Source organism: Nocardia sp. NPDC059764, from assembly GCF_042732555.1.
GTDB lineage: Bacteria > Actinomycetota > Actinomycetes > Mycobacteriales > Mycobacteriaceae > Nocardia.
In genome coordinates, this window is the sequence record NZ_JBHWHH010000028.1 from 1 (window position 1) to 54,958 (window position 54,958).

The window sequence follows — 54,958 nt, forward strand, 5'->3', positions numbered from 1 at the left end:
CGACGGCCCCCACCGGCACCGCGAAATGCACAACGTCCCAGCTGATCCTGGACAAAGGCCACGGCGGCCAGATCGGCGGAACCTGGTTCCTGAAGTTCATCAACAAGAGCTCCACCCCCTGCACCCTCGAAGGCTTCCCCGGGGTCTCCCAAACCAACGGCCCCCAGGGCGACCCGGTCGGCGAGCCCGCCGAACGAGATAAGGGCCCCCAGGCTCCGACGCCCGCCTTGGTCACCCTTGCCGCCAGTGGCGGCGCCGCTCAGTTCGAATTCATCAGCTATCCCAAGCAGGTCAACGACTGCGCCGCCCTGCGCACCAACACCCTGCGCGTCTACCCGCCCGACAACACCGAATCCCTGTCCCTGCCCTGGGACAACCTGATCTGCCCGAGCCCCCAGCGCATGCTCGTCGTCCGCGCGATCACGCCGTTTTAGCGGGGAAGTCCCAGCGCGCCGTTACTTGACATAGTGTTGATTATCGGCGCGCTTACGGCGGCGGTGTTGATCTTGAAAGATGTTGTGTGCGTTGCGTGTTCGTGTGCATGTGGCGATGTCGGCTCGGGTTGGCGGCGCTTTGTGTGCGCGTACTTCCCTGCGCGAAACGCTGGCGCCGCGCAGGGTGTAAATCGGCTCGGATGAATATTTCTGGCCCACATGCCATTTGGTGGAAAATTTCCTGTTCGGCATGGATTGGCTGGATGTGGCCCCAGGTTTGGGTTCGGTGACCTCCTGGGGGCCGCTCCCCCGGGCTCGCGGGATCCCATCAATACGTCACTGTGACGTATTGTGGTGGGCTGGCTGGGTGGTGGAAGTTGTTGGTGTTTGGGCGAATTGGAGCCAGCGGTAGGCCGGTCACCACCATCCCAGGATCGGCTGGAGTTCCCGGCCGAGTGCTGGGGCCAGGGAGCGGGAATAGCTGGCGGTGAAATGATGCTCGTCGTGGTAGATGAGGATATTGCCCTCGACCACGGGGCAGATATCAGGTTCGCAAACCGCATCGGTGAGGTCGATCGGGAACACGTTGGGGTAGGCCGCCGCGGGCTCGAGAGCCGGGTCGACCGGATTGAGGGCGTGGTCGCGTTTCATGCCGCAGCTGAGCCGGTCGCCGCCTTTGCTCAAACAGTCGATCCCGCTGTAGCGAATCCCATTGCGCCGCAACCACGGGGTGTCGCGAACGGCGATGACATTGAGATTGCGGGCGGACAGTTGAGACCACACATCCAGGTAGTCCTGGGGCGTTTCGTCACCACCGTCGTCCACGGGCCGGGTGCCAGTGGTGAACACCCAGTCCGGGCGGTCGGCACCGAGACGGTCGATCACCTCACGGGACCAGTCTCGGCAGTCCGGATTGGGCTGGCCCTTGTACATCGGGTCGGCGGCGACAGTGAGCGGACAGCCCATCTTCAAGTAGACGACGATCCGGAAGTCGTTCTCGGCGGCGAGAATCTGCAGGGCGGGCAGCCAGTGCTCGGCGTGTGAACTACCCACCACCGCCAGCGTGCGCTCCGCGGTGGTGTCTCCGTAGGTGCAAGTCACAACGTCGCGGGTGTTCCAGTCCGCGATACAGCCATCGAGGGTGGGCGGCGGCAATTCCGAGGGCGCTTCCAGGACGGTGGGCCGCATCTTCGCGAGTGGTGCGGATGCACCGCTGACCAATGCCTCAGCGCCGGGGTAGATCGCAGGATCCAAGGCGAATGCACTGACGGCCGATGTGGATTGGGTGCGTATGACGAAATGCCAGGCCGAGGTCACCCCGATCACCGATACGCCGGCCACCGCGATCATCGACCATGCGGCCCGCCGATATCTGGTGGGCACGGCCGGGGTCGGGGTCCGTGTCCCCGAACGCAGCGGCTGCTCGATCCATCGGTGGGTCATCCAGGCGAGTACGAGCGAAGCGCTGATGATCAACACACCGTCGGTGAATCCCGCCCGCGGGCGGCCGGTTTCGACGAGAAGGAAGATCAGGAGCGGCCAATGCCACAGATACAGCGCGTAGGCCAGCTCTCCCAGTCGAACCGCCGGCGGAGTGCCGAGCAGCCTGTTGGGCAGGGGCCGCGACGCGGGCTCGGTGTTGGCGCCGCTGGCGATCACCGCGATGGTCGCTCCGACCGGAAGCAAGGCGGCTGGGCCCGGGAACAGATCGGCGCCGTCGAGGACCATTCCACAAGCCAGTACCCCGGCCACGCCGGCTATCGCCAGCAGCCACCGCACCGGCCGCGGCGGCGAGATCATCGGGGCCACGATCACGCACGCCGCACCGGCCAGCAGCTCCCACAACCGCGCGAAACTGTCGTAGTAGTTCCAGCCTTGATGCGTGGCGGCACCGTGCACGGCGTACGCGAAAGATGCGACACCAACAGAGATGATGACGGTCAGCAGCACGGGGCGCAGCAAACGGGCGGTGCCCGCGCGACGGGACAGCGCCCAGGCCGCGCCGGCCACGACCGTGATGGCGAGCAGGTAGTACTGGCCTTGCACCGACATCGACCACAAATGTTGCAGTGGACTCACGCTCGGGTCTGCGGCCAGGTAGTTCGACCACGACCGCGCCAACTGCCAATTCTGGTAGTAGAACATCGAAGCCATCGTCTGGGTGGCGATGTCGGACCACCGTGTGTACGGGCTGATGTAGAACGCGGCGACAACCACCGCGGCCAGTACCGCGACCATTGCCGGGAGCAGCCGCGCGAGCGTGCGTCGCACCATGGCGACCACGTCGACCGACCCGGTCGATTCGGCTCGACGTATCAGCATCCCGGTGAAGAAGAAGCCCGACAGCACCAGGAAGACATCGACGCCGCCGGACACGCGGCCCATCCAGATGTGGAACATCACGACCAGCGCCACCGCCAGTCCACGCAATCCGTCCAGGTCCAGCCGGTACTCCGCGCCCGCCGTTCGACGTGGCGCGTCTTGGTTCTCCTCGCGGACGCGAGTCGACAACCTCATCGGCTACCCCTGACAGCAAAGGTCCTGCAATGCAGCGAACGTGTCGGCTGATGCAGGGCGGACGGAAAGTGGACAGCGGACTGTTTACCACGATCGGTAGCAGTGCAAACGAACGCACCCGTCACTCACACCACACTCACAGCTCCCGCCTCGGGCGTATTCCAGCGAACGGGTGGACCGTGCCGCCACGTCGCGGTGCGGGGTCGGTCGAGCTCGCTCCTCCCCCGCGGGCTGAGCTCGACCCGCTCTCACGGAAACACTCCAGCGGTGATCGCCGGTGCGAGCCCGTTGTCAGGCCGCGCGTACTTGTAGCCGATCGACGCTCCGCAGAATCGGTTCGAGCCCGCGGGCGGCGACCGGACCGAGAATGGCCATCAACAGCACATAGGTCGTCGCCAGTGCCGCGAACTCGGGTGGTGCGGCACCCGCGGCCACGGCGAGACCGGCGATGACGATGGAGAATTCACCGTGGGCCACGAGCGCGGATCCAGCGCGAGCACGTCCGTAGCGGGAAGCCCCGGCCCGCCCGGCGGCCCACCAGCCGGTGGCGATCTTGGTGGCCGCCGTGACCACCGCCAGCAGCACTGCCCAACCCAGCACCGGCGGAATGCTCGCCGGATCGGTACTCAGCCCGAACAGCACGAAGAACAACGCCGCGAACAGGTCCCGGATCGGTTCCAGGAGCTTGGTGGCGTTATGGGCGGTGGAATCGGAGATGGCGATGCCGAGCAGGAACGCACCGACCGCCGCCGAAACCTGCAACGCGGAGGCGAATCCCGCGACCAGCAGCGCCGAGCCCAGCAACGTGAGCAGGAAGATCTCCCGATCACTGCTGTCGACGATCAGCGACACGTAGCGGCCGAAGCGTAAGGCCACGACGAGCACCAGGGTGACCGCGGCCAGCGCGATGCCGACCGTCTGCAATCCTGTTACGAAACCCACCCCCGCCAGCACCGCGGTCAGCACCGGTAGGTAGCCGGCCATGACGAGGTCCTCGAACACGAGAATCGAAAGGATGGTGGGGGTTTCGCGGTTCCCGACTCGACCCAGGTCGTTGAGCACCTTCGCCACGATGCCCGAGGAGGAAATGTAGGTGACACCGGCCATGGCAATGGCGCCGGTGACGCCCCAGCCCAGCAGTAACGCCACCGCGACGCCGGGGGTGACGTTGAGCGCGATGTCGACCAGACCCGCCGCCCACGAACTGCGCAGTCCGGTCACCAGTTCGGAGGCGGTGTACTCGAGACCGAGCAGCAGCAACAGCAGGATGACACCGATCTCGCTGGCGAGTTCGATGAATTCGTCGACATGATGAAGTTCGATGAGACCGCCGGTGCCGAACACCAGACCGCCCACCAGGTAGAGCGGGATCGGCGACATGCCGATCCGGCCGGCCAGGCGGCCGAGCAGGCCGAGTCCGAAGAAGACCGCGCCGAGTTGAATCAGGGACAGGGCTGTTTGGTGTGCCATCAGTCCTCAGCCGTCCGTCAGGATCCGGCCGGCCGCGGTGAGTCCGTCGACCGTGCCGACCACGACGAGCATGTCACCGGCGGTCAGCACGAAATCGGGGCTGGGAGAGGGCAGCACGTGCCCAGCGCGCATGACAGCGACGATGGAGGTAGTCGTGCGAGTCCGCATCTGTGTATCACCGAGTGGACGTCCGTCATACGGGGATCCGGCACGTAATGGCAGCTGCCGGGTCGCCAGACCGGTCAATTCCCGGTGTTCGTCGTCGAGCTGGGCCATCAGCTGCGGTGCCCCCAGGAGGTTGGCGAGCACCGCGGCCTCGGGGCCGCTCATCGGAATCTGTTCCGAGGCATCGGGATTGCCGACGCGGCCGATGAGCAGATCGATGGATCCGTCCTTGGGGTCGATCACGCCGACGCGGCGACGCGATCCGCACAGCTCGAACTCCTTCCGTATGCCGATGCCGGGCAAGGGAGTCACTTCAATATTCACAAATCGAACATAACGGACATTTGCTCACCGGGTTCGGGGACCGTACCACCCTTCCGCCGTCCCGATCGACAGTGGTCAGGACCCGCCGATGCTCAGGAAGATCCATTGCAGAGCGGAGGATTCCGAGCATGCGCGGCCAACGGCAGACCCGGACAGCTCGTCACTCCGTCACCAGGTTGGTGGCCGAAAGGCGAAGACCTCGTAGAGCTCCGTCCCGCGCAGGAAGGCGTCCTGACGTACCTCCGTAGCCAAACCATGGGAGCGCAACAGCGCGCAGAACTGTGCCAGGCGATCGCCGCAGTCGTGGACTTCGGCGACGACGGTTCGCATCCGAGCCCAGTCCGATTCGGCGATGCCGCGGACGACATCCAGTTCCGCTCGCTCGACATCGATTTTGACCAAACCGATTTCGCCTGCCGGTGCCTGGTCCGCCAGTAGGGCCGACACGGTAGTGACCTCCACGTCGATCTGTTCCCCGTCATGCGGGTCGTTCGTGACGAGAGCGATCGCCTTCTGATCGAGGCCGCAATTCTGCAGGAAGATCGTCGTCGACTGGTTGTCACGACGGTCTGCGTACAGGCTGTAGTTCGCTGACGCTCGTGGGTACCAGGTGAACTGTGCGGTGCCCTTCGCTGCGCCGACCCCGATTTCGACCGCGATGCCGTCGGGGACGTGCGCAACCATGTTGCGGCGCAAGCACTCGAATGTCAGTGGAGCGGGCTCGACGGCGATGACGCGGACCCCGGGACAGGTGTCCGCGAAGGCTATTGCGCTGAGACCGATGTTCGCACCGATATCGAGCACGATGTCGTCCGGGTGCAGTTGAGCGGCCGCCCGTCGGTAGTACCCCTGCGTCGACATCTCGTCCCAGAGCATCCGGGCTTCGGCGGGGCTCGTGCAGGTCACCGATCTGCCGTCCTTGAGAGTGAGTCGTTTGAGGGAAGTCAGCATTCGTCAAGCACCTTTCCGGAACAGGGCCGATCGCGGCCGGCATTGTGGGGTGTATCAATTCGGGTGACGCGTATCGACGACGGGGTGGCGGATATAGCCGCTGATGACCGGCCGCCACGCGTTCACGACTGTTGCGTCGAAAACCCCTCAACGTGACGAACCGGACCAAAAGGGCTGTGTCGGCCATGCGAAAACTGTTGAGCCCATGGAAGAGTCGGTCGCCGCCCCACCGCAGCGAGTTACCCGGCGGTCGCCACCCCGACCCCGGACCTTCGTCGTATTGAAGCTCAATGAGCCCGCTTGAACGGTGCCGCCCTCAGGCCTGTGCGCGATGGCACGTATCGGATCCACCGCGCCGATACACCGAACCACAACCATGTCGAATCGCCGGAACCCCGCAGCCCGGCGCCGACGGTCGTCGTACACCTAGCGGGTCACTCTAGCCCTCACGGCGACTCGCGTCCTGTATTTACCGGAAAGGGTCGCACTAAATCTGAGCAAGTATGCCCGTTTGGTCTGGTCTTCAGTCGCCCTGAACGGCACCGCCAGGCGGCCTGCGGCACCGCAACGGCCTTGTTAGCGAACACTTTGCCGCCGAATCGATCTCACGCCACTGTCGAGGGGAGGTCGTGCCGATGTTCTGCGGCCTCGCATCTGACATGGTCTGAGCGGCGTGTGTGTCCCGTGTTATTTAGAGGATTCAGATCATGTCAAATTGCGAGACGGTTGCCACATGCTGTGTCTATCATCTATCGGCGGCTGCTGGCCCGCCATGTCGTGCCGCTGTACCGATCGAGTGTTTCGAGACCCCGCAGGCGCCGTGAAGCCGGCGGCGTCCGCGCGAGGAGCCTCACGAGAATTCCGAGAAACATGCGAGCAGATTTGGGACGGATTGATGACCTCACAGGAAGTAGCCGAGCACCTCACAACCCTGGTATCCGCCGAGGGGATGGACGTGGAGTTGGGCGGAGTTGTCCGTTTGCTCTCGTCGGCCACCGCAGGTCGGACGACGGCGCTGTCCGGCGACGAGCGCGAACAGCGTCTGATGGAGTGCCTCGAGAGTCTGACTCGGAGCAGTCCCGCCGCTGTTGTGTTGCGCGGCACCACAACAGCGTTCGTCGCGATTCCATCGAGGCGACCGTTCCGCCTGATCGGCCGCCGGGCGACGAACGACGTCGGCGGGTCCTTGCCGGCGTTCGCCGCGCACGCCCGTCAGTTGATCAAGGTCAAAGTCGGCGCGCTGGGCGAGGTCACCGCCCGCCTGGTCGACCCGACAAGCCGAACCGGCCGAAACTCGTGGCACTGACGTAGCACTCGGTCAGCGCCCGCTGGCACCCCGGGTCGCAGGACCAATTCCATCGCCGCGCAAGGGATCTCAACCCGTCGCTCCGGGCACGAACCGCACCGAGACTCCGGGCGGCCTCGTCGTTACTGTTGCTGCAGGCAGCATCACTTGCGATGAGGCCTTCGCGGTGCTCGAGAGACATCGCGACCTGCCTGCGAGTCCAAGTGCTGGGATAACGAACGCACCGACATTCGGCGGGGGTTCCCTGTCGAACGGATACTTTCGGCGGCCTGCCGCGGAGAATGAAGACCTTCTCGAGTTCGGCGAAGGGCCGGTCGCCTCTTGCTCAGAGCTGCCCTTGGTGATCTCACGCAGTGCGTCATTCTCAGAATTGTCGATACCGCTGCCCGGTCGTGATGATCATTCTTCCCTCCAGGATCTGATCGCGGCCAGCGGGACGCCCATGCCGATCGGTCCCACTCGCTGGGCACCGCCACCCCGAATGTAGCTATTACATGGCAACAATATCGAAGCGCTGACTCTGCGTCGCATGCGACGCCGGCCTCCGGGTTCAACTGCGGAAATATAGCCCCATAGCATCCATTTTGCCCGTTATGGGCCGGTCATTAAATGGACAAATCGGAATTTCTTCCGGTTAATGTTTAAAAATGAGCTCTCTAGCGGTAATCTGGCGAATGATCCGCAATCCCTCAATGTGGATCCCCGATTGGGGAACGTGCCCACCCACGCCCCCAATGTTGCGCGGTGGTGCCGCCGAGTCCAGCGGCACCACCGTCCGGGCTTCCGAACCGTACGATACGAAGCGAACAGGAAGAGGAAATGGTCGTTACGCCATCGACGGCGCCGTCCTACGCGGGCACTGCCCGACAAGCCCTGCGTCGCCATCTAAGAGTTCTATTTCGGCATGTCCCCTTCCGCCGCGCTTCCGACACATCGAATCGCGAGTCGAGGAAGAGAACACGGTGACGTCGGGGAGCGTAACGTTCGGCAACGTTCAGGTCGTATGGAGCAGCGAGAGGTCTCTCTTCATAGCCTTCAGTGCGGACTTCCCGGGGCTGTACGCCAAAGACCGGTGGTCCGCCGTGCGTGCTCGCCGGCTCATGGAAGAGCGTGTACGAAGTCTTTTGATCGCCAACGACCTGTGAGGGTCGAATGGCAACACGCAAAGTAATTGTTCCCTTGGTGGAGGTCAGTGGTTGGCGATTGCAGAACTCGTCGTCCCCTTTATTGTCATTTGGACGATCCTGTCATTCATTATCGGGTGGGCCCTGATGGGGAGGCGACGCTGACTTCGGCCCGAGGAAGAAAAACCTGTGTGTCCGCGCAAGTGATCGGAATCAGCACTGTTGGCTGTACTGGAAATTGGGCGCGGAGTCACTGGGCGGGGGGTTTGTACCCCTCGGGCCACACCGTCTTGTCGTCGTAGGTCAGATGGTCGGTGCTCAGGAGTTGGTGGAGATCGGCACCCGCAAGGTTCGCTCCTTCCCGATGAGCGTAACTGAGGTCCGCCATGAAGAAATTGGCGCGCGAGAGGTTCGCGCCCCGTCACGACGTCGTGTGCAGATCTGCGTGCGCCAAGTCCGCACCTCTGCCGTCCAGCGCCGATAAGTTCACACCGTCCAACCTCGAGTGGGACAGATTCGCAAATTCGAGGTTGGCGCTGGACAGATCTGCACCCTCCAGGTTTGCGAAGTCCACTCGCGCGCCCAGCAAGTTGGTGCCATCCAGTACATCGACCACCGTGTGCGAGTCGGCCGCGGAATCTCGCGCAATGCGCTCCAGCGCGTAGACCCCGCTTACCCGTACAATCTGCTGGTCGGAACCCCACATCCGACTGGGATCATCCGCGACGCTGGAGGGCCGCTGCCTGCCGGCCGTGAGGGTGACCTGGCTGTCCCGGGGCGTTCCTGGGTGTGGAGCTGGATTCGGATGGGAATCTCGTTCACGAATTGTGCTGCTGCCGCGGCGAAGTGAGAGATCTCGCCCCGGCAGCAGCGGCTTTCGTCGGGTTCAGCGGATGGTGCCGAAGCCGGGGATCAGTGGGAGGTCCAGGGGGGTGACCCAGCCGGGCGGGAGGGCGTTGACGGCGGGAACGGCGTTGAGAGCGCGCATGCCGGTGGAGAGGCAGCCCGCTACCGCGGGGGTGCGGCCGGAGCCGTCGGTGAAGCGGAACGAGGTTTCCTGGGCGATCGAGGGGCTGCCGAGGATATCGACGCGGTAGACGTCGTCCTTGGTGCCGGCGGGCCAGTCGGGGGCGGCGTCGAGGCCGATGCGGTTGACGTGTTCGAGGGTGATGACCTCGCGGCCGTTGTAGACGCCGTTGATGGTGAAGCGGATGGCGGCGACGGTGCCGGCTTTGACGCCACCCTTGGCGGAGGGACGGTCGGTCGGGGTGACCCATTTGTCCCAGGTAGTGGTGATGGCGTCGAGTTCGATGCCCGCGGCGGCGGCGATCATGGGAACGGTTGCGCCCCACGCCATGATGAGCATGTCGGGGTGTTCGAGCAGGGCTTTGAATTCGGGCGGGTGGCCGATGCCCATCTCGAATTCGTAGTCGCCTTCGTAGTCGGTGTAGTCGAGCAGTTCGGAGGCGCGCACGGACCGCACCTCACCGCACAGGCCCATGAGGGTCAGCGGGAACAGGTCGTTGGCGAAGCCGGGGTCGATGCCGGTGGTGAAGCACGACGCTCCCCCGGCCTGGCAGGCTTCGGTGATCGGGTCGCGCCACACGGCGGGCAGCTGCTTCATCTGCGGCCACACCCACGGGGTCATGGCGGTCGAGCACACGTCGATGCCGGCGCGCAGGAACGCGCCGATGACGCGCATGTTCTCCTCGGCGAAGGCGGCGGTGGGCCCGTAGTGGACGACGGCGTCGGGGCGCAGCGCGATGAGTTCGTCGACCGAATCGGTGGCCAGGACACCGGTTTTCGCGGCCCCGCAGAGGTCTCCGGCGTCCTTGCCGACCTTGTCGGGGTTGCTGACGCCGACGCCGACGAGCTCGAAGGCGGGGTGGCGCAGGATCTCGGCCAGCACCATGGAGCCGACGACGCCGGTCCCCCACAGCACGATGCGTTTGGTGGTCATGGTGGCTCCTGGATTCATCGGTGGAATTCGCCGCAGTCGACGGTGAGCATCTGGCCGGTGACCGCGGTGGCGAGGTCGCTGGCCAGGAACAGGGCCGCGCGGGCGACCTCTTCGGGTCCGGCGAGGCGGCCCAGATCGGTGGGCGCGGCCTTCTGTCGGTAGATGTCGTCGTGGGTGACCCCGGATTGGCTTGCCAGCCAGTCGAAGTAGGCCTTGTTGATGTCCTCGTACACATACGACGGGGCGACGGAGTTGACGCGGATGCCGCGCGGACCCAGTTCGGTGGCCAGCGAGGAGGCCAGATGGGCGAGGGCGCCCTTGGACAGCTTGTAACCGGAGTATTCGGGCTGCGAGCTGTAGGACACGCACGAGTTGAGCATGATGATCGACCCGCGGGACGCGGCGAGCGCGTCGGCGAACAGGGCCGAGAGCCGCAGCGGTGCGAACACATTGGTTTCGTTGGCGTCGCGCAGCGCTTCGAGGTCGATCTGGGTGATCGGGTACATGGGCGGGATGGCGAAGGCGTTGTTGATCAGGCAGTCGACGCGGCCGGCTGCGGCGACCGCGCGGTCGGCGAGTGTGCGGCGCTGGTCTTCCTCGGTGATGTCGGCGCGTACGACGTGGGCGGTGGCGCCGAGGGCGCGGGCTTCGTCGGCGTATTCGTGCAGGCGTTTCTCGGTGCGTCCGGCCAGCACGAGGGTGGCGCCCATGTGGGCGGCTTCGATGGCCAGGGAGTGGCCCAGTCCGGGGCCGACGCCGGAGATGACGATGACTTTTCCGGCCAGCAGCGGTACCGGGCGATAGGTGTCGGGGATGTGCGGGGCGGCTGACACGACTCCTCCTCGAGTCCTCAGCCGTTACAGAGCGTAACGACTTAGTTGTGACAGACTGTAACGACTCGTGCCCGCAGCGACAAGGACGAAATCCGTGACCACACGCCACCGGCTCGGCCCGCACCGCGATCCGGCGGTGGACACCGCGGTCCTCGACGCCGCCCGCGCCCTGGTCGTCGAACAGGGTTATGCCGCAACCTCGATCGACGCCATCGCCGCGCGCGCCGGAGTGTCGCGCCCGGCCATCTACCGGCGTTGGCCGTCCAAGGCGCATCTGATCGCGCAGGCGGTGTTCCCCGATGTCGGCTCGGCGGTGGTGGCGCCGGATCTGCTCGGGGAGATCCGCAAGGTCATCCGCGGCACCATCCAGTTGTTCGGGTCCGCGGAAACCCGTGCCGCCATGCCGGGTCTCATGGCCGAGATGCGCGAGGATTCCGGACTGTACGAGAAGCTGTCCGCCCGCCTGGACTCCCCCACCCGCGCGGAGCTCGGCGACTACCTGCCCGGCCAGGGCACCCGCCCGGGCCTGGACCCGAACACGGTGCTCGACACCATCGCCGGGGCGGCCTTGTTCGCCATGTGCATCCGCGATATCGACGATCTCGACGGCTTCGCCGCCTCCCTCGAGGACCTGCTCCTCTACGGCATCCTCGGCCGCCCCGCCGCCGACTAACCCAGACACCGGGCGGGTCTGGTTCGGAGGCTCCCCCATCACCCGGACCCGGCGACTCGCGCACCCCGCCACTCCCCCACGCCCGGGCGACGTTCGCGGACGAGTCGCTGCGCGAATATCGATGGGCCGAACGGTCTTTCGCCGGTAGCCTGCCCGCCATGGCGGCGAAGAACAACAGCTATCTCGATCAGGTCGTGGCACAACAGGCCGAACTGGAGGAGGACCTGCGGCCCGCGTTCGCGCGGTCCGCGCCCGCACCCGCGGCGATGCCGATCCCGCCGGGCGCCCCGGGACCGCGGGGCGCGCTGGCCAAACGGGCCGGGCGCGTGGGATCGGTGCGAGAGAACACCCCGCAGGGTCCGGTGGAGGTGCGGGTCAGCGGCTGGTGGCGGTGGCGCACGGTCCTGGTGCCGCCCAACGCGTTCGTCGTGCACACCCGTCGCGGCGCGGCCGAACCCCTGCACATCGGACTCGGTGTGTCGTTCCGGTTCGATCCCACCAAGGACTCCTACCTGGTGGTGCCCGGCGCGATCCAGACCATCCTGATCAACGCCTACTGCATCTGCAGTGAACTGCAGGGCGTGCTGGTGCAGGGGTACGTGCAATGGATCATCGACGATTTCGCCACCGCCTACCGCAAACTCGACTTCTCCGACCCGGAGGATCCGATGCGGCTGGTCAATGTGCAGCTGCGCGAACAGGCCGAGGCCGCGATCAAGGACAAGGTGTCCACGATGGCGGTGCGCGACGTGCTGTCGGACAAGCAGCCCATCATCGAGGAGCTCACCGCGCGGCTGCGCACCGTCGCCGAGGGTGCGGGCGACGGTGCGCGGGGACTGGGGTTGTCGATCGTGACCGTGCAGATCAAGGAGGCCGTCGTCTCCTCGAACACGTTGTGGGAGAACCTGCAGAAGCCCTACCGCAGCGAACAGAACCGGGTCGCGCGCCTGGCCGAACTCGACGCCCAGGAAGCGGTGTCGGTGCGTGAGGCCGCCGCCGGGCGGGCCGCCGAGCAGCGGCGCATCGAGAACGAGCGGGAGCTGGCCGAACTGCGCGCCCGCAACGACGCCGCGTCCTTCGACCGCGAATCCGCCGAACGTTTGCGCCGCACCGAACGCGAGCACGAAGTGAACCGGGAGGTAGCCGACCTGGCCCAGCAGTCGGCATTGCACGCGCTGCGCCTGGAACGTGAACAGCACGCCGAGAAGCTCGACAACGCCCGCCGCGAAGCCGAGCGGGTCGCGCAGCGTCAGGAAGCCGATCTGGCGTTGGCGCAGGCCAAAACCCGGGTCGCGCACGAGGCCGCGTTGCTGGAACTGGATCGGGAACGGGTCGGCATCGACAACGCCAACAACCGCAATGCCGCCACCATGCAGGCCCAGCTGATCGAGGCGCTGCCCGAGATCGTGGACAACCTGCCCACCCCGACGGAGTTGCGGACGGTGCAGATCGGCGGGGACACCACGGGATTGGCGAGCGTGGTGGCGCAGTTGTCGGACATCATCACCGCCATCCGCAGAACCGGACAATCCTGACGCGTCGGGTGTCGTCATTCGGCTCCGCCACGCCCACGCGCCGTCATACCGTCTGAGAAGGCTTCGACGGTGGGAGTGGATCGAGAATGGTGATGAGCGAACCGAATACGACACCCGCGGTGTTCCAGGCGACCGCCGCGATCGACCCCGACGCGATCGCGCTCCGCTCGATCGGCGGCACGCTGACCCTCACCTGGCGCGACTACGCCGCCCAGGTCCGCGAGATCGCCGCGGGCCTGGCCGCGCTGGGCGTGGGCCGCGGGGACACGGTGGCGTTCATGATGGCCAACCGCGTCGAGTTCTACCCCCTCGAGGTCGGCGCCCAGCACACCGGCGCCACCTCGTTCTCGGTGTACAACACGCTGTCCGCAGAACAGCTGCATTACGTGTTCAGCAATGCCGGCAACCGGGTCGTGGTGTGCGAGGCGCAATACGTGGACCGCATCCGCGCGTGCGGGGTGCCCATGCAGACCATCGTGTGCGTGGACACCCCCTCGCCGGGCACTCTGAGCGTCGCGCAGCTCAAACAGCTCGGGCGCAGCGACTTCGATTTCGACGCCACCTGGCAGGCGATCACCGGCGAGGACATCGTCACCCTCTGCTACACCTCCGGCACCACCGGCAATCCGAAAGGCGTGGAGATCCCCCACGCCGGTCTCGCGTTCGAATGCCGCGCCTACGCCTCGGTCATGCCGGTCGAGTTCGGCGACCGCATCACCTCGTTCCTGCCGACTGCGCACATGGCCGACCGTGTCACCGGCCTGTACCTGCACGAGTACTTCGGCACCCAGATCACCGTCGTGCCCGACCGCACCCAGCTGGGCGCCGCGCTCGCCGACGTGCACCCCACCATCTGGGGTGCGGTGCCGCGGGTGTGGGAGAAACTCAAAGCGGCCGTGGAGTATTCGGTCGCCGCCGAAACCGACCCCACCCGTAAGGCGGCACTGGTGTGGGCGCTGGACGTGGCCGCCCGCAAGGCCGCGGCGCAGCTGGCCGGGCAGCCGCTCGGGCTGGCCGAGGAATGGGCGCGCGCCGACGCCGCCGTGCTGGGGGCGTTGCGCGCGAAACTGGGCCTGGATCAACTCAAATGGGCGCTGTCGGGGGCCGCGCCGATCCCGGCGGAAACCCTCGGCTTCTTCTTCGGCCTCGGCATCCCGATCTCGGAAGTGTGGGGCATGTCGGAGTTGACCTGCATCGTCAGCGTCGCACCGCCCGGGCAGGCGCGGCTGGGCACCGTGGGGCGACTGCTGCCGGGACTGGAATCCAAGATCGCCGAGGACGGTGAATTCCTGGTGCGCGGGCCGCTGGTCATGCGCGAATACCGCAAGGAACCGCAGAAGACCGCCGACACCCTCGACGCGGACGGGTGGCTGGCGACCGGCGACATCATCACCTGCGACGCCGATGGGTATCTGCGGGTGGTGGACCGCAAGAAGGAACTCATCATCAATTCCGCGGGCAAGAACATGTCCCCGGCCAATATCGAGAACACCATCAAAGCTGCCGCCCCGCTCATCGGGGCGCTGGCCACCATCGGCGACAACCGCGCCTACAACACCGCCCTCATCGTCCTCGACGCCGAATCCGCGCCCCCCTATGCCGCCCAGCACGAGCTACCCGACGCCTCGGCGGCGACGCTGGCCGGGGACAAGTCGGTGATCGCGGAGATCGCGCGCGGGATCGCCGCCGGGAACGCGAAACTCTCGCGCGTGGAACAGATCAAACGATTCACGATCCTGCCCACCTTCTGGGAGCCCGGCGGCGACGAGATCACCCTCACCATGAAGCTGCGGCGCAAACCGATCGCCGAGAAGTACTCCGCCGACATCGACCGCATGTATGCGCCGGAACTGGTCGAAGGCGTCCACGAACCCGGACCCGCCTGACCCCTTGCTGTGACACTCGGACCCCGGCGGTAGTGCTGGGGTGCCGGGTTCACCCCTTCATAACAGAGCAAGTGCTCTGTTATGGTCGGTGCATGCCCCGCCCCCGCACCCACGACCCCGACCGGGTGCTCGACGCCGCCGAAGCGCTCGCCGTGCGCTCCGGACCCGCCGCGGTCACCATCCGCGCCGTGGCCAGCGCCACCGGCGTCTCCAACGGCGCGCTCTACCACACCTTCGGTTCCCGCGCGGAACTGCTGGGCCGCACTTGGATTCGCGCCGCCCACCGCTTCCTCGCCCTGCAAGCCGACATGGTCGCCGCCGCCGGCGTCGACGGCGTCGACGCGGTCATCGCCGCCGCCGAAGCCCCCGCCGAATTCGCCGCCCGCCACCCGCTCTCGACCCAACTGTTCTTCACCGTCCGCCGCGACGACCTGCTCGGCGACGACCTGCCCGACACCGTCCGCACCGAACTCGCAGCCACCCAGAAAACCCTGGTCGAGCTGATGAAAACCCTCGCCCACCGGCTGTGGCAACGCCGCGACGCCCACGCCGTGGACACCCTCACCATCTGCCTGGTCGACCTGCCGACAGCGATCCTGCTCGACCGCGACCGGCTCGCCGATCCCACCGCCCGCCGGCAGTTGCGGGCGACGGTCCGCGCGGTCCTCGACATCGGGCCCGCACCCGCCTGACCCACTTTCGCGAAGGAACCCCATGCCCACCCTGAGCTACCGCGACAAGATCGCCGTCCTCGACCTCGGCGGCGACGAGAACCGCTTCTCACCCGACTTCCTGACCTCCCTCGGCGACCACCTCGACACCGTCATCGCCGACGGCGCCCACGCACTGGTCACCACCGCGTCGGGCAAGTTCTACTCCAACGGCCTCGACCTGGACTGGCTGTCCAACAATGGCGAGCGCGCCGAATGGTATGTCGCGCAAGTCCAGTCACTGCTGGCGCGCGTGCTCACCTTCCCGCTGCCCACCGCCGCCGCCCTGCCCGGCCACGCCTTCGGTGCGGGCGCCATGCTCGCGCTGGCCCACGACTACCGGGTGATGCGGGAAGACCGCGGCTACTTCTGCTTCCCCGAAGCCGACATCCGCATCCCGTTCACCCGCGGCATGTCCGCGCTCATCCAAGCCAAACTCACCCCCCGATCGGCCATCGCGTCCATGACGACCGGACGTCGCTTCGGCGGCCCCGACGCCCTGGCCTACGACCTCGTCGACGCCATCGGCGCGCTCGACACCCTCACCGACACCGCGCTGGGCATGCTCGGCCCGATCGGCGCGAAAGACCAGGACACCCTCGGCGCGATCAAGGCCACCATGTTCGCCGACGCCGTCTCCGCCCTCCGCAACGCCTGACCCCGGGTCACCGGGTGCGGCGCACCGCGAAACCCGCCGACACAGCAATCGGCCAGTAAACTAACGGGACGTGGTACTCGCCGGGGAACGTACTCGCCGCCAGCAACCATGGAATCAGCAGCAGCGGCACAAAACGTGCCACCTTCCAGCGGATCGGATGAGAGTGGGGAGCAGGCACCAAACCACCGTAGAGACCCGCACCCCGACCCGGCACACACGGGTCGCGATAGCGCAGAGATAGCTTTCCCGCAAGACTCGCCAGGCCGCACCCCCTCCCGTGAACGCGGCTCACGGGAGGGGGAAACGACACCACCGCGATCAGCAGGCTGGGACCGGCGCATCAACCCCGCACCGCATCGACCCGAGGAGGGACCCTGTGATCTCGCGACGACGCCTGCTCGTCACCGCCCGCCGCCATACCCCTTGGGCCTCACCGCCTGCACCAGCGGCGAACCCCGCTTCACCCCTGATGGCCACCTCGACGAAACCCCTTCCGGCAGTTACGGATTGCTCGGCGACACCCTCACCGTCAACGGCGCCGTCCCCGACCACCACGACCTGCCCGCCCGCCGCGCTTGCCTGCGCCTGCTCAACGGATCCTCGGGCCGCCTGCTCGACATCGGCCTGAGCGAGGACCGCGAATTCACACTCATCGCGACCGACGGCGGCCTGCTTCCCGCCCCCGTCACCCGCACCCGCCTGCTGCTCAACCCCGGCGAACGTGCCGAAATCCTCGTCGACCTCGACCCCGGCCACACCGCCACCCTGCGCGCCAACCCTGTCACCACCCGCACCGGCATCGACCGCCCCGAACGCTTCGGCTTCGACGACACCTTCGACATCCTCACCCTGCGCGCCACCACCATCGCGCCAGTCGCACCCGCTCTACCGGGCGCCCTCGCCGCCCTCACCCCCGCACCTACGAACTGGCGATGCGGTTCCCCGGCCCCGCCGACCCCGCCCACCCGTTCATGTACCACTGCCACCTGCTCCACCACGAAGACCAGGGCATGATGGGCCAATTCCTGATCCTCGACCCCGGCCAGGCTCCCGTTTTCACCCCGCCACCGATGGGCGACATGCCCATGGGTGCGGGCGGATCCGGCACCCATGGCGGGCCCTGACCGCCATGGGTGCCGAACCGCCCGCACCGGGGCTCGAGGTCAGCGGCCCTGCCAGACCGGGGGACGCTTCTCCACGAACGCCCGCATCCCCTCGCCGGCGTCCATCGACGACAGTGCCGCGGCGGCGACCTGGCCCTGCTTGCCGAACGCCTCGGCGACCGACCAGTCCGGGGCCTGCTCGATGATCTGCTTGCTCGCGTCGATACTCAACGGCGCGTTCACCGCCACCCGCGCCGCCAACTCCAGCGCGGCATCGAGGGCCTTGCCCGGTTCGGCGACCTGATTGATCAACCCGATCTGCGCCGCCCGCGCCGCGCTGATCGGGTCACCGGTCAACGCCAACTCCATGGCGATCGCGCGGGGTAGGCGCTGCGACAGGCGCAGCACGCCACCGCCGACCGCGACCAGGCCACGCTTGACCTCCGGGATACCGAAGGTCGAATCGCTCGCGGCGACAATCAGATCCGCGACCAGCGCCAGTTCGCAGCCGCCCGCCAACGCGGGGCCCTCCACCGCGGCGATGAGCGGTTTACGCGGCGGCTGGGACACGATGCCCAGGATGCCGCGCTTCTCGGTCACCGGCACCTCGCCGCGGGCGGCCGCCTTGAGATCCATTCCGGCGCTGAAATAGCCGCCCGCACCGGTCAGGATCGCGATGCGGGCGTTCGGGTCGGCCTCGTAGGCATCGATCGCGCGCTCCAAACCCAGCGCCGCCGCCAGATTGATCGCGTTGCGGGCGTGGGGGCGATTGATCGTGATGATCATGATGTGGCCGCGGCGCTCGATCAGCACCGGCGCGGGCGGTGGAGGCGGCAACGGCACCCGCGCCACACCCGCCGTACTCAACACCGGCTCCGCGGCCGATTCTCCCGCTGCCGATTCCTCGGCGTCCGAACCCCACTCGGGCCTCTGCGCGCCGGCCGGGGTGATCGTGTCACCGACCACGGTCACCGGCAGACCCAGCCAGTCGTCCTCGGTCAACGCGGCCAGCAGCGCGGAATTGGTGGACCGCACCAGCACTCGATCACCGGCCGGGGTCAGCAGGCTCACGATCGCGGCCTCGGGGCGGCCGTCACGACCGTAGGGCAGCGTGTAGGCCTCCACCACGGCCTCGCCGTCGTAGCCGGTGCGCGCCGGGCGGGCCGGGGGATGCTCGATCACCGGGGTCAGGTGCCGGTAGGGCTGTGCGGGCGGGGTCGCCGAATACACGCCCATCGCGTGCTTGGTCAGATACCAGCCCAGAGACGTGGCCAGACCGAAGGATTCGGGTTCGGCGCGCAACCGGCCCACCAGCGACGCCACCGCGTGCCCGCCGTAATTGTTGCCCGGACCGCCGCCGAAGGTCAGCCCACCGGTCACCGACAGCGGCCGCTTCGGGTCGTCGACCGGCAAACCCAGCTCACGCGCCGCGATCTGCACCGCCACGGGGAAACACGCGTACAGGTCCACCGGGCCCAGATCCTCGGCCGTGATCCCGGCATGCTCGAACACCGCAGCCCCCAAGGCCCTGATCGCCGGCGACGCCGCCAATTCGGCACGCTCACTGACGAACCACTCATCGGTGCCCGAGGCGCCCGCATGCAGGAACACCCACTTGTCCTGCGGGATACCCGCCGCCTCCGCCGCCGCGGCCGAGGCCACGATGATGCCCGAGGCCATATCCACCGTCAGGTTCGCGCACTCGAGCTTCGTGTACGGCGCCGAGATCATGCGGTTGGCCTCGGTCACCGCCGCGATCTCGGTCGCGGTGAACTCCTGCGGCTGCCACGCCTGCGGATTGGCCGCCGCCACCGCCGAGAACCGCGACCACAATTCCGCCACCGCGGCCGCGTGCTCGGCGGGCGTGCGACCCAACCGGTGCCGGTTCGCCGACTCGAGCAGCGCGTACATATTGATCGGGGCCTGCAACCCGGCCGCGGACTCCGCGGCATTGTTGGCCGCCTTGTCGATCCCCACCGTCCGTGTCGGCGACACCGAGCCGTCCTGCACCGGCCACGCCACCTCGACCCCGGCCCGCTGCGCCGCCGCCTGCGTCGCCCCGGCCTCCGCGCCGGTCACCAACACCAGGTCGTAGTCGCCCGCCGTGATCGCCGCGGCCGCCTCGTTGATCACCAACTGGCCGCCGTCACCACCGAACGGACTCGACTGCACCGTGTCCACCCCATCCGCGCCGACCGCGGCCGCCACCAGCGCACCCAGATCCCGGTACTGCCACGACGTCGGCGACACCGCGAACACCGCGTCCGCGCGCGCCAGCAACCCGTCCCCGACGCCGGTGTCGGCGGCCGCGGCCCGCAACGCCCGCACCGCCAACTGCGACGGATCGGCATACGAAGCGTCGGGGGTGCGCTGCACGATCTGCCCGACACCCACCAGCACCGGCGTCGTCGGCGCCAACACCACCCCGGAAGCCCGGTGCCGCACCGCCTTCCGCTCCGCGCGCCCCGCCGTCGGCGCGGTCGCCGCCAGCACCGCCGGAAGCCTGTCGAGGGACTCGGTCAACGCGTCACCGAGCGCGCGGGCCACTGTCGCGCCCAGCGGGCCCTCGATCGGCTGCCCCGACAATCCCGCGTCGATGTATACGCTCGACCCGGAACCGTTGGGCGCCACCGTGATCCACAACCCTAGACCCAAACCCTGCGGGCCGCGCCCGCGCAAACCCAGCCGCGAGTCGCTGACCTCGGTCACCAGCCACGTCACATCGGCCGGAATACCCATGAACTTGGCGACCTGCGTGTACTCCACGCCGACCGCCGCCGACCCCGGCGCCTCCCCCCGCCAGCCCGCATGGAAACTCACCCACTCCGGAAGCCGCTGCAACTGCGCCAGATACGCCAGCGTCGCCGCCGCGCCGGTCTCGAGATCGCGATGCGCGTGCGCGGTGCGCAGATAGTCCGACAGGCCCCCGGGCAGGGTGTGCTCGACCGGCGCGGCCTCCACCGGCGCCCCCTGGCCGGTCACGCCCGCGATCAACTCCCGCACGATCCGCGGATCACGGCGCACCGTGTCCAGTAGCCGGCCCCCGGCGCGCACCTGTTTGCGCAGCGACGCGCCCTTACCCAGTCCCTGCTCCACCACCGCACGCACACGATCGAAACCTGGCACCGCACTCACGGCCCACCTCCTCGCTGAGGGTCCACACCATCCGGCCCTCACGGTATCGGCCGTTCACCCACCACGGGAAGAGCCAACGCAACTTCGCACCCCCACCAATGTCGGCGCGCGAATCGCCGTTCACAACTCGCGGGCGAACCAGACCTGATCCAGCATCCGGATCCCGTCGACCATCACCACGTCCTCATATCCGGCCGCCGTGGTGAACACATCCGGCACGATCCGCGTCATCCGGAAGCCGCACCGCTGGTAGAAGCGCAGATTCCCGGCATCCGCGGTCGCGGTCGCCACCTCCAGCCGCCGCACCCCCGCCGCTGTCGCGGCCGCGACCACCGTGTCGATCATCCGCCGCCCCACCCCGGACCCGCGCAACGGGCGCACCACCGCGGTATTGACGATCTCCCACGTCGACTCCTCCGCCTCCGGGGCCGCCTGGATATGGCCGACCACATCCCCGGACGCGTTGCGCGCCACCCACACCCGCCCGTGCCCGATATACCCGGTCAGCAGCAGCTCGGAATCCTCGGCCATCCGAAACGACCACGCGATCTCCTCGCGATCACCGGTGAACTCCTCGATCCGCACCGCGTCGGCATCGGAGTCGGGCGGCACCACGATCAGCATCCAGCCCTCGGGATCGAGCACCGCGAACGCGCCCGCCGCCACCCAATACGGATTGTCCGGAATCACCTCGGCCACACCATGATCGGCCAGCCGTTCACGCAACGCCTCGAACCCGCCGCGCAGATACAACACCACCGCGTCCTCCGGGTCCACCGGCGGCGGGGCGGGCGCGTCGTCGCGGCGCACCAGCTCGAGCTGGGCGCGCGGCCCCGGTAACCCGAACACGAACCCGCTGTAGCCCGCGTGATCGGAGAACGCGAAAAGCTGTGTCAGACCGACGATCTCCCGATAGAACGCCGCACACTCGTCGAGCCGGGCCGTCGCGCGCGCGAACCGCGCCGCACCCACAGCCAACCCGTTCACACCGGACTCCGCCGCACCCACCGAACAGCCCTCCTCGATCGACGACACACCGCTCCCCAGGATGCGCCGTCCACCACCGCCGGGTCGACTCATTAACGCCCACCCAGCACACAAGAACGCGCGAGCCCAGACATCCGGGCTCGCGCGTCGACAGGTCGCGGCAGCGGCGCTACAGGGCGATACCCAGCAGCGCGTCGACGGTGTCGGTGATCAACGCCGGAGCCGTCACATCGGGGCCGCCGTAGGCCAGCGCCTGCTGCGCCCACGCGTCCAGCGCCGCCAGCGCCTTGGGGGTGTCAAGGTCATCGGCCAGATGCCGGCGCACCCGCGCCACCGTGTCGGTCGCATCCGGAGCCGAGTCCAGCGCCACCGCCGAACGCCACCGCGCCAGCCGCGAAACCGCTTCGGCCAGTACCGCATCCGACCACTCCCGGTCGCTGCGGTAGTGCCCGGAGAACACGCCCAACCGGATCGCGCCCGGATCGGTGCCCGCCGCGCGCAGCTTGGACACGAACACCAGATTGCCGCGCGACTTCGACATCTTCTCGCCATCGAGCCCGATCAGGCCCGCGTGCACGTAATGCCGGGCGAAGCGACGCCCCTTCACCAGCGCCTCGGCGTGCGCGGCGGAGTACTCGTGGTGCGGGTAGATCAGGTCGCTGCCGCCGCCCTGGATATCGAACTCGGTGCCGATGCGGTTGACCGCGATCGCCGCACACTCGATGTGCCAGCCCGGACGGCCCGCCCCGAACGGCGCCGGCCACGACGGCTCACCCGGCCGCTCGGCCCGCCACAACAGCGCGTCGATCGGATCACGCTTGCCCGGCCGCTGCGGATCCCCGCCGCGCTCGGCGAACAACCGGTCCATCGTCTCGCGGTCATAGCCCGACTCGTAGCCGAACTGCTCGGTCGCGTCGTGACGGAAGTAGATGTCGGGATACTGCGGGTCGTCGACCACGTACGCCGCGCCCGAGGCCAGCAGCTTGTCGACCAGGTCCACGACCTCCTGCACCGACTCGATCGCGCCGATGTAGTCGCGCGGCGGGATCACCCGCAACGCCGCCATGTCCTCGCGGAACAGGTTGATCTCGCGGGTGCCCAGCTCACGCCAGTCGATGCCGTCGCGTTCGGCCCGCTCGAACAGCGGATCGTCCACGTCGGTGGTGTTCTGCACGTAGTGCACCTCGTGGCCGGCGTCGCGCCACAACCGGTTGACCAGGTCGAAGGCCAGGTAGGTGGCGGCATGGCCGAGGTGGGTGGCGTCATAGGGGGTGATGCCGCAGACGTACATCGTCGCGGTCGCGCCGGGGGTCACCGGGCGCACCTGCTTGTCGGCGGTGTCGAACAAACGCAACGCTGGTCCGGATCCGGGGACGGTCGGGACAGCGGTATCGGACCAGGACTGCATGATTCGAGGTTATCCCTGGGATCGGGCCGCGACGTCGCCGCCCCCGCGCCGGTGTGCCCCACGACACGCGCCCGACCGGGCCGACCTGCACCCTGGTCGCCGACCGGGCGGTGTCAATGATTGCAATCAGCGCGACGAGAATGCCGGGGCGACCGGTACGCCGGGGGTCAGAACGCGGGCCACGGAATCGGCCGCTGACTGGCGGGCAACGGCATCACCGGCTCGTCCAGCAACGCCCGCCCCCGCGCCTCGAGCGCGTCGATCTCGGCGTCGGTGATCAACTCCGCCAGCCGCTCACCCAGCTCCCCGGGCAGCGCCTTCACCAAAACCGTGATGTCGGTGAGCAATTCGTCGGCCACCGGCTCACCGGCCCACCCCCACAACACCGTGCGCAACTTCGGCTCGGTGTGCAGGCAGATCCCGTGATCCACCCCGTACACGCGCCCGTCCACACCCAGCAGGGCGTGTCCGCCCTTGCGGTCGGCATTGTTGATCAGCACATCGAGCACCGCCATCCGCTGCAGCCGCTCGTCGTCGGCGTGCACCAGCGACACCGGATGCCCGCCCGGATCCAGCGCCCGCAACACCTCCCGATACCCGTCGGGGATCGCGCCCACCGGGCACAGATCCACCAGACCCGGGCTCGGCTCGTCCTCGGCGGTGTCGATCCAGCGCTGCACCATGCCGGGCCCGAAAGGCCCCTCCCGCAACACCGTTTCCGGGATCACGCCCCACCCCAGCGCCTGCGACACCAGATACGAGGCCACCTCCCGCCCGGCCAGCGTGCCGTCGGGGAAGTCCCACAACGGCCGCTCCCCACGCTCGGGCTTGTACACCACCCGCTGCCCGCCCGCGCCCGCCTCGCACACCAGGGTGACGTTGCTGGCGGTGGTGACCTGACCGATCACCGTCAACTCGGCGGTCTGCCACGACCGGTCTGCCGTGGGGCTGCTGGAGGCCGACACCGGATCAGTCCTCGGAATCGTCGGAGTCGTCGGCTTCGGTGGCGCCGAAGATGTCGCCGCGCTTGTAGCCGTTGGTGCGCACACACATGTGCCCGGCCGTGGACAGCGGCTCCCCGCACAGCGGGCACGGCGGGCGGCCCGCCGCGATCACCCGCGCCGACCGCAACGCGAACTCCCGCGCCTGCACCGGGGTCAGGAACACCCGCACCGCGTCGGGACCCTCCTCGGTGTCATCGAGAACCACCGATTCGTCGACCTCGGTCTCGGTGATCGCCAACAGCTCCACCACCACCGCGCCCGCGTCGGCGTCCCAGCCCAAACCCATGGTGCCGACCCGGAATTCGGCGTCGATCGGCGTCACCAGCGGCGCGGTGTCGGCCACGTCGGCGGCCTGCGGGGGCACCGAGGTCCCGAAGCGCCGTTGCACCTCGTCGAGCAGCAGACCCATCCGATCGGCCAGCACCTTCACCTGCTGCTTCTCGAGCAGCACGCTGATCACCCGCGGCTCCTGCACCGCCTGTAGGTAGAACGCGCGGTCGCCCGGCTCGCCGACGGTGCCGGCGACGAAACGATCGGGGGTGCGGAAGATATGGATTGCCCGGCCCATTGCACCTCCATTCGGTTCACTCACACTGATGAATCGGGGCGTTCGCCAGCCCCATTATCCGTACTGTCGGTGGTACCCGTTTCTCCGCCGGGAACCGGCCCCGAGCGCGATTCGCCGCCAGTTCGCGGTGAAATCGCCGCCAACCCGGACAGATCGGTACCCGTGTCATTGACACGCCACACATAGGGGGCGTTCGGGGTGTAGCGGACGACGCTGATCGACGCCGGTTCCACCACGATCCGCTGGAAGCCGTCGAGGTGAAGGCCGAACGCGTCGGCCAGCACCGACTTGATGACATCGCCGTGCGTGCACGCAATCCACAACACATCGCTACCATGCCGCTCGGCGAACTGCCGATCCCGTTCGCGCACAGCGGACACGGCACGGAACTGCACCTCCGCCAGTGACTCACCCGAGGGGAACCGCGCCGCCGACGCCTGCCGCTGCACCACCTTCCACAACGGCTCGGTGACCAGGTCGGCGAGCGCCTTGCCCGTCCAGTCGCCGTAGTCGACCTCGAGCAGCCGCTCGTCCGGGTCGGCCTCGAGGCCCAGCTTGTCCGCGAGCGGGGCGACGGTGCGCTGGCAGCGCAGCAGCGGCGAGCACACGATGTGCTCGATCGGCAGCGATCCCAGCCGCTGAACCAGGCTCGCGGCCTGCTCACGGCCACGGTCGGTCAGATCGACGCCGGCGCTGCGCCCGGCCAGGGTGCGGGCAATGTTCGACGTGGACACGCCGTGCCGCAACAGGATCACCGTCACCGGGACAGCCTACCGACTAGGTCGCCGACACGACGCCGGTCGCCAGCAGCGCGATCACGGTCAACCCCAGCACGATGCGGTAGCCCACGAACCAGTCCAGCGAATGGCGCGCCACGAACTTCAACAGCCACGCCACCGACGCGTACCCGACCGCGAACGACAGCACCGTGGCCACCAGCAGCTGCGGGCCTGACGCATTGAGGCCCTCACCAGCGGGTTCGAAGGCGTCGGGGAGGCTGAACAGGCCCGAGGCCAGCACCGCGGGAATGGCCAGCAGGAACGAGAACCGCACCGCCGCCTCACGCGTCAGACCGCAGAACAGGCCCGCCGAACTCGTCGCGCCCGAACGCGACACGCCCGGGATGAGGGCCAGGCACTGGGCCAGGCCCATGATCAGGCCGTCACGGGTGGTGAGCAGTTCGATCGGGCGGCGCGCGCGCCCGTAGGTCTTGCCCGAGTAGTACTCCGCCGCCGCGATCACCAGCGCGAACACGATCAGCATGATCGAGATCAGCCACAGATTCCGTGCGCCGGTACGGATCTGGTCCTTGAACAGCAGACCCAGCACCCCGATCGGGATGGTGGCGATGATCACATACCAGCCGATCCGGTAGTCCAATTCGCGCTGGGTGTCGGGATCGGGGCCGTAGGCGAAGGAGCCGTCCTCGGTCAGCACCGGCAGCTGCGTGGTCGCGCGCTCGTGCAGCGGCACCGAATCACGTTGACGCCCAGCGACCTTCATCCACACCGTGGTGCACCAGGCCACCAGGATCCGCCAGATGTCCTTGGCGAAATACACCAGCACCGCCGCCTCGGTGCCCAGCTGGGTGACCGCGGTGAACGACGCGCCCGCGTCATCGCCGAAGAACACCGCCGAGACGATCCGCAGATGCGCCGAAGAAGAGATCGGCAGAAATTCCGTCAGACCCTGCACCAGGCCCAGCACCAGTGCCTGCACCCACGTCATCGACTCGCCCACGCAGCCTCCAGTCCCGAATAATCAGCTCCCGGTGAGCAATTCGACGCCCCGGGCCGCCACCGGCGCGGCGTTCGCGCCCCGCCGCAACGCTGCGACCCTACCGGGCCGCGATGGCGCGCCCGATACCCCCGGGTGAAATCGGGTTCCGGCTCGCGCGCGCCGGAATTCGCCGCGCTCGGCGCGGGCCGTAGCCGGGCGCGGGCCGCCGGTGCGCCTAGGCTGACGCGTGTGACGAAAGGGCAAGCGCGGTGATGCAACAACGGACGGTCGGCCGCAGCGGACTGCGGGTGTCGAGGCTCGGGCTGGCCACCCACACCTGGGGCAGGGAGACCGACGCCGAGGACGCCGCGGCCCAGCTGCTGGCGTTCGTCGAAGCCGGCGGCAACCTCGTCGACACCTCCCCGGCCTACGGTGACGGCGCCGCCCAGCACATCCTCGGCGAGCTGATCGCCGAAGTCGGCCGCGAGGACCTGGTGCTGTCCGGAAGTGCCGGATACACACCGATACTCAGCGACGCCGCCGCCGACGCGCCCGCCGCCGTGCGCTGGACCGTCGACGCCTCCCGGCGCACCATGCGCCGCCAGCTCGACCACACCCTCACCCAGCTCGGCACCGACCACCTCGACCTGTGGACCGTCGCCGCCTGGGACCCGCACACCCCCCTGGAAGAGATCGCCGACACTCTGTCGTGGGCGGTGCGCTCGGGACGCGTGCGCTACGCCGGAGCGCGCGGCTACGACGGCTGGCAGCTGGCCACCCTCGCCGCCGCCGCGCCATTGACCGCCGCCAAGACCCCCTACTCGCTGCTGGCGCGCGGCGTGGAACACGAATTCGTGCCCGCCGCACAGCATCACGGCATCGGCGTCATCGCCACCGCGCCCCTGGCCGGGGGGATCCTCACCGGCAAATACCGCGACGGGGTGCCCGCCGATTCCCGCGGCGCCGACGAGTCCACGGCCGCGGAGATCACCGCTCATCTCGACGACCGGGCGGTGCGGGTGGTCGACGCGGTCGTCACCGCCGCCGACGGGCTGGGGACCTCGCCGCTGGCGGTGGCGCTGGCCTGGATCCGCGACCAGCCCGCGGTCGCCTCGATGCTGGTCGGAGCCCGTGATATCGGGCAGCTCACCGGCATCCTGGCCGCCGAGACCCTCGAACTGCCCCGCGCCATCGCCGCGGCCCTCGGAGACGTGAGTGCACGCACAGAATGAGCCAGGCTAGCCTTGCCTGCATGAGGTGTCTCGTGAATGCCCGCACCGCCGCCCGCACGCTGGTGATCCTGCTGCTCGGTGTCGGTCTCGTCGCCGGGGTCACCGCCTGCGGCTCGGGCACCACGAGCACCGGCGGCCGCGGACCCGTCACCGCCGAGATCGGCGACCTCGACCCCGTCACCCTGGGACCCGAACCGGTTGCCACGCTGCCGGTCACCGTCACCTCCTTCGACGGCACCGCGGTCACCGTCACCGACACCTCCCGCATCATCGCCGCCGACCGCTACGGCACCCTCGCCCAAACCGTCGTCGCCCTGGGACTGCGCTCGAAACTGATCGGGCGCTCCAACTCCGCGGCCTTCCCCGCCGTGCGCGACCTGCCCACCGTGTCCTCGGGCAGCGGCACCCTGAGCGTGGAAGCCGTTGCGGCACTGCGGCCCACGGTGTTCCTCACCGACACCATCACCGTCACCCCCGCGCTGCGTGACCAGTTGCGCGCCCTGGGCATCACCGTTGTGTACTTCGACACCGGACGCACCATGGCCGGAGTCGTCCCGCAGATCGAGGCCGTCGGCGCCGCGCTCGGCGTGCCCGACGCGGGCAAGGCGCTGGGGCAGCGCACCCGCACCGAGATCGACGCCGCCATCGCCTCGGTGCCGCACCAGGACGCCGAACCCAAGATCGCGTTCCTGTACCTGCGCAGCGCCGCCATCACCATGATCGCCGGACCCGGCTCGGGCGCCGACTCGCTGATCACCGCGATCGGCGGCATCGACGCCGGAACCGCGTCGGGCATCACCAAGGACTTCCTGCCCATCACCAGCGAGGCCATGATCGCCGCGGCCCCCGACGCGCTGCTGCTCATGAGCGACGGCCTGGCCTCGGTCGGCGGCGTCGACGGCCTCGAGAAGGTCCCCGGCATCGCCCAGACCCCCGCCGGACGCGACCGCCGCGTCATCGACATGTCCGACGCCGTCCTGCTGTCCTTCGGCCCCAACACCGGCCGCGTGCTGTCGGCCCTCGTGAAGGCCGTCTACGGCCCCGCCGCCGCATGAGCAAGCGCCCCGGAGCGGCCGACAACCAAGGCCCCCACATGGATTCACCGAGCAACACCCACGACGACCGCACCGCAGCGCACAACGGCGCTGCCACCGCGCTCGGCCCCAGCGACCCGGCACACGATGCGCCCGCCGACTCGGCACACGATGTTCCCGCCGACGCGGGACAGAGCGGTCCCGCCGATCCGGAGCACGGCGGCCCGGCGGCCCGCGCGCAGCACGGCCCGGCCGAGCGCTCGTCCGGCGGGAGTGCCGAGCGGGCAACGGCTGCAGCGGCGAAGACGCAGGCTGGTTCCGGCGCGCCGATCAGCGGCGACGAGTCGATGACCGCGCAGGAGTCGGCGGTCGAGGCGCTGCCCAGCGCTCGCCGCAAGTGGTCGCGCAACGCGATCATCTTCGCCGGCGCGCTGGCCGCGCTGGTGGTGCTCGCGTTGATCTCCGCGGCCATCGGCCAGGTGCCGACCAGTCCCGCCGAGGTCGCGGGCGCGTTCCTGCACCGCATCGGCCTGGACTGGGGTCCCATGCCCGCCCACCCGGCCGGATACGTGACCCTGTGGGAGGTGCGGTTCCCGCGTGTCGTACTCGGCATGCTCGTCGGCGCGGCCCTGGCCACCGCCGGCGCCCTACTGCAGGGCGTGTTCGCCAATCCGCTCGCCGAACCCGGCGTGATCGGCGTGTCCGCGGGCGCGGCGGTCGGTGCGGGCACCGTGATCGTCGCCGGGGGCGCGTTCGTGGCCGCCTGGTCGGTCGCGGCGGGCGCGTTCGCCGCCGGACTGGCCACCACCCTGCTGGTGTATCTGCTGGCCCGCTCCAACGGCCGCACCGAAGTGGTGACCCTGGTGCTGACCGGTGTCGCCATCAATGCCTTCGCCGGCGGCCTGATCTCGTTCCTGCTGTTCTCCGCCTCGCCCGCGGCGCGCGACCAGATCGTGTTCTGGCAGATGGGCAGTCTCAACGGCGCCACCTGGCAGTCGGTGAACGTGGTGTGGCCGCTGACGCTGCTGGGCCTGGCCGCCGCGATCTGGATGGCCCCGCGCCTGGACCTGCTCGCCCTGGGCGAGTCCGCGGCCCGGCATCTGGGCGTGGACGTGGAACGGTTGCGGCGCAACGTGATCGTCGTGGTCGCGGTGCTGGCCACCGCCGGGGTCGCGTTCACCGGCATCATCTTGTTCGTCGGGTTGATCGTGCCGCATCTGGTGCGCATGCTGGTCGGGCCCGGTCACCGGGTGCTGATCCCGCTGTCGGCCATCGTCGGCGCGGTGGTGCTGGTGGCCGCCGACATCGGCGCCCGCGCCCTGGTCCACAACGCGGACCTGCCGCTGGGCATGATCACCTCACTGGTCGGCGGGCCGTTCTTCTTCTGGCTGCTGCGCCGCACCCGCTCACGATCGGGAGGCTGGGCATGAGCGGCCTACGCGAGCTCACAACGATCTTCGGGCGCACCCCCGCCCTGCCGGAAACCCCCGAACCGGGTGCGGCGACCCTGCGCGCCCGCAAGGTCAGCGCCAAACGCGGCGAACGCACCGTGCTCGAGGGCATCGACTTCGATGTCGTCGCCGGGCAGATCGTCGCTTTGGTCGGTCCCAACGGTGCGGGCAAGTCGACACTGCTGGCCGCGCTGGCCGGGGAGCTCGAATTGAGCGGCGGCAGCGTCGAACTCGACGGCCACGCCCTGACCCACTGGACGCATCTGGACATGGCTCGCCGTCGCGCGGTGCTACCCCAGTCGCATACCGTCGGATTCCCGTTCAGTGCCCGCGAAGTCGTCGCCATGGGCCGTTCCCCGTGGGCGCGCACCGCGCGCCAGGAGGACGACGAGCGGGCCATCGCCGCGGCCATGGCCGCCACCGACGTCGAACGTTTCGCCGCACGCCCGTTCCCGGCGCTGTCCGGTGGTGAACGCGCCCGTGTCGCCCTGGCCCGCGTCCTGGCTCAGGACACCGCGACGCTGTTGCTCGACGAACCCACCGCCGCACTCGATCTCGGCCACCAGGAACAGGTCCTGCGCCTGGCCCGCGACCGTGCCACCGCGGGCGCGGCAGTCGTGGTCGTGCTGCACGATCTGGGTGTCGCCGCCGCCTACGCCGACCGCGTCGCCGTCCTCGATGCCGGACGCATCGCCGCCGACGGCCCGCCCCGCGAGATCCTCACCGCCGAACTGCTCACCCGCGTCTACCAGCATCCGGTCGACGTGTTCGACCACCCGGTCACCGGCGCCCAACTGGTGCTGCCCGTCCGAGGCTGAGCGCCCGGGGTCAGAGCTGCTGCTGACCCCACACCAGCCGCAGGACGCCGTTGGCCAGCCAGATCGCGAAGAACGCGACCCCGGCCACCGGCGTCCACGCCAGACCCAGCAGCACCGCCGCCGCACCGAACCACACGACCTCCAGGGCGATACGCCGCCACCCGGTCTGCGGGAACCGGGCGTCCTTGGCCGCGCCGACCAGCGCCCACACCACGATGAACACCGCCGGAACCGCCAGCCCCGCCACGATCCGCACCACCAGCGGCGCGGACACGGTGAACCCCCACCACGCGCCCGCGGCCAGCACCCCCAGTTCCAGCAGGAACATCAACAGCAGGTTCGCGCCCTTCAGTACGTTCATCGCCAGACCAACCTCAACACCGCAGGAGTCAACAGCATGCGAATCACGGTGGCGTCCAACACCAATGCCGCGATCATGCCGTAGGCAATGTATTTCATCAGCACCAGATCCGAGAACCCGAACGCACCGGTCACCACGATCAGGATCGCGGCCGCCGAGGTGATCACGCCACCGGTGTGGGCGATGCCGTACCGGATCGCCTCGGGCGCATCAGCGCCGGACGCGCGAGCCTCGGCCATGCGCGATTGCAGGAACACCTCGTAGTCGGTCGACAATCCGAACAGCACCGTCACGATCAACACCAGCACCGCGAACATCAAAGGGCCCGGCGTGAAGTCGAATAGTCCCGCCCCGTGCCCCTCGACGAAGATCCAGGTCAGCACACCCAGCGTCGCGCCCAGGCTGAGCGCGCTCATCACCACCGCCTTGATCGCCAGCACCAGCGACCGGAACGCCGCGTACATCAGCGCGATCGCCGCCGCGACCAGGATCAGCACCAGCAGCGGCAGGCCCTTGATCAACCCCTGGATGCTGTCGCGTTCCAGCGCGGGCACTCCCGCCACCATCACCGCGACCCCGTCCGGCGCCGGGATCGAGCGCAGCGCCGCGATCACCGAGTCGGCGTCGCGTTTGTCGGACAGGCCGCTGGCCAGCACCGTCACCTGATCCTTGGTCGGCGCGGCCGGATCGAACGGACCCGTCATCCGCGGACCGGCCAGCTGGTTGGCCTCGTAGCGAATATCGGAGAGCTGCTGCGGATTCGCGCCCACCACCACCAGTTTCAGCGGCTCGGTGCGGAAATGCGGGAACAGCCGATCGAAGTCCTGCTGCGCCACCCGCGCCGGATTGTCCGCGGCCAGATACCGCTCGCTCAACCCACCGAACTCGATACTGCGGAACGGCAGGATCAACGCCAGCAGCATCAACACCACCGGCACGATCACCAGCCACGGCTTGCGCATCGCGAAAACCGCCAGCCGCGAGAAGAATCCGCGATCGATCTGCTCGGCGGTGCGGATACTGGCCAGCCGATGCCAGCCCCACAGATCGATGCGCGGCCCCACGATCGACAACACCGCCGGCAACGCCGTCACCGACAGCACCGCGGCCAGCAGCACCGAGGAGATGCCGCCCAACGGCACCGACCGCAGCACCCCGTTCGGGTAGATGAACAACGCGCCCAGGCTCACCGCGATGATCGCCGCCGAGAACAACACCGTGCGCCCGGCCGTGGCGATGGTGCGCGCGGTCGCCTCCTCCACGCTGCGCCCCGCCGCCAGCTCCTCGCGGAACCGGGTCACCGCGAACAACCCGTAGTCGATGGCCAGACCCAGGCTCACCAGCGTCACCACCGCCGAGGCGAACACGTTGACCTGCAGGTGATTGGTCAGCAGCCGCATGATGCCCTGGCTGCCCAGGATCGTCATGCCGCCGATCAGCACCGGCAGCAGCGCCCCCACCACGCCGCCGAACACGAAATACAGCAGGATCGCCACCAGCGGCAGCGCGATCAGTTCCGCGCGCTCGATGTCGCGCTGCATGCCGGTGTTGATGCCTTCCACCACCGGCTGCAGACCGGCCAGCTGCACCGTGGTGCCGCCCGGCCCGGAACCGGTTGTCCCGGCATGGAATTCGTTCTCGAGGGCCAGATAGTTGTCGACGGTGTCGGTGCCGCCGTCACCGCGCAACCCGATACTGGCGAAGGCGTGGGTGCGGGAGGCGTCGGCGAACTGTCCCATCAGCGCGCCGTCCCAATACGAGTCGATCTTGAGGATGCGGTCGGCGTGGGCGGTGCGCAACCGCGTCAACTCCGCCGCTACCGCGCTGCGCACGGGTTCGTCGTCGACGGTCATCCCCGCCGGGGCGGTGTAGATCGCGATCAGGTCGGCGTCGGTGTCGCGGCCGAAGGTGGAGTCGGCCAGCTTCGACGCCGCCACCGACTGACTGGATTCGTCGAACCAGCCCTCCTGGGTCAGATGATCGCCCAGGTCGCGCCCATAGAACCCGGACACCAGCACGGCCAGGCCGAACACGGCGACCACCAGGAACCGGAAGCGGTGGATCAGATGCCCCCACCGCAGGGATCCGGCCTCGAGCATCAGCCGCAGGCCGCGGTCTTGTAGTCGGCCGACCGCAGAATCCCGCACAGATCCGTGCGCGAGATCTTCCAATGCCCGTCCTTGGCCACGAAATGCACGACCGTGGTGCGCACGTTCGTGCCGGTGCCATCCTTGTCCAGGCTCAGCGTCGCGGTCAGCGTGCCGTCATGGTTGTCGAACACCGGGTCCTTGACCCCGTACACCGCGCGCGGGTTGTCGGCCAGCGCCTTGTACATGTCGGGGATCGCGTCCTTGAACGCCTCCCCGTCCTCGATCAACGCGGTGCGCTCGCTGTCGGGCAGGTTCGGATCCAGCGCCCGCTTGATCTGCGAGTCCAGCTCCGCGGCGCCCGGGATCCCGGGCCGGTTGACGCTGCTCTGCGCGGCGGCGGCCTGCGAGGACGAACTCAACGCCGCGTACGCCGAGGACCGCGCTTCGGCGATCTTCGATTCGTCGTCGGAGCCGCCGCACGCGGCGAGCGATGCGCTCAGCACGGTCAGCAGCAGCGCGGTGGCGGCCGGTCGTCGAAGTCGCATCAACATCCTCGGGAGTTCGAACTGCGGTTGTGTGCCGTTAGTTTGGCACGCCCCGCGCCCGGAAGTGATCTCTGTGTCACAGACAGTGCTGCCCGCGGGCGTCAGAGGCCCTCGATCACCGCGCCCAACCGGCCCAGCAGCGCGCGCACGGTGGTGGTTTCACGGGGCTGGGCGGCCGGGACCGGGACGGCCTGCGGGATCAGGTCACGGACCAGGGCCACCACGCTGCGTTCGTCGTCGAGATCGATGTCGGTGACCGGGGCCACCGCGATCGCCTCGACGTCCTCAGGCGCTGGAACCGCGGTGGTCACGCCCGGGCGGTAGATCTCCACGGTGAGGGTGGATCGACGGGTTCGGAAGGCGAAGGACCGCCCGTCCCCGGCGACGCCGAAGCCGTGCGCGTAGCGCCCGACGGTCACGTCCTCGACGGTGAAGCCCGCGCTCTGGTCGGCAACCAACAGATCTCCCTGATACAGACCGCTTTTGCACTCCACGGTAACCGCATGCCCCGACACCGCCACCGAATCCCCATGTCACATCATGCAAGTCGGCGCCGGATGCACGCGTGAGATCGGCACGCGGACCCCCGGTCACACGGTTGGAACCCGGGACATGGTCAGATTGGAGAGCACGCATGATTTCGTCGGTCAGTTCGGTCAGTAAGGAGTTCGCTGCATGCGCCGTCGCGGCTGGATCGGTTCAGCCCTCGCGGGTGTGACCGTGGTGACCCTGCTGACCGGATGTTCGGACCAGCCGGACAATGCGAACAATGCCACCCGCGACCCGGCCACCCCGGCCGCCGCACCCACCGCCACCGCGGCCCCCACCGGGCAGGTGAGCGCGAGCGCGCCCATCGCGCTGCTGCTCGACGAACCTTCCACCGGCATCCTGGCCGCGGTCGTGGACTCCGGCACCACCCTGAACCTGATCGACAAGGGCGTCACCCGCCCGGTCACCCTGCCCGGCAAGGCCGCCGCCCTGGTCGCGGGCAAGCCCGGCGAGGTGCTGATCGCGGTGCCCGGCACGATCGTTCGCGTCGATGTCGTCAGCGGCGCGCTCACCACGGTCGCCCTCGACGGCGACCTGCACTCGGTGGGTCTGCGCCCCGACGGGTCGCTGGTGGCGGGGCTGGCCGACGGCCGGGTGCTGCTGCTCGACGCGGACGGCACTGTGCGCCACACCATTACGGGCCTGTCGGCCGCCGACGCGATCGACACCGGCGAAGGCAGGGTGGTCGTGGTGGACCGCCGCCAGTCCGCGATCGTGGAACTCGACCTCGACGCCCACAAGCTCGGCCTGGCCCTGCGCGCCGGTGACGGGGTGACCAACATGATCGGCGACCACTTCGGCCGACGCCTGGTCACCGACACCGCCGGAGCCGAACTGCTGGTCTACACCGCCGATCCTTTGGTCCTGCACCAGCGTTTCCCGGTAGGCTCTTCGCCCTACGCACTCGCCTACGATCAGCGGTCGGAGACCGTGTGGGTGACGCTGACAGGCAGCAACGAAGTCGTCGGCTACGAGCTGTCGACGGGTATACCGGTAGAGGTGGGGCGTTACCCGACGGTGCGCCAGCCCAACTCGGTGACCGTCGATGCCCGCACCGGTGACCTGTTCGTGGGATCCGCGACCGGCGACGGTCTGCAGCGGATCGGCGCGGACCAGCGGAAGAGAGGGCAGTGATGGCTCGGGCCTCACGATCGGCGCACCAATCGCGCACATTACCGGAAGGCTGGGAGGAATCCAGCGACGAATGGGAGTACGTGCCCCTGCGGCTGCCACCCGGCATCACCAGGGTCACCGCCACCATGCGACTGTCCATTCACGCCGAATTCGGTGGCTGGGAACTCTCGCGGGTGCGCGCCTACACCGACGGCAGCCGCCGCGTGTTACTGCGCCGCCGCAAGACCACTCCCCTGCTATCCCCGACACCCGAGGCGGTGATGTAACCCCCTATGTATGAGCGCCTGTACGCCCTGCTGCTGAAGCTGATGTTCCTGCTCCCGCCGGAACGCATCCACCATCTGGCCTTCGCCGCGATGAAACTCGCGACCCGGTTCACCCCGGGCCGCGCCCTCACCGGCAAGGTCCTGGTGGCCGACGATCCGATCCTGCGCACCCGCGTGTTCGGCGTGGACTTCCCCGCGCCGCTGGGTCTGGCCGCCGGCTTCGACAAGAACGCCGACGGCGTCGACGCGTGGGGCCCGCTCGGTTTCGGCTACGCCGAGATCGGCACCGTCACCGCCCAGGCCCAGCCCGGCAATCCCGCGCCGCGGCTGTTCCGGCTGCCCGCGGACCGGGCGCTCATCAACCGCATGGGGTTCAACAACTTCGGCGCCGCCGCCGCGGCCGAGCATCTCGCGCACCGGCTGCCCGGCGGCGTCCCCATCGGCGCCAATATCGGCAAGACCAAGGTCGTCGAACCCGCCGACGCCGCCGACGATTACGCGATCTCGGCGAAATTGCTGGGCCCGCTGGCCGACTTCATGGTCGTCAACGTCAGCTCCCCCAACACCCCCGGCCTGCGCGACCTGCAGGCCGTCGCCTCGCTGCGCCCGATCCTGCAGGCCGTGCTCGACTCGGTGTCGGTCCCGGTCCTGGTGAAGATCGCCCCCGACCTGTCCGACGACGACATCGACGCCGTCGCCGACCTCGCCGTCGAACTCGGCCTCGCCGGCATCGTCGCCACCAACACCACCATCCGCCGCGACGGCCTGGCCACCCCCGCCGCCACCGTCGACCCCATCGGCGCCGGCGGCCTCTCGGGCCCCCCGGTCGCCGACCGCTCCCTCGAGGTCCTGCGCCGCCTCTACACCCGAGTCGGCGACAAACTGGTCCTCATCTCCGTCGGCGGCATCGAAACCCCCGACCAGGCCTGGTCCCGCATCCTCGCCGGCGCCTCCCTGCTGCAGGGCTACACCGGCTTCATCTACGGCGGCCCCCTCTGGGCGAAACACATCCACCGCGGCCTCGCCGCCAAACTCCGCGAACACGGCTACACCAACCTCTCCGAAGCCGTCGGCGCCGAACACCGCGCCCGCGCCTGACCCGTTCGCGGGCAACACCGTTCGAATCGCCCGGGAGACCGCACGGCCGGTTGGTCGTGCGGTCAGCCCCACAGATGCTGGGAGCGGGCCCCCGTCGACGCCGCCCCGTGGGGGGTTCCCCAGCCCGACAGCATCGCCGCCGGCGACCCGGGCTCCTCGTCGAGCGGCTCCCGGTGCAGGCGTTCGGCCAATCGCTGTGCCAGCAGAATCACCGCGCGCTCGACTCCGATCCCCAGCCGGGTCGCCAGATCGGCGGCCCACAGGTGCGCGGCCTCGTCGTAGACGACCTCCGGATCGGAGAGCACCTCGTCGAGCTCCATCCCCGCCCGGGCCTGATCGTGGGTGAGGTGCTGCGCCGGAAGCCAACTCAACCGCCACACCACCTCTCCGCGCCGGTATTCGCGCAGCGCGTATTCGGGGCTGATGTCACTGGTCATCGCCCGCGTCGTGATATCGATCGTCATCAGGACCTCCCAAGGCCATCGGCGCACGCCACAGGATCTCCGTGCGTCCACCGTCTTCGGCCCGCCGCGACCGGTCGCCGCCGCGGGCCCTGCCATCCCCTCATCGACTCTGCTCCGCCCCTCGGATCCGATCGGTTGGTACGTCAAGCCGTCCGGCGCCGCAGCAGCAGAAACACCGCCTGCTCCAACGGAATCCCCAACTCGCCCGCCGCGGCGACCATCCGCCCCTGTGCGGCCTCCCCGCGCGGATACGGGTCGAGGGCCACCACCTCGGCCAGCACCATCGCCGCCAGCGCCTGCGCGCGGGTCAGCAATCGATCCGGCATCCAGCTGCACCGCCACGCCAGCGTCCAGCGGTCGGCCACCCGGACCGCGCTCTCCTCGGTCAGATCGCTGGTCATCGCCCAGTCGTCGGTGGTGTAGATGGTCATGACTCTCCCCGTTCCCTGCGACGCGCGCGCAAGACGATGCGGGCATCCTCGAGATCGATGCCCAGGGCGGCGCCGAGGGCGCACGCGCGCTCCCAGGCCGCGCCGTGATGACCCGGCTCCCACCGCAGGAGCTCGGTCAGTTCCATGGCCGCCAGTGCTTCCTCCCGCGTCAGCAGCGGCGACTGCCGCCAGCTGAGCTGCCAGGCCGGTTCGGGGTGGCGGGGCAGTCGTTCGGCGCACTCGCCGGTGATGCTGCTGGTGATCGAGCTGGCACTCGGGTAAATCATGATGGTCTCCGATGAGACGAGGAGGCGTCACCGCCGGATCGAGTGAGACGCGGAGCTGGGCCGAGGCGACGTGGACGGGCGAATCCGCCTATCGCACTTGGGTATTCGCCCGGAGATCGGGATCGGCAGCACCACACGCGCGGGGCGCGCGCCGCTGGATCCGCCGGATCGTGAGTAGTCCGGTCATCGGGACCTCCCGGTATATCTGGTCGGGCGGCGCTCATTTGCCAATTCCAGGATGGCATTTGGCACTTCCGAATCGCAGTTTGACGCTGTCACAATTGGATTGCCGTTTCCGCCGACGTTCAAACGTGGACGGTCTTATGGTTGGGGCGAATGATGATGCAGCCGAACCTGGGAAGCAGTGGCGCCGACACGGCCGCGCAGGACAACGACGTGCGCGCCGTGCGTGACACCCTGCTGCAACTGCGCAAGCGCTGGGCCATGGGCGGTGACCGCGACCGCTCGGTCGACCTCGGCGCGCTGCTCGGCCTGGTCATCGTCCGCAGGGTCGCACACCTCACCGGCCGCGACCCGAAAGCCGCACTGCCCGAAGCGCTGCGGTACATCGCGGGCACACTCGAACCGGCCGACCGCCTCATCGTCGACGCGGAACTGAACCTGTCCATGCTGGCCGCACAGCTGCCGACATCGATCGCCGACGAGCTCTACGGCCCTGAGCTGGGACAGCGACGAGACAGTCTCGCCCTGCATTGGATGACGCTGCACGAACATCTGGGCGTGCCGGTCGCTCAGGTGCCGCGCAACAATCGCGCCCTGCGCGGTCGGCGGGAAGAGGACGCGTTCACGGCGCTGGCGCGGGGGCTCACCCTCGAGTCCGTTGCCGCCGACGGCCTTCCCGGTGCGACGACACGGCCGAGCGCCGTGGTGATCGGCGACGCCGCCTGGGACCGTATCTGCACTGTCGATGTGCTGCCGCAGGCCGGGGACTCGCTGTACGGGGAATTCTCCGAGCACGCCGGAGGCAAAGGACTGAACCGCGCGGTCGCCTTGGCCAGACTCGGAGTGGACGCGCGTCTGTTCGCCGCTGTCGGTGACGACGACAAAGCCGGACTGATCGTCGACTATCTGCGTGCGCGCGGTGTCGATACCAGCCTGTTGCGGGCGCGGCGCGGACCCACCCCGACCGCGGCGGTGACTGTCGCGCGTGACGGCGGGAACTACTCGGTGGCAGGCAAGGACGACCGGATCCGCTTCGACGCCAGGGATATCGCCGATATCCCGATCACGCGTGCGCTCGTCCACGCCGACGCCGTGCTGCTGACCTTCGAGCAGAACGTCGAAGTGCTCGCGGCGGTAGCCGACGCGATCGCCGACCGGGAGTCGCGGCCGTGGCTGTTCGTCAGCGCCACCCCACCGCCGAAACGATTCCCCGCTCAGCTGCCCGGCTACCTGCGGACGGTCGACTACCTGATCGCCTCGGTCGGTGAACTGGCCGCGCTGCGACCGGGGGCCGAAAGCGCCGACATCGCAGCGCAACTGGTGAAACACGGAGTCGGCTCGGTCGTGGTCCTGCACGGCGACAGTTGCGCGATGTACTCGGCCGGAGACCCGGCCGCGGAGCCGGTGTGGGCCGACATCCAAACCGATCGCCCGGGAGCGCCCGGAGCTTCATCGGCTTTCGCGTCCGCGTTCATCGCCCGATTGATGACCCAGCCCCGGCCCGCCGACCCTGCCCGCCGCCGACAGGCCGGGCACGCCAACCTGGTGTGGGCCGCCGCGGCGATTCCCGCGCGCGCCAGCAAGGAGACGAGCATCCCCGACTCCATGCCCACCCGCGAGGCGATCGACGCGACCCTGGACGCGTTCTAGAGATCGGGCGACCACGGTGGGTCGGCGGTCGGAATCCAGTGCCCGTGACGGCGTTTGGCCTGCTGATAGTCGGCTTCCCGGCGAGTCCGCGGTGGGGTGCGCAGCGGGATCACGGTGGCATGGATCTCGGCGTCGCGCACGGCCTGCAGTTTGTGCGGATTATTGGTCATCAACCGCACCTCGGTCAGTCCGAGGGCAACCAGCGCCTGCGCGGCGTGGGTGTAGTCGCGCTTGTCCTCGCTGTACCCCAAAGTCCGGTAGCTGTCGTAGGTGTCGAGGCGGTTGCGCTCGCTGATCTCGTAGCCGCGAGCCTTCGCCAGGAGCCCGTACCCGCGGCCTTCCTGCTCGAGGTAAACCAGGATGCCTGATCCGGCGGCCTGGATCAGGTCGAGGGAGCGTTCCAGCTGTGGCCCGCAGTCACAGTCCTGGAACGACAGCGATTCACCGTAGAGGCACTGCGAGTGGATGCGGACCAGGCAGTCGTCGTCGATGGACCCGAAGGCCAGGATGTGCCCGGTTTCGGCGTCGGTCGGCAGGTCGGTGACCCGGACGCGGAGTTCTTGGCCCTTGCGGGAGATCCAGTGGCTGGCGTGGTCGAGGCTGGCCCATATCGCTTGTCGGCTAACGTCTTTCGCCGGCCGAGAACCCATCAGTGAATGGTATGTCCCGATGCCGTCCTGATTGTCCGGATCACTGAACAGGGCATAGCGGCGCGCGCCGGAATCGGTGGCCGATAATTCTCTCCGGATACGCTCCGTGATCGCCGGGAAAGGGTAGGCTTCGGCACCGTCTGCGTGTGCCGCCCCGGCAACTCCGCAGCAACGGTCGGATCGCTGCCCCCGCGCACCGTCCTGACCGGCGGTTACCACACACCAACGGACACTGTCGGGCGGCGGATCGCGGCCCGCGGGGATACGAGGCGGTCACGTGAGCGTTGCGGACGAGTCGATTGCTGTCGCGGGTCTGGTGAATTCGCAGAAACTCGCCTGCACCAGTCATCTACTCACCCGCAAGGGTGCCGAGATCCGCGTGCGAGTCCACTCGATACCCGGACGCGACGGCGGCCAGGCCCTCATCTTCGGCGATATCGGCCGTTTCCCCGCCCCGCTGGTGCGCATCCACTCCCGCTGCCTCTACGGCGACGCCCTGCATTCCGACGACTGCGACTGTGGCCCCGAACTCGACCAGGCCATGGACATGATCCAGCGCGCCGACGCCGGCGTGCTGCTCTACCTCGAACAGGAAGGCCGGGGCGCGGGCCTCGAAGTCAAAGCGGAAGGCCTGCGCCTTACCCAAACCGAGGGCCACAACACCTTCGACGCCTATCGCACCCTCGGCTTCGATCCCGACTACCGCGAGTTCGACACCGCCGCCCGCTTCCTCACCGATCAGCTCGGCCTGCACGCGGTCAGCCTGCTGACCAACAACCCCGACAAGGTGCACGCCCTGCGACGAGGCGACATCACCGTCACCCGCGTCCCCCTCGTCACCGAACCCCGCAGCCACTGGGCACGGGAGTACATGGAAGCCAAGCGGATCCATCGCGGCCATCGCCTGCCACCCTACTCCTTCCGCCGAATCGGCCGCAGGATAGAACAAACCTGCTTCGCCCTCGGCGTGGTGGCCACCGCCGCCGCGATCTACTGGGCCCCACGCGAACTCGCGGTCCTCGCGTTCATCACCCTGGCCGCAGCCGCCTCAACCTGGCACCCCGCCCGCACCTCCGTCCGCCTCCGGCTGCGAGCCTGGCGCCGCCAACTCACCCAGCGTCCACACAACGCCCCCACCCCCGTCGTCTGAACACCGTCTCCGGCGCGGTTCGGGCGACGGTGCGGTCGCCCGATTTGGCAATTGACAATTCCGGCCACGCTTCTGGCCCCTGTAGCCCGCGACACAGTCGCGAAAGTCTGGTTACGATAAGTGAGCCGCGCCACAGGTGACGCGTGGCCATCGCGTGACGGGTTGGTCGTGGTCTCGGACTTCGAAGGTTCGCGCTGGTGGGCGCGCGGGTGGACGGCGAAGCGAGAGGCTATCGGGAAAAGGGCTTATGACGACTGACATCGGGTATGCGCACGCATCGGGCAAGACCGTTCACACGATTCCGGAGGCGTTCCAGGAAACCTTGACGCTGCGGCCGGGGCAGGTGGCGTTGCGGACCGTGGGGGGTACGCGGCAGGTCACCTGGCGGGAGTACGGGGAGCGGGTGCGCGCGATCGCCGCCGGGTTGGCGGCGCTCGGGGTGGGGCGCGGGGACGCGGTGGGCATCATGCTCACCAACCGACCCGAGTTCAATCTGGTCGACACCGCGGCACTGCACCTGGGTGCGACGCCGTTCTCGATCTACAACACCAGCTCCCCCGAGCAGATCGCGCACCTGTTCACCAATGCCGAGAACCGGGTGGTCATCACCGAACCGGCGTTCCTGGACGTGGTGCGCGGCGCCGGCGTGGAGATGGAACACATTGTGCTGGTGGAGGGTTCCGCCGCGGGCACGCTGACGCTGGCCGAGGTGGAGGCCGCCCCGCAGCCCGACTTCGACTTCGACGCCGCCTGGCGGGCCGTGCAGCCCGACGATGTGGCGACGCTGATCTACACCTCCGGCACCACCGGCCCGTCCAAGGGCGTGGAGCTGACCCACCGCAATGTGGTCGCCCAGATCGTGGGCCTGGTCGACGGCCCGCTGACCGTCGGCCTCGATGACCGCTCGGTGTCCTATCTGCCCGCCGCCCATGTGGCCGACCGGATCTCGGGACACTGCGCCAACCTGTTCACCGGCGTCCAGATGACGTGCGTGCCCGACCCGCGCGAGATCGCCGCCGCCCTGCCCGACGCCCGCCCGACCGCGTTCTTCGGCGTGCCGCGCGTGTGGCAGAAGATCAAGGCCGGTATCGACGCCAAACTGGCCACCGAGGCCAGCCCGGTGAAGAAGGCCCTCGCGAACTGGGCGCTGGGCGTCGGCGCCCAGGCCGCGCGCGCCGACCTGGCCGGCACCGGCCGCGGCACCCTGCTGGATGTGCAGCACAAGCTGGCCGACGCGCTGGTGCTGTCGAAGCTGCGCCACGCCCTGGGCTTCGACGAGCTGCGCGTGGCCGCCTCCGGCGCGGCCGCCATCCCGCCGGAGACCCTGGAATACCTTCTCGGCCTGGGCTTCACGGTGACCGAGGTGTGGGGCATGTCCGAGACCAGCGGTGTCGGCACCTACACCCCGCTGGCCAAGCCGAAGCCGGGCACCGTCGGCATCCCGCTGCGCGGGGTCGAGGTGCGCCTGGCCGAGGACGGGGAGCTGCTGCTGCGCGGCGGCATCGTCACCCACGGCTACCGCAAGATGCCCGACAAGACCGCCGAGGCCATCGACGCCGACGGCTGGCTGCACACCGGCGACGTCGCCACGATCGACGGTGACGGCTACGTCACCATCGTCGACCGCAAGAAGGAACTCATCATCACCGAGGCGGGTAAGAACCTGTCTCCCACCAATATCGAGAACACCGTGAAGGCGGCGTCCTCGCTGGTCGGTCAGGTGGTGGCGATCGGCGACGCCAAGCCCTTCATCTCCGCGTTGATCGTGCTCGACCCCGATATCGCGGTGGTGCGGGCCAAGGCGCTGGGCATGCCCGACGCCGACCTGAACACCCTTGCCGCGCACCCGGAGATCATCGCCGAGATCAAGGGCGCCATCGCCGAGGCCAACGCCAAGCTGAACCGGGTCGAGTCGATCAAGCGGTTCACCATCCTGGATCAGGGCTGGGAGCCCGGCGGTGACGAACTCACCCCCACCCTCAAGCTCAAGCGCAACCCGATCGCGGCCAAGTACGCCACCGAGATCGCCGCGCTGTACCTGACTCCCGCACCCGAGGGCGTCATCAACCTGAGCTGATCCCGGGGCGCTGCACCCCCGGAATCGATGTGGGCCCGGACGTGATGTCCGGGCCCACAGCCGTTCCCAGCCGTGCATGCCACACTCGACCGCGCGGCCGCCCTCAACCGCGCACGGCCACCCGGGTGACCCGTGCGAGCAGATCGCTCATCGCTTCGGCCACCCGGCCCATGCGGGTGTGACTGTGCTCGGCGGTGTCGTACTCCACCTGCACCGTCAACCGTCCGCCGACGGTGAAGATCGTCATCTTCGGCGGCATACCCGCCGCCATCGCGAACACCTCGTCGCGCACGAACTCCAGCCCGTCGGGCATCGGATGTGCGGGCAACCGGCCCATATTCGACAACGCGATCGCCGGCGGCTGCGACAGCATCGCGGCCACCTGTGGCGCCAGCGGGCGCTGCGCGGCGCGCATGAACAACGCCGGGAACCGGCTCTCGCGCAGCACCCGCATGGTGGCGTCGACGACCGCGCCCACCGCCAGCGGATCGGCGTCGCGATCGACCAGCGCCGGAGTCCCCGCGCCCGAAGCGCAATTGAGGACCGTCGACACCGGCACCCGGGGCGACAGATCCGGCCGCAGATCCGCGGCATGCCCGCACATCAACGGAATCGGCCCGTCCCCGGCGAGCTCACCCCGCACCGCCGCCAACGCCGCTCCGGCCAGCACACTGTTGACCGAGATCCCCCGCCCCCGAGCCACTTCGACCAGCTCCGCGGTCTGCCCCGGCGACAACTCGATGCGCCGCAATGCCAATCGCCCTCCCGCGTCCCCGACCCCGTCCCCGTCGTGAGGCATCGTGTGCGGCGCGTCCGCCGGCGAGGCCGCGGCGATCTCCTGCGCCAGGTGTGCCAGGAACCCGTCGACCTCCGCCTCACCGACCACCGCGGCCAGCAGCTCGTCGACCCCGCCGAGCAGCGCGTCGTCCGAATCATGCAGCGGCGGTTCGGCACCCGCCGCGTGCGCGGCATAGCGCCGCCACATCTCCTCGAGCAGCGCGAATGCTGAACGCCCGTCACTGATCCCGTGATGGATGACCAGCACGATCCGGCTCTCGCGCACCCCGCGCAACAACACCGCCCGGAACAGTCCCGCCTCCCAGTCCTGCCGACTGTTCACCAGCTCCCAGTACTCGTCCACGCCACCCTCGCGCACGGTCAGCGTCGGCGTCACTGCGTCCCCGGCCACGAACCGCGCGACCCCGTCGACGGTGTCCACGCGACTGCGCAGCAGCACATGCCCGGCGGCGAGCTCGCCCAGCACCCGCCGCAGGATGGGCTCGTCGACCTCGCCGCGCACGGCCGTGCCGATGAACAGCGGCATCCCGCCTACGGGCACGCTGCCCAGCCGGGCGTCCGCGGCGAAATATCCGGATTCGAAGGGAGACAACGGTCGTGCGGTCATATCGGACTCGTCTTCCGTGCGATGGGATCGTGCCACCACCGACCATACACACGTTTCATACGTTTGTTCAAAACAAATGTTTGAAACGTGCGTTACAAACAACCGTTCACCCCGCTGTTAGGCTGACCCGCGTGGGAACCCGAGAAGACCTGCTGGCCGCCGCCAAGCACTGCCTGGCCGAACGCGGCTACGCCCGCACCACCGTGCGCGACATCGTGGCCGCGTCCGGGGCCAACCTGGCCGCCATCAACTACCACTTCGGCACCCGCGACCGGCTGCTCAACCAGGCCATGCTCGAGGCGACCGCGGCGGCGGTGTCGCACATCCTCGACTCCCTGCCCGCCGACGGTGCCGGGGACCCGGCCGCGCGGCTGAACACCTTCTGGCAGCGGCTGATCGACTCCTTCACCGGTGACCGGGTGATCTGGGCCGCCAATGTCGAATCCATGGCCCAGGCCATGCACTCCCCCAGCCTGCGCACCGAAATCGGTGCCGCGCAGGAACAAGCGCGCGCGGGCCTGTCGCAGGACCTGGGCGGCGGCGACCCCGCGGTCGGCGCGGTGCTGCAAACCCTCATCGCGGGCCTGCTGGTCCAGTACCTCATCGATCCCGAGCACGCACCCGCCGCCGAGGACCTCGCGGCGGGACTGCGCGGCCTGGCCGGGCAGTCGGCCGGGTAGCGCCCGATCCGCCGGTCGACCACCCCGGAAACGACGTGTGGGCCCGGACGAATCGTCCGGGCCCACAACGGTTTCGAGAGCTACTTGGCCGGTTCCTCGTAGGTGGCGACGATCTGCGCGCGCCCCAGCGTGTGGAAGAACAGGTTGAAGCCCAGGTAGGCCGGGGTGCCGTTGGCGTCGATGTCGAGCGCTTCCACATCCACGGCGTGCACGGTGATGAAGTACCGGTGGTAGCCGTGCCCGGCCGGCGGGGACGCGCCCACGAACCCGGCGAACGCGCCATCATTGCGCAGCTGGACCGCACCGGCGGGCAGGCTGCCGCCCTCGCTGCCCGCGCCGCTGGCCAATGAGGTCACCGAGACCGGAATATTGGCCACGGCCCAGTGCCAGAAGCCCGACGCGGTCGGGGCGTCCGGATCGAACACGGTGATCGCGAAACTCTTGGTCTCCGGCGGGAATCCGGACCACGACAGTTGCGGCGAGATGTCCTTGCCACCCGACCCGAACACCCCCGACACCTGGTCGTTGGCGAACGGCTGACCGTCGGTGACATCGGCGGAGGTGACGGTGAAGCCGGGCACCTGGGGCAGCGCGGCGTACGGGTCGTACGAATAGTCGGGCACGAGCAGTCCTTTCGAATCGTCAGCTGTGCAACAGGAAGTGTTCCAGCACGCGGGCGCCGAATTCGAGCGACTCCACCGGAACCCGCTCGTCGACCCCGTGGAACAGCGCAGAGAAGTCCAGTTCGGGCGGCAGCCGCAGCGGCGCGAACCCGAAGCAGCGAATCCCGAGCTTGGCGAACGCCTTCGCGTCGGTGCCGCCGGAGAGCATGTAGGGCACGGTGCGCCCGGCCGGATCGTGGGCCAGGATGGCGTCGTTCATGGCGTCGACCAGATGCCCATCGAAGGTGGTCTCGTAGGAGTCGAGCTTGGTGATCCACTCGCGCTCCACATCCGGGCCGATGAGCGCGTCCACCTCCCGCTCGAACTCGGCCTGACGCCCCGGCACCACCCGGCAGTCGACGACGGCCTCGGCGGTCTGGGGAATCACATTGGCCTTGTACCCGGCGCGCAGCATGGTCGGGTTGGCGGTGTCGCGCAGCGTCGCGCCGATGATCCGCGAGATGGTGCCCAGCTTGGCCAGCTGATCCTCGATACCCGGTGCGGCGGGATCGAATTCGAGCCCCGACTCCTCCGACACCGCGGCCAGGAACTCCGCCACCGAATCCGAGACCACCAGCGGGAAGGTGTGGGTGCCCAACCGGGCCACCGCCTGCGCCAGGATCGTCACCGCATTGTCGTCGTGCAGGAACGAGCCGTGCCCGGCGCGCGCCTTGGCGCGCAGCCGCATCCAGCCCAGACCCTTCTCCGCGGTCTCGACCAGGTACAGCCGCCGCTCACCGCCGTCGGGCCGCGGCACGGTCAGCGAGAACCCGCCGACCTCCCCGACCGCCTCGGTGACGCCCTCGAACAGGTCGGGGCGGTTCTCGACCAGCCACTGGCAGCCCCAGCGGCCGCCGTTCTCCTCGTCGGCCACGAACGCCCACACGATGTCGCGCGGCGGCACCGTGCCCTCGATCTTGAACTGGCGGGCCACGGCCAGCATCATGCCGACCATGTCCTTCATGTCGATCGCCCCGCGACCCCACACGTAGCCGTCGCGGACCGCGCCGGAGAACGGGTGCACACTCCAGTCGGCGGCCTCGGCGGGCACGACGTCCAGGTGCCCGTGCATCATCAGCGCACCCCGCGAGGAGTCCGTGCCCTTCAGACGCGCGAACACATTGCCGCGGCCCGGCGCGCCGGATTCGACGTACTCGGTCTCGTACCCGGCGGCCTCGAGTTGCTCGGCCACCCACTGCGCGCATTCGCGCTCGCCCTTGGTGGTCTCCAGTTCGCCGGTATTGGAGGTATCGAACTGGATCAGCTTGCTGACCAGGTTCACCACTTCCGACACGGCACGGGGGGTGTGGGTTTCGGCGGTTTCGGGCACGTCACTTTCCTACCACCTCCGCGCGCCCGGGTGTCGGCCCGCCGCCCACAGCACCGCGGCGCACCGCAGGTCGGGCCGCCGTCGACGGTTGAAATCAGTGATCGCGCAAGGAATCCTGGGTCAGCGCAGCACCCGGATCGTGGTGGTGAGGGTGGCCAGCATCGAACCCAGGCGCTGATCGGAGATGCGACGCTCGAGAACGTCGAGGTCCAGGCGGGTCGCGGTGGCCCACAGCTCCCCGATGCGCGACTGCACGCCGACATCGGTGGCGGCCAGCACCCACAGCAGCGGCGGCCACAACCGCGCGGCCTGGGCCAGCGCGGGCAGCGTGAGCAGGGTGGCCGCGTCGAGGCGGGCCAGCCGCAGCCCGGCGCGGCGGCGCACCTCGTCGGGGGTGCGGGCCAGCGGTTCGAGCACCCCGCGCCACACCCCGACATCGCTGCTGCCGTCGACGGCGTCGACCAGCGCATCGGCGATCTCGGGCAGTACCGGGTTCAATGCCAGCCGGGTCAGCGCGTGCGGGCTGAGCCTGCCCACGAACCGCAGCATGTCGTCGGTCGCGTCGGCGGCGATGAAGGTGGACAGCAGGTCGGCCACCGCGGAGGGCGGGGCCACCTCGAAGAGGATGTCGCCGACCGCGGCGATCACATCGGGCGCGCAGCGCGCGAACACCGACAGCGCCTCGAGCCGTAACTCCTTGGAGCCGTTGATGACCGTGCCCAGCATCCGCGGCAGCCGTTGGCCCTCGCCGGTGAGCAGCTGGCGCATCACCGCGCTGATCGCCTCGTTGGAATAGGCGTAGGCGGCCGATCGGATCAGCCCCTCGTCATCGGGCACGCCCTCCTCGACCGCGCGGATCAATTCCGGTGTCGCGTAGGCCAGGAACGGTCCGGCGGTGATGTAGTCGCGGCGCGCGAGCAGTTCGTTGAGGATCGCCACCACCGGGGCGGGCGGGGCATCGTCGGTGAGCTGGCCGACGGTGCGCGGATCCAGATACGGGCCGCAGTCCGCGGCATAGCCGACATCCAGGCGCAGCAGGGCCTCGACCGCCTTGGCCGGATACTTCACGCCGATCGCGCCGGCCGCGCGGCCGGTCATCGACGGCGGCACCAGCCGCTGCACGATGGGCAGCGAGATCGCCAGCGGAATGATCGGGACCAGCTTGGCCATGCGCTCGAAAACCGGGGTGTGCCGGTCGAAAAGGTTGGCCGCCATACGCTGCTGCAGTTCATGCAGCCGGTGCGGGCCGAGGTGTTCGAGGTGGGCGAGCCGTTCCACCGGCACGTGCAGGGTCCGGGCCAGCAGGACGAGCTGGGCTCGCGTCACCAGGTCGGTCATAATCGCGGCCGCTCCGTGTCCGCCCGGCAACCCGCGAATTCGACTGTGGCGGACATGTTTTCCCCGTTTCCTCGAGTGGCGTGGACCCGGCTTCCCGATGTCGACCGCCCATCATAGAGGTGACTACCCGGCAAAAAGTGCAAAAAGTGCAGACTCCCTGTACGACGATAGGATTCGGGCCATGAGTCAACCCGCGGGGTGGTACCCCGAGCGTCCCGGATCCCCAGTTCTGCGCTGGTGGGACGGCAGCCAATGGACCAATCACACGCAGCCCCAACAGCAACCCGCACCCCCGGCCCAGCAACCCGGCCGGCCGCAGCAGCCGCAACAGCAGCAGTACGCTCCCCAGCATCACCAGCAGGGCGCCGGCCAGCAGCAATACGCGCAACAAGGCACGGGCCCGCAGCATTTCGCGCAGCAGAGCGCGCCGCAGCAGCAGTACGCCCAGCAGAGCGCGCCCCCGCAGCAATACTCGCAGCAGAGCGCGCCTCACCGGCAGTTCTCTCAGCAAGGCGCGCCCCAACAGCCCCACGCCCAACAGGGTTACGCGCCGCAGCAGCCCCAGCAGTTCGCCCCGCGCAGTGAGGCCAGCCCCTGGGAGATCGAGGTCGGCAGCGCGAACAACCCCGGCGACATCCAGCGCCAGGTGCAGCAGCAGGCCGGAGTCGCGCCGGCCCAGAACGGCGGCGGGACCGTGTTCACCGAGCCCGTGCTCGTGGTGAACCAGAAGGTCAAGTTGATCGAAATGGTCAACGAGTACAGCGTGTTCGACCAGCACGGCCGCCAGATCGGCGCGGTCGCCGAGGTCGGGCAGTCGGCGCTGAAGAAGGCCGTGCGCTTCCTGTCCAGCTACGACCAGTTCATGACCCACAAGCTGGAGATCCGCGACGCCCACGGCCAGTGCCTGATGCGGATCACCCGGCCCGCCAAGGTGTTCAAGTCGAAGTTCCTGCTCGAGCACGGCAATGGCGCGCCGATCGGTGAGATCATCCAGGAGAACATGATCGGCAAGATCAACTTCGCCTTCATGGTCAACGGTCAGCAGATCGGCGGCATCCGCGCCGAGAACTGGCGGGCCTGGAACTTCGCCATCCACGACCACACCGGTCAGGAGGTCGCCCGCATCACCAAGACGTGGGAGGGCCTGCTCAAGACCATGTTCACCTCCGCCGACAACTACGTCGTGCAGATCCACCGCCAGCTGCCCCAGCCGCTGCTGTCGATGGTGGTCGCGTCCGGACTGGCCATCGACACCGCCCTCAAACAGGACCAGCGCGGCTGGAACTGACCGCGTAAGCCGCACGCAAGCCGACGCAAGGCTCCGGCAATCGGCCACCACCACAGTGATTCCCATGAACGAGACACGAGATGTGGTGGTGGTCGGGGCCGGACCGGTCGGACTCATGCTGGCCTGCGAACTGCGGCTGGCGGGCGTGGACGTCCTGGTCGTCGAACGACTGGCCGCACCGGATATGACCATCAAAGCGGGCGCCATCAACGTGCCCACCGCCCAGGCCCTGGACCGGCGGGGTCTGCTGCCGCGGATGCGTGAGGTCCAGGAGGCGGCCATGGCGCACATGGGCCGGATGTTCGGCGGCCGCGACCGGAGCCATATCGCGCCGGTGCGGCGGCCCGTGGGTGCGCATTTCGCCGGAATCATGCTCTGGCAGGACAATATCGACGGCGAGGACCCGGCCTTCGCCGATGTCGGCCCGGCCGGCGAATTCCGCTTCATCGCCCAGCAGTCCATCGAGGCCATGCTCGCCGAGCGCGCCGCCGAACTCGGAGTCCCGGTGCGCCGCGGCGTCGAGGTGACCGGTGTCGCCGACGACGGGATCGGCGTCACCGTCGACTGCGGCGACCGCACGATCCGTGCGGGCTGGCTGGTCGGCTGCGACGGCGGCCGCAGCACGGTCCGGAAGCTCGCCGGATTCGAATTCCCCGGCCTGGACCCGGAAATCACCGGCCGCCAGGCCATGGTCGAGATGACCGGTGCCGAGGACGTGCCGCTGGGCTGGCACACCACCCCCACCGGCATCTTCGTCAACGGCCCGATACCCGGACGCTTCCTCACCGTCGAACTGGACGGTCCGCCCGTCGACCGCGACGCCCCGATCACCGCCCGCGAACTCGAGGACAGCTTCGAACGCGTCACCGGGGTGCCGGTGTCGATCGCGAAGGTCATCTCGGCGACCCGCTTCACCGACAACACCCGCCAGGTCCCCGACTACCGCAAGGGCCGGGTGCTGCTCGCCGGCGACGCCGCCCACGTGCACTCCCCCTTCGGCGGTCAAGGCCTCAACCTGGGTGTCGGCGACGCGGTCAACCTCGGCTGGAAACTAGCCGCAGTCATCCGCGGCCGTTCCCCGGAATCGTTGCTGGACACCTACACTCGCGAACGCCACCCGATCGGCGCCTGGGTGCTGGACTGGACCCGCGCGCAGATCGCGCTCATGCGGACCGACCCGCGCAGCCGCGCCCTGCGCGCGGTCACCGCCGAACTGCTCGACACCCGCGCCGCGGCCACCCAGGTCCTGGCCAAGATCTCGGGCGTCCTGCACCGCTACGACCTGGGCAGCGCTGATCCCCAGGTCGGCAAGGCCACCCCCGATTTCGAGCTGGCCGACGGCACCCGCGTCGCCGACCACTTCGCCGACGGCCGCGGCGTTCTGCTGGACCTGACCGACTCCCCGGCACTGCGAGAAGTGCTGGCGCCCTGGTCGGATCGCGTCGCGATCGTCACCACCAAACCGGCCCAGCCGCGCGACACCACCGCTCTGCTGATTCGCCCCGACGGCATCGTGTGCTGGACCTCGGCCGAACCCCACGACCTCGTCGAGGCGCTCACCACCTGGTTCGGCGCACCCGCCTGACCCGTCGGCTACCACCGGACCGACGGGCGATCGCGTTGCGCGGTGCCGCGGGAAGTTCACCAGCAGGTGGCCGTATCGGTTACGCTCGATCTTGTGCAGTTGCGGTACAACTTCCGCATGTATCCGACGCCGGGCCAGCGGGTTTCGCTGGCGCGGGCGTTCGGATGCGCGCGAGTGGTGTACAACGATGCGTTGGCCGCGCGGGAGGCCGCGCGCCGCGACGGACAGCCCTACATCACGGACGCTGAACTGTCGAAAGCGTTGACCGAAGCCAAGAAATCCCCGCAACGTGCATGGCTGGCCGAGGTGTCCTCGGTGGTGTTGCAACAGGCGTTGGCCGATCTGAACACCGCCTACCGCAACTTCTTCGCCTCGATCACCGGCAAACGGCGCGGCGCGCGGGTAGGTCCGCCCCGATTCCGCTCCCGCAAGGACAACCGGCATGCCATCCGGTTCACCAAGAACTCACGGTTCGCGGTGACACCGGGCGGCAAGCTGCGGGTGCCGAAGATCGGCGATGTGAAAGTGGCGTGGTCGCGGGAGCTGCCGTGTGAGCCATCGTCGGTGACGATCATCAAGGACGCGGCGGGACGGTACTTCGCGTCGTTCGTGGTACAGACAGACGACCAGTCGCTTCCGGAACTGGATGCCGAGGTGGGTATCGACCTTGGCCTGTCAACGTTCGCCGTTCTGTCGGACGGGTCACGGATAGAGTCGCCGAGGTTTCTGCGGCAGGCCGAGCGCCGTTTGCGGAAGGCACAGAAAGCGTTGTCCCGCAAGGCGAAGGGCTCGGCGAACCGGGATAGAGCCCGGTTGAAGGTCGCACGTACTCACGCGAAAGTGGCCGATACGCGCCGGGATTGGGCGCACAAGCAGTCGACACGGATCATCCGCGACAACCAAGCGGTGTATGTGGAGGACTTGTGCGTGAAAGGTCTCGCGCGTACCCGGTTGGCCAAGAGTGTGCATGATGCCGGGTGGGGCATGTTCACCCGCATGCTGGACGAGAAGGCCACACGGTACGGGCGCACCTTCGCCAGGGTGGACCGCTGGTTCCCGTCCAGCCAGTTGTGTTCCGAATGTGGGGCGCTGAGCGGTAAGAAGCCTCTGTATGTGCGCGAGTGGACGTGCGCCTGCGGGGCTGTCCATGACCGTGATCTGAACGCGGCCCACAACATCCTCGCCGCCGGACGGGCGGAGAGGCTAAACGCCTGCGGAGGGACCGTCAGTCTTTCCGCCTGACGGAAAGCAAGTCCCAGCGAAACAGGAACCCACCCAGAGCGCCCTGTCAGGGGCGCTGGCAGGAATCGTCGGCCTTCTGGCCGAAGAGGACGTCAAGAGTGGAGTGCCGACAATAGCGCCGAGATCGGCAAGGGCTGGATCCACCGCGCCGAGTTCCTCAAGGAACTGGCCGAGCTGATCCACGTCGACCCGGAGGTCCTGCGCGCCACCCTGGACCGCTACAATGCGGCCTGCGCGGCCGGATCCGACGACCAGTTCGGCCGCCCCGCAAAGACTCTGGCCCCGATCTCGGAGCCGCCCTACTACGCCTTCACCAGCGCCCCCATCCTGGCCTGGAGCAATGGCGGCCCCCGCCGCAACGAGCACGCCGAGGTCCTCGACCCGTTCGGCGCGACCATCCCCGGCCTCTACGCCGCGGGCAATGTCAGCTCCACCTACTCCTGGTGCAAGGACGGCGGCTTCCACATCGCCGACGCCCTCGCCTTCGGCCGTGTCGCCGGATCCCGGGCCGCCGCCCGCACCACCGACGGGCAGTAACCCACACCGCGATCGCTTCGCGCGCACGGAATTCGGCACACACGCCAATTCTGCACTCGGTGCAAACGTGCGCGCGATGCCGCCCACGCCTACGAGCTGGACACATACCTTCCGGTCAGTGTCTGAGGAATTAGTGCGTACTTGTCGCCCGGCCCGGAGCCCGGCACCCTCGATACAGCGCGCGCCGAACGTCCTCGACCCTGCCAGAAGGAGTTGTCCCGCAATGACGAACACCCAGCACAGCCCGGTCACCGTACTGGGGCTCGGGGCGATGGGCCGCGCGTTGGCCACCCGACTCGTGAGCGCCGGAATACCGGCCACGGTGTGGAACCGCACGCCGGGCCGGGACACCGACGTGATCGCCGCGGGTGCGGTGGCGGCCGCGACCGCCGGCGCCGCCGTGCGTGGCGGCGAACTGATCATCACGGTCCTGCTCGACCACGCCTCGGTGCACGAGACCCTCGATCCCATCTCCGCGGACCTGACCGGCAAACAGTGGCTCAATCTGACCAGCACCACACCCGAGCAGTCCCGTGAGCTCGCCGCGTGGGCGGCCACGCACGGGATCGAATTCCTCGACGGCGGCATCATGGCCGTCCCCGACATGATCGGCGGCCCCGGTGCGAGCATCCTCTACAGCGGCTCGCCCACGGTCTTCGAAGCGTGGCGACCGGCCCTCGAATCGCTGGGCGCCGCCGACCATCTCGGAGCCGACCCGGGCCTGGCCGCGCTGTGGGACTTCGCGCTGCTGACCGCCATGTACACGATGTTCGGCGGCTTCTTCCAGGGCGCGGCGCTGGTCGGTTCGGCCGGAGTGACGGCCTCGGAGTTCGCCACCCGCGCCACCGGGTGGCTGACCGCCATGACCAATACCCTGCCCGCCTACGCGAAGATCATCGACGGCGGCGACTACACCGCCGACGTCTTCCAGGACCTGGTATTCACCAAATC

51 protein-coding genes and 1 pseudogene are annotated in these 54,958 nt (G+C 68.7%); 25 read left to right on the top strand and 27 right to left on the bottom strand.

Features of this window, described 5'->3' with window-relative positions; translation table 11 throughout:
* Positions 1-434: DUF4232 domain-containing protein (locus ACFV4K_RS08520; protein ID WP_379273184.1), on the top strand; the 434-nt coding region annotated here is incomplete at its 5' end.
* A 417-nt stretch (positions 435-851) separates the two neighbouring features.
* Here ACFV4K_RS08520 and ACFV4K_RS08525 read toward each other — a convergent pair.
* From ACFV4K_RS08525 to ACFV4K_RS08540, 4 genes are all read right to left on the bottom strand, one after another.
* Positions 852-2,951, bottom strand: a complete 2,100-nt coding sequence (locus ACFV4K_RS08525; protein ID WP_379273185.1) for an acyltransferase family protein — start codon at positions 2,949-2,951, stop codon at positions 852-854.
* A 291-nt stretch (positions 2,952-3,242) separates the two neighbouring features.
* Entirely contained in the window at positions 3,243-4,421 is a 1,179-nt protein-coding gene (locus ACFV4K_RS08530; protein ID WP_379273187.1) for a cation:proton antiporter, read from the bottom strand.
* Between the two features lie 6 nt (positions 4,422-4,427).
* Positions 4,428-4,910, bottom strand: a complete 483-nt coding sequence (locus ACFV4K_RS08535; protein ID WP_379273189.1) for a cation:proton antiporter regulatory subunit — start codon at positions 4,908-4,910, stop codon at positions 4,428-4,430.
* Between the two features lie 168 nt (positions 4,911-5,078).
* On the bottom strand, positions 5,079-5,861 hold the full coding sequence (locus ACFV4K_RS08540) for an FkbM family methyltransferase (RefSeq protein ID WP_379273191.1): 783 nt from the start codon (positions 5,859-5,861) through the stop codon (positions 5,079-5,081).
* A 979-nt stretch (positions 5,862-6,840) separates the two neighbouring features.
* Here ACFV4K_RS08540 and ACFV4K_RS08545 point away from each other — a divergent pair.
* Positions 6,841-7,167 carry a hypothetical protein gene (locus ACFV4K_RS08545; protein ID WP_379273192.1) on the top strand — a complete coding sequence of 109 codons (327 nt, stop codon included), beginning with the start codon at positions 6,841-6,843 and terminating at the stop codon, positions 7,165-7,167.
* 1,374 nt (positions 7,168-8,541) lie between these two features.
* Here ACFV4K_RS08545 and ACFV4K_RS08550 read toward each other — a convergent pair.
* The 4 genes and pseudogenes from ACFV4K_RS08550 to ACFV4K_RS08565 all read right to left on the bottom strand — a co-directional run.
* A pseudogene (locus ACFV4K_RS08550) lies at positions 8,542-8,694 on the bottom strand (hypothetical protein); the annotation flags it as partial.
* 18 nt (positions 8,695-8,712) lie between these two features.
* Positions 8,713-8,997, bottom strand: coding sequence for a pentapeptide repeat-containing protein (locus ACFV4K_RS08555; protein WP_379273194.1), 285 nt, complete (start codon positions 8,995-8,997; stop codon positions 8,713-8,715).
* Positions 8,998-9,177: 180 nt separating this feature from the next.
* Positions 9,178-10,251 carry a dihydrodipicolinate reductase gene (locus ACFV4K_RS08560; RefSeq protein WP_379273195.1) on the bottom strand — a complete coding sequence of 358 codons (1,074 nt, stop codon included), beginning with the start codon at positions 10,249-10,251 and terminating at the stop codon, positions 9,178-9,180.
* 14 nt (positions 10,252-10,265) lie between these two features.
* A complete protein-coding gene (locus tag ACFV4K_RS08565) occupies positions 10,266-11,084 on the bottom strand; it encodes an SDR family oxidoreductase (RefSeq protein WP_379273197.1) in 819 nt (272 codons plus the stop codon).
* Between the two features lie 94 nt (positions 11,085-11,178).
* Here ACFV4K_RS08565 and ACFV4K_RS08570 point away from each other — a divergent pair, with 94 nt between their 5' ends.
* The 7 genes from ACFV4K_RS08570 (at position 11,179) to ACFV4K_RS08600 (ending at position 17,670) form a co-directional block, all read left to right on the top strand.
* Positions 11,179-11,757: a TetR/AcrR family transcriptional regulator gene (locus ACFV4K_RS08570; protein ID WP_379273198.1), complete on the top strand. Its 579-nt coding sequence runs from the start codon at positions 11,179-11,181 to the stop codon at positions 11,755-11,757.
* A gap of 158 nt (positions 11,758-11,915) precedes the next feature.
* Positions 11,916-13,292, top strand: a complete 1,377-nt coding sequence (locus tag ACFV4K_RS08575; protein ID WP_379273200.1) for an SPFH domain-containing protein — start codon at positions 11,916-11,918, stop codon at positions 13,290-13,292.
* 86 nt (positions 13,293-13,378) lie between these two features.
* Positions 13,379-15,178 carry a fatty acid--CoA ligase FadD11 gene (gene fadD11, locus ACFV4K_RS08580; RefSeq protein WP_379273202.1) on the top strand — a complete coding sequence of 600 codons (1,800 nt, stop codon included), beginning with the start codon at positions 13,379-13,381 and terminating at the stop codon, positions 15,176-15,178.
* Between the two features lie 92 nt (positions 15,179-15,270).
* Positions 15,271-15,870, top strand: a complete 600-nt coding sequence (locus ACFV4K_RS08585) for a TetR/AcrR family transcriptional regulator (RefSeq protein WP_379273204.1) — start codon at positions 15,271-15,273, stop codon at positions 15,868-15,870.
* Between the two features lie 22 nt (positions 15,871-15,892).
* Positions 15,893-16,546, top strand: a complete 654-nt coding sequence (locus tag ACFV4K_RS08590; protein WP_379273206.1) for an enoyl-CoA hydratase-related protein — start codon at positions 15,893-15,895, stop codon at positions 16,544-16,546.
* Between the two features lie 423 nt (positions 16,547-16,969).
* Positions 16,970-17,560 (top strand): hypothetical protein, encoded by a 591-nt coding sequence (locus ACFV4K_RS08595; protein ID WP_379273208.1) that lies wholly within the window; start codon positions 16,970-16,972, stop codon positions 17,558-17,560.
* The gene (locus ACFV4K_RS08600) at positions 17,518-17,670 is read left to right on the top strand and encodes a multicopper oxidase domain-containing protein (protein WP_379273210.1); all 153 of its coding nucleotides are present in this window, start codon (positions 17,518-17,520) and stop codon (positions 17,668-17,670) included. Before ACFV4K_RS08595 ends, ACFV4K_RS08600 begins: the two co-directional genes overlap by 43 nt.
* Before the next feature lie 39 nt (positions 17,671-17,709).
* On the opposite strand, the gene ACFV4K_RS08605 is transcribed toward ACFV4K_RS08600, so the two are convergent.
* The 7 genes from ACFV4K_RS08605 to ACFV4K_RS08635 all read right to left on the bottom strand — a co-directional run bounded on the left by ACFV4K_RS08605 (position 17,710) and on the right by ACFV4K_RS08635 (position 26,479).
* Positions 17,710-20,784, bottom strand: a complete 3,075-nt coding sequence (locus tag ACFV4K_RS08605) for a crotonase/enoyl-CoA hydratase family protein (protein ID WP_379273212.1) — start codon at positions 20,782-20,784, stop codon at positions 17,710-17,712.
* Positions 20,785-20,904: 120 nt separating this feature from the next.
* Positions 20,905-21,819: a GNAT family N-acetyltransferase gene (locus tag ACFV4K_RS08610; RefSeq protein WP_379273213.1), complete on the bottom strand. Its 915-nt coding sequence runs from the start codon at positions 21,817-21,819 to the stop codon at positions 20,905-20,907.
* Positions 21,820-21,940: 121 nt separating this feature from the next.
* Positions 21,941-23,179: a cysteine--1-D-myo-inosityl 2-amino-2-deoxy-alpha-D-glucopyranoside ligase gene (mshC, locus tag ACFV4K_RS08615; RefSeq protein WP_379273215.1), complete on the bottom strand. Its 1,239-nt coding sequence runs from the start codon at positions 23,177-23,179 to the stop codon at positions 21,941-21,943.
* A gap of 167 nt (positions 23,180-23,346) precedes the next feature.
* Positions 23,347-24,144, bottom strand: coding sequence for an SCO1664 family protein (locus ACFV4K_RS08620; protein ID WP_379273216.1), 798 nt, complete (start codon positions 24,142-24,144; stop codon positions 23,347-23,349).
* 4 nt (positions 24,145-24,148) lie between these two features.
* Positions 24,149-24,751 (bottom strand): DUF3090 domain-containing protein, encoded by a 603-nt coding sequence (locus ACFV4K_RS08625; protein WP_379273218.1) that lies wholly within the window; start codon positions 24,749-24,751, stop codon positions 24,149-24,151.
* Positions 24,752-24,771: 20 nt separating this feature from the next.
* The gene (locus ACFV4K_RS08630) at positions 24,772-25,512 is read right to left on the bottom strand and encodes a histidine phosphatase family protein (RefSeq protein WP_379099800.1); all 741 of its coding nucleotides are present in this window, start codon (positions 25,510-25,512) and stop codon (positions 24,772-24,774) included.
* 16 nt (positions 25,513-25,528) lie between these two features.
* Positions 25,529-26,479 carry an undecaprenyl-diphosphate phosphatase gene (locus ACFV4K_RS08635; protein WP_379273220.1) on the bottom strand — a complete coding sequence of 317 codons (951 nt, stop codon included), beginning with the start codon at positions 26,477-26,479 and terminating at the stop codon, positions 25,529-25,531.
* Between the two features lie 263 nt (positions 26,480-26,742).
* Between ACFV4K_RS08635 and ACFV4K_RS08640 the strand changes: the two genes are divergently transcribed.
* The 4 genes from ACFV4K_RS08640 to ACFV4K_RS08655 all read left to right on the top strand — a co-directional run bounded on the left by ACFV4K_RS08640 (position 26,743) and on the right by ACFV4K_RS08655 (position 31,005).
* On the top strand, positions 26,743-27,702 hold the full coding sequence (locus tag ACFV4K_RS08640) for an aldo/keto reductase (RefSeq protein ID WP_357277124.1): 960 nt from the start codon (positions 26,743-26,745) through the stop codon (positions 27,700-27,702).
* A 20-nt stretch (positions 27,703-27,722) separates the two neighbouring features.
* Positions 27,723-28,757 carry a hemin ABC transporter substrate-binding protein gene (locus ACFV4K_RS08645; protein ID WP_379273222.1) on the top strand — a complete coding sequence of 345 codons (1,035 nt, stop codon included), beginning with the start codon at positions 27,723-27,725 and terminating at the stop codon, positions 28,755-28,757.
* 326 nt (positions 28,758-29,083) lie between these two features.
* On the top strand, positions 29,084-30,166 hold the full coding sequence (locus tag ACFV4K_RS08650) for a FecCD family ABC transporter permease (protein ID WP_379273257.1): 1,083 nt from the start codon (positions 29,084-29,086) through the stop codon (positions 30,164-30,166).
* Positions 30,163-31,005: a heme ABC transporter ATP-binding protein gene (locus ACFV4K_RS08655; RefSeq protein ID WP_379273224.1), complete on the top strand. Its 843-nt coding sequence runs from the start codon at positions 30,163-30,165 to the stop codon at positions 31,003-31,005. Before ACFV4K_RS08650 ends, ACFV4K_RS08655 begins: the two co-directional genes overlap by 4 nt.
* Positions 31,006-31,015: 10 nt before the next feature.
* Here ACFV4K_RS08655 and ACFV4K_RS08660 read toward each other — a convergent pair whose 3' ends face one another.
* The 4 genes from ACFV4K_RS08660 to ACFV4K_RS08675 all read right to left on the bottom strand — a co-directional run bounded on the left by ACFV4K_RS08660 (position 31,016) and on the right by ACFV4K_RS08675 (position 34,459).
* Positions 31,016-31,366, bottom strand: coding sequence for a YrdB family protein (locus ACFV4K_RS08660; RefSeq protein WP_379273225.1), 351 nt, complete (start codon positions 31,364-31,366; stop codon positions 31,016-31,018).
* Entirely contained in the window at positions 31,363-33,513 is a 2,151-nt protein-coding gene (locus ACFV4K_RS08665) for an MMPL family transporter (protein WP_379273226.1), read from the bottom strand. The genes ACFV4K_RS08660 and ACFV4K_RS08665 overlap by 4 nt, the downstream gene beginning before the upstream one ends.
* A complete protein-coding gene (locus ACFV4K_RS08670; RefSeq protein WP_379273228.1) occupies positions 33,465-34,001 on the bottom strand; it encodes a hypothetical protein in 537 nt (178 codons plus the stop codon). The genes ACFV4K_RS08665 and ACFV4K_RS08670 overlap by 49 nt, the downstream gene beginning before the upstream one ends.
* Positions 34,002-34,102: 101 nt before the next feature.
* Complete coding sequence (locus tag ACFV4K_RS08675; protein ID WP_379273229.1) at positions 34,103-34,459, bottom strand: hypothetical protein; 357 nt, start codon at positions 34,457-34,459, stop codon at positions 34,103-34,105.
* A gap of 217 nt (positions 34,460-34,676) precedes the next feature.
* On the opposite strand from ACFV4K_RS08675, the gene ACFV4K_RS08680 reads away from it, so the two are divergent.
* The 3 genes from ACFV4K_RS08680 to ACFV4K_RS08690 are packed head-to-tail and all read left to right on the top strand — an operon-like array spanning position 34,677 to position 37,048.
* Positions 34,677-35,684 carry a YncE family protein gene (locus ACFV4K_RS08680; RefSeq protein WP_379273231.1) on the top strand — a complete coding sequence of 336 codons (1,008 nt, stop codon included), beginning with the start codon at positions 34,677-34,679 and terminating at the stop codon, positions 35,682-35,684.
* On the top strand, positions 35,684-35,950 hold the full coding sequence (locus ACFV4K_RS08685) for a DUF5703 family protein (protein WP_213555396.1): 267 nt from the start codon (positions 35,684-35,686) through the stop codon (positions 35,948-35,950). The genes ACFV4K_RS08680 and ACFV4K_RS08685 overlap by 1 nt, the downstream gene beginning before the upstream one ends.
* A gap of 18 nt (positions 35,951-35,968) precedes the next feature.
* Positions 35,969-37,048, top strand: coding sequence for a quinone-dependent dihydroorotate dehydrogenase (locus ACFV4K_RS08690; RefSeq protein ID WP_379273259.1), 1,080 nt, complete (start codon positions 35,969-35,971; stop codon positions 37,046-37,048).
* A 62-nt stretch (positions 37,049-37,110) separates the two neighbouring features.
* Here ACFV4K_RS08690 and ACFV4K_RS08695 read toward each other — a convergent pair whose 3' ends face one another.
* The 3 genes from ACFV4K_RS08695 to ACFV4K_RS08705 form a co-directional block, all read right to left on the bottom strand.
* Entirely contained in the window at positions 37,111-37,512 is a 402-nt protein-coding gene (locus ACFV4K_RS08695) for a hypothetical protein (protein ID WP_379273232.1), read from the bottom strand.
* A gap of 143 nt (positions 37,513-37,655) precedes the next feature.
* Positions 37,656-37,943 carry a hypothetical protein gene (locus ACFV4K_RS08700; RefSeq protein ID WP_379273234.1) on the bottom strand — a complete coding sequence of 96 codons (288 nt, stop codon included), beginning with the start codon at positions 37,941-37,943 and terminating at the stop codon, positions 37,656-37,658.
* Positions 37,940-38,230 (bottom strand): hypothetical protein, encoded by a 291-nt coding sequence (locus tag ACFV4K_RS08705; RefSeq protein WP_379273236.1) that lies wholly within the window; start codon positions 38,228-38,230, stop codon positions 37,940-37,942. Before ACFV4K_RS08705 ends, ACFV4K_RS08700 begins: the two co-directional genes overlap by 4 nt.
* Before the next feature lie 336 nt (positions 38,231-38,566).
* Between ACFV4K_RS08705 and ACFV4K_RS08710 the strand changes: the two genes are divergently transcribed.
* Positions 38,567-40,063, top strand: coding sequence for a carbohydrate kinase family protein (locus ACFV4K_RS08710; protein WP_379273238.1), 1,497 nt, complete (start codon positions 38,567-38,569; stop codon positions 40,061-40,063).
* Here the strand turns inward: ACFV4K_RS08710 and ribA are convergent.
* Positions 40,060-40,713 (bottom strand): GTP cyclohydrolase II RibA, encoded by a 654-nt coding sequence (gene ribA / locus ACFV4K_RS08715; RefSeq protein WP_357098556.1) that lies wholly within the window; start codon positions 40,711-40,713, stop codon positions 40,060-40,062. The two genes, ACFV4K_RS08710 and ribA, sit on opposite strands and share 4 nt — an antisense overlap.
* 277 nt (positions 40,714-40,990) lie before the next feature.
* Between ribA and ACFV4K_RS08720 the strand changes: the two genes are divergently transcribed.
* Positions 40,991-41,863: a GTP cyclohydrolase II gene (locus tag ACFV4K_RS08720; protein WP_379273240.1), complete on the top strand. Its 873-nt coding sequence runs from the start codon at positions 40,991-40,993 to the stop codon at positions 41,861-41,863.
* Between the two features lie 247 nt (positions 41,864-42,110).
* Positions 42,111-43,940, top strand: coding sequence for an AMP-dependent synthetase/ligase (locus ACFV4K_RS08725; protein ID WP_379273241.1), 1,830 nt, complete (start codon positions 42,111-42,113; stop codon positions 43,938-43,940).
* A 103-nt stretch (positions 43,941-44,043) separates the two neighbouring features.
* On the opposite strand, the gene ACFV4K_RS08730 is transcribed toward ACFV4K_RS08725, so the two are convergent.
* The gene (locus tag ACFV4K_RS08730) at positions 44,044-45,345 is read right to left on the bottom strand and encodes a hypothetical protein (RefSeq protein WP_379273243.1); all 1,302 of its coding nucleotides are present in this window, start codon (positions 45,343-45,345) and stop codon (positions 44,044-44,046) included.
* A 131-nt stretch (positions 45,346-45,476) separates the two neighbouring features.
* Between ACFV4K_RS08730 and ACFV4K_RS08735 the strand changes: the two genes are divergently transcribed.
* Positions 45,477-46,025 carry a TetR/AcrR family transcriptional regulator gene (locus ACFV4K_RS08735; protein ID WP_379273244.1) on the top strand — a complete coding sequence of 183 codons (549 nt, stop codon included), beginning with the start codon at positions 45,477-45,479 and terminating at the stop codon, positions 46,023-46,025.
* A gap of 80 nt (positions 46,026-46,105) precedes the next feature.
* Here ACFV4K_RS08735 and ACFV4K_RS08740 read toward each other — a convergent pair whose 3' ends face one another.
* The 3 genes from ACFV4K_RS08740 to ACFV4K_RS08750 form a co-directional block, all read right to left on the bottom strand.
* The gene (locus ACFV4K_RS08740; protein WP_379273245.1) at positions 46,106-46,648 is read right to left on the bottom strand and encodes a YbhB/YbcL family Raf kinase inhibitor-like protein; all 543 of its coding nucleotides are present in this window, start codon (positions 46,646-46,648) and stop codon (positions 46,106-46,108) included.
* 19 nt (positions 46,649-46,667) lie between these two features.
* Positions 46,668-48,017 (bottom strand): M20/M25/M40 family metallo-hydrolase, encoded by a 1,350-nt coding sequence (locus tag ACFV4K_RS08745; RefSeq protein ID WP_379273247.1) that lies wholly within the window; start codon positions 48,015-48,017, stop codon positions 46,668-46,670.
* 120 nt (positions 48,018-48,137) lie between these two features.
* A complete protein-coding gene (locus ACFV4K_RS08750; RefSeq protein WP_379273249.1) occupies positions 48,138-49,355 on the bottom strand; it encodes a hypothetical protein in 1,218 nt (405 codons plus the stop codon).
* A 181-nt stretch (positions 49,356-49,536) separates the two neighbouring features.
* On the opposite strand from ACFV4K_RS08750, the gene ACFV4K_RS08755 reads away from it, so the two are divergent.
* The 5 genes from ACFV4K_RS08755 to ACFV4K_RS08775 all read left to right on the top strand — a co-directional run.
* Positions 49,537-50,643, top strand: coding sequence for a phospholipid scramblase-related protein (locus tag ACFV4K_RS08755; protein WP_379273250.1), 1,107 nt, complete (start codon positions 49,537-49,539; stop codon positions 50,641-50,643).
* Between the two features lie 64 nt (positions 50,644-50,707).
* A complete protein-coding gene (locus ACFV4K_RS08760) occupies positions 50,708-52,228 on the top strand; it encodes an FAD-dependent monooxygenase (protein WP_379273252.1) in 1,521 nt (506 codons plus the stop codon).
* Between the two features lie 42 nt (positions 52,229-52,270).
* Positions 52,271-53,470: an RNA-guided endonuclease InsQ/TnpB family protein gene (locus ACFV4K_RS08765; RefSeq protein WP_379273254.1), complete on the top strand. Its 1,200-nt coding sequence runs from the start codon at positions 52,271-52,273 to the stop codon at positions 53,468-53,470.
* Between the two features lie 177 nt (positions 53,471-53,647).
* On the top strand, positions 53,648-54,007 hold the full coding sequence (locus ACFV4K_RS08770; RefSeq protein WP_379273261.1) for an FAD-binding protein: 360 nt from the start codon (positions 53,648-53,650) through the stop codon (positions 54,005-54,007).
* A gap of 223 nt (positions 54,008-54,230) precedes the next feature.
* On the top strand, positions 54,231-54,958 hold a 728-nt coding region (locus tag ACFV4K_RS08775), incomplete at its 3' end, for an NAD(P)-dependent oxidoreductase (RefSeq protein WP_379273255.1).

What these genes read in the sequence shown, in the direction of transcription:
- ACFV4K_RS08525 (WP_379273185.1), bottom strand. Translation starts at nt 2,951, where the DNA reads ATGAGGTTGTCGACTCGCGTCCGCGAGGAGAACCAAGACGCGCCACGT.
- ACFV4K_RS08530 (WP_379273187.1), bottom strand. Translation starts at nt 4,421, where the DNA reads ATGGCACACCAAACAGCCCTGTCCCTGATTCAACTCGGCGCGGTCTTC.
- ACFV4K_RS08540 (WP_379273191.1), bottom strand. Translation starts at nt 5,861, where the DNA reads ATGCTGACTTCCCTCAAACGACTCACTCTCAAGGACGGCAGATCGGTG.
- ACFV4K_RS08555 (WP_379273194.1), bottom strand. Translation starts at nt 8,997, where the DNA reads ATGTGGGGTTCCGACCAGCAGATTGTACGGGTAAGCGGGGTCTACGCG.
- ACFV4K_RS08560 (WP_379273195.1), bottom strand. Translation starts at nt 10,251, where the DNA reads ATGACCACCAAACGCATCGTGCTGTGGGGGACCGGCGTCGTCGGCTCC.
- ACFV4K_RS08575 (WP_379273200.1), top strand. Translation starts at nt 11,916, where the DNA reads ATGGCGGCGAAGAACAACAGCTATCTCGATCAGGTCGTGGCACAACAG.
- fadD11 (WP_379273202.1), top strand. Translation starts at nt 13,379, where the DNA reads ATGGTGATGAGCGAACCGAATACGACACCCGCGGTGTTCCAGGCGACC.
- ACFV4K_RS08585 (WP_379273204.1), top strand. Translation starts at nt 15,271, where the DNA reads ATGCCCCGCCCCCGCACCCACGACCCCGACCGGGTGCTCGACGCCGCC.
- ACFV4K_RS08590 (WP_379273206.1), top strand. Translation starts at nt 15,893, where the DNA reads ATGCCCACCCTGAGCTACCGCGACAAGATCGCCGTCCTCGACCTCGGC.
- ACFV4K_RS08600 (WP_379273210.1), top strand. Translation starts at nt 17,518, where the DNA reads ATGTACCACTGCCACCTGCTCCACCACGAAGACCAGGGCATGATGGGC.
- mshC (WP_379273215.1), bottom strand. Translation starts at nt 23,179, where the DNA reads ATGCAGTCCTGGTCCGATACCGCTGTCCCGACCGTCCCCGGATCCGGA.
- ACFV4K_RS08625 (WP_379273218.1), bottom strand. Translation starts at nt 24,751, where the DNA reads ATGGGCCGGGCAATCCATATCTTCCGCACCCCCGATCGTTTCGTCGCC.
- ACFV4K_RS08635 (WP_379273220.1), bottom strand. Translation starts at nt 26,479, where the DNA reads ATGACGTGGGTGCAGGCACTGGTGCTGGGCCTGGTGCAGGGTCTGACG.
- ACFV4K_RS08640 (WP_357277124.1), top strand. Translation starts at nt 26,743, where the DNA reads ATGCAACAACGGACGGTCGGCCGCAGCGGACTGCGGGTGTCGAGGCTC.
- ACFV4K_RS08645 (WP_379273222.1), top strand. Translation starts at nt 27,723, where the DNA reads ATGAGGTGTCTCGTGAATGCCCGCACCGCCGCCCGCACGCTGGTGATC.
- ACFV4K_RS08650 (WP_379273257.1), top strand. Translation starts at nt 29,084, where the DNA reads ATGACCGCGCAGGAGTCGGCGGTCGAGGCGCTGCCCAGCGCTCGCCGC.
- ACFV4K_RS08655 (WP_379273224.1), top strand. Translation starts at nt 30,163, where the DNA reads ATGAGCGGCCTACGCGAGCTCACAACGATCTTCGGGCGCACCCCCGCC.
- ACFV4K_RS08660 (WP_379273225.1), bottom strand. Translation starts at nt 31,366, where the DNA reads ATGAACGTACTGAAGGGCGCGAACCTGCTGTTGATGTTCCTGCTGGAA.
- ACFV4K_RS08670 (WP_379273228.1), bottom strand. Translation starts at nt 34,001, where the DNA reads ATGCGACTTCGACGACCGGCCGCCACCGCGCTGCTGCTGACCGTGCTG.
- ACFV4K_RS08680 (WP_379273231.1), top strand. Translation starts at nt 34,677, where the DNA reads ATGCGCCGTCGCGGCTGGATCGGTTCAGCCCTCGCGGGTGTGACCGTG.
- ACFV4K_RS08685 (WP_213555396.1), top strand. Translation starts at nt 35,684, where the DNA reads ATGGCTCGGGCCTCACGATCGGCGCACCAATCGCGCACATTACCGGAA.
- ACFV4K_RS08695 (WP_379273232.1), bottom strand. Translation starts at nt 37,512, where the DNA reads ATGACGATCGATATCACGACGCGGGCGATGACCAGTGACATCAGCCCC.
- ACFV4K_RS08700 (WP_379273234.1), bottom strand. Translation starts at nt 37,943, where the DNA reads ATGACCATCTACACCACCGACGACTGGGCGATGACCAGCGATCTGACC.
- ACFV4K_RS08705 (WP_379273236.1), bottom strand. Translation starts at nt 38,230, where the DNA reads ATGATTTACCCGAGTGCCAGCTCGATCACCAGCAGCATCACCGGCGAG.
- ACFV4K_RS08710 (WP_379273238.1), top strand. Translation starts at nt 38,567, where the DNA reads ATGATGATGCAGCCGAACCTGGGAAGCAGTGGCGCCGACACGGCCGCG.
- ribA (WP_357098556.1), bottom strand. Translation starts at nt 40,713, where the DNA reads ATGGGTTCTCGGCCGGCGAAAGACGTTAGCCGACAAGCGATATGGGCC.
- ACFV4K_RS08725 (WP_379273241.1), top strand. Translation starts at nt 42,111, where the DNA reads ATGACGACTGACATCGGGTATGCGCACGCATCGGGCAAGACCGTTCAC.
- ACFV4K_RS08730 (WP_379273243.1), bottom strand. Translation starts at nt 45,345, where the DNA reads ATGACCGCACGACCGTTGTCTCCCTTCGAATCCGGATATTTCGCCGCG.
- ACFV4K_RS08750 (WP_379273249.1), bottom strand. Translation starts at nt 49,355, where the DNA reads ATGACCGACCTGGTGACGCGAGCCCAGCTCGTCCTGCTGGCCCGGACC.
- ACFV4K_RS08755 (WP_379273250.1), top strand. Translation starts at nt 49,537, where the DNA reads ATGAGTCAACCCGCGGGGTGGTACCCCGAGCGTCCCGGATCCCCAGTT.
- ACFV4K_RS08760 (WP_379273252.1), top strand. Translation starts at nt 50,708, where the DNA reads ATGAACGAGACACGAGATGTGGTGGTGGTCGGGGCCGGACCGGTCGGA.